Annotated in this window: 51 protein-coding genes and 1 pseudogene (1 of these 52 only partly in view); 32 read left to right on the top strand and 20 right to left on the bottom strand. The window is 69.1% G+C overall.

Annotated features, from left to right (window positions below; genetic code table 11):
• Positions 1-43, top strand: partial view of a translational GTPase TypA gene (gene typA, locus ACWD10_RS22005; protein ID WP_451093472.1) — the 3' portion only. 1,865 nt of this gene lie to the left of the window's left edge; 43 of the gene's 1,908 nt are visible here — the last part of the coding sequence; the start codon falls outside the window, past its left edge; its stop codon occupies positions 41-43.
• Between the two features lie 99 nt (positions 44-142).
• Here typA and ACWD10_RS22000 read toward each other — a convergent pair whose 3' ends face one another.
• Together ACWD10_RS22000 and ACWD10_RS21995 are read right to left on the bottom strand one after the other, a co-directional pair.
• Positions 143-559, bottom strand: coding sequence for a hypothetical protein (locus ACWD10_RS22000; RefSeq protein WP_451093470.1), 417 nt, complete (start codon positions 557-559; stop codon positions 143-145).
• A 53-nt stretch (positions 560-612) separates the two neighbouring features.
• A complete protein-coding gene (locus tag ACWD10_RS21995; protein ID WP_451093468.1) occupies positions 613-1,140 on the bottom strand; it encodes a hypothetical protein in 528 nt (175 codons plus the stop codon).
• Positions 1,141-1,727: 587 nt separating this feature from the next.
• On the opposite strand from ACWD10_RS21995, the gene ACWD10_RS21990 reads away from it, so the two are divergent.
• The 12 genes and pseudogenes from ACWD10_RS21990 (at position 1,728) to ACWD10_RS21935 (ending at position 14,382) form a co-directional block, all read left to right on the top strand.
• Complete coding sequence (locus ACWD10_RS21990; protein ID WP_451093466.1) at positions 1,728-3,347, top strand: peptide ABC transporter substrate-binding protein; 1,620 nt, start codon at positions 1,728-1,730, stop codon at positions 3,345-3,347.
• Between the two features lie 145 nt (positions 3,348-3,492).
• Positions 3,493-4,422, top strand: coding sequence for an ABC transporter permease (locus ACWD10_RS21985; RefSeq protein ID WP_451093464.1), 930 nt, complete (start codon positions 3,493-3,495; stop codon positions 4,420-4,422).
• Positions 4,415-5,350 (top strand): ABC transporter permease, encoded by a 936-nt coding sequence (locus ACWD10_RS21980; protein WP_451093462.1) that lies wholly within the window; start codon positions 4,415-4,417, stop codon positions 5,348-5,350. Before ACWD10_RS21985 ends, ACWD10_RS21980 begins: the two co-directional genes overlap by 8 nt.
• A gap of 11 nt (positions 5,351-5,361) precedes the next feature.
• Positions 5,362-6,420, top strand: a complete 1,059-nt coding sequence (locus ACWD10_RS21975; protein ID WP_451093460.1) for an ABC transporter ATP-binding protein — start codon at positions 5,362-5,364, stop codon at positions 6,418-6,420.
• The gene (locus ACWD10_RS21970; protein ID WP_451093458.1) at positions 6,413-7,498 is read left to right on the top strand and encodes an ABC transporter ATP-binding protein; all 1,086 of its coding nucleotides are present in this window, start codon (positions 6,413-6,415) and stop codon (positions 7,496-7,498) included. Before ACWD10_RS21975 ends, ACWD10_RS21970 begins: the two co-directional genes overlap by 8 nt.
• A 323-nt stretch (positions 7,499-7,821) precedes the next feature.
• A complete protein-coding gene (locus ACWD10_RS21965) occupies positions 7,822-8,031 on the top strand; it encodes a GNAT family N-acetyltransferase (protein ID WP_451093456.1) in 210 nt (69 codons plus the stop codon).
• A 181-nt stretch (positions 8,032-8,212) separates the two neighbouring features.
• Positions 8,213-8,515 (top strand): annotated as a pseudogene (locus ACWD10_RS21960) (Uma2 family endonuclease); the annotation flags it as partial.
• Between the two features lie 119 nt (positions 8,516-8,634).
• Positions 8,635-10,266: a peptide ABC transporter substrate-binding protein gene (locus ACWD10_RS21955; protein ID WP_451093454.1), complete on the top strand. Its 1,632-nt coding sequence runs from the start codon at positions 8,635-8,637 to the stop codon at positions 10,264-10,266.
• Positions 10,267-10,297: 31 nt separating this feature from the next.
• Entirely contained in the window at positions 10,298-11,221 is a 924-nt protein-coding gene (locus tag ACWD10_RS21950; protein ID WP_451093452.1) for an ABC transporter permease, read from the top strand.
• Complete coding sequence (locus ACWD10_RS21945; protein ID WP_451093450.1) at positions 11,214-12,236, top strand: ABC transporter permease; 1,023 nt, start codon at positions 11,214-11,216, stop codon at positions 12,234-12,236. The genes ACWD10_RS21950 and ACWD10_RS21945 overlap by 8 nt, the downstream gene beginning before the upstream one ends.
• Positions 12,237-12,245: 9 nt before the next feature.
• The gene (locus tag ACWD10_RS21940; protein ID WP_451093448.1) at positions 12,246-13,244 is read left to right on the top strand and encodes an ABC transporter ATP-binding protein; all 999 of its coding nucleotides are present in this window, start codon (positions 12,246-12,248) and stop codon (positions 13,242-13,244) included.
• Positions 13,237-14,382: an ABC transporter ATP-binding protein gene (locus tag ACWD10_RS21935; protein WP_451093446.1), complete on the top strand. Its 1,146-nt coding sequence runs from the start codon at positions 13,237-13,239 to the stop codon at positions 14,380-14,382. The genes ACWD10_RS21940 and ACWD10_RS21935 overlap by 8 nt, the downstream gene beginning before the upstream one ends.
• Positions 14,383-14,406: 24 nt before the next feature.
• Here the strand turns inward: ACWD10_RS21935 and ACWD10_RS21930 are convergent, their stop codons facing one another.
• Together ACWD10_RS21930 and ACWD10_RS21925 are read right to left on the bottom strand one after the other, a co-directional pair.
• Positions 14,407-15,114: a hypothetical protein gene (locus ACWD10_RS21930; protein ID WP_451093444.1), complete on the bottom strand. Its 708-nt coding sequence runs from the start codon at positions 15,112-15,114 to the stop codon at positions 14,407-14,409.
• A gap of 39 nt (positions 15,115-15,153) precedes the next feature.
• Positions 15,154-15,909 carry a hypothetical protein gene (locus ACWD10_RS21925; RefSeq protein WP_451093442.1) on the bottom strand — a complete coding sequence of 252 codons (756 nt, stop codon included), beginning with the start codon at positions 15,907-15,909 and terminating at the stop codon, positions 15,154-15,156.
• A gap of 288 nt (positions 15,910-16,197) precedes the next feature.
• On the opposite strand from ACWD10_RS21925, the gene ACWD10_RS21920 reads away from it, so the two are divergent.
• Positions 16,198-16,650, top strand: coding sequence for a hypothetical protein (locus ACWD10_RS21920; protein ID WP_451093440.1), 453 nt, complete (start codon positions 16,198-16,200; stop codon positions 16,648-16,650).
• A 101-nt stretch (positions 16,651-16,751) separates the two neighbouring features.
• On the opposite strand, the gene ACWD10_RS21915 is transcribed toward ACWD10_RS21920, so the two are convergent.
• The gene (locus tag ACWD10_RS21915; protein ID WP_451093438.1) at positions 16,752-18,542 is read right to left on the bottom strand and encodes an ASCH domain-containing protein; all 1,791 of its coding nucleotides are present in this window, start codon (positions 18,540-18,542) and stop codon (positions 16,752-16,754) included.
• A gap of 704 nt (positions 18,543-19,246) precedes the next feature.
• Between ACWD10_RS21915 and ACWD10_RS21910 the strand changes: the two genes are divergently transcribed.
• Positions 19,247-19,735: a glycine-rich domain-containing protein gene (locus tag ACWD10_RS21910; RefSeq protein WP_451093436.1), complete on the top strand. Its 489-nt coding sequence runs from the start codon at positions 19,247-19,249 to the stop codon at positions 19,733-19,735.
• 461 nt (positions 19,736-20,196) lie between these two features.
• A complete protein-coding gene (locus ACWD10_RS21905) occupies positions 20,197-20,430 on the top strand; it encodes a hypothetical protein (RefSeq protein WP_451093434.1) in 234 nt (77 codons plus the stop codon).
• A gap of 593 nt (positions 20,431-21,023) precedes the next feature.
• On the opposite strand, the gene ACWD10_RS21900 is transcribed toward ACWD10_RS21905, so the two are convergent.
• From ACWD10_RS21900 to ACWD10_RS21885, 4 genes are all read right to left on the bottom strand, one after another.
• Positions 21,024-22,490 (bottom strand): FG-GAP repeat protein, encoded by a 1,467-nt coding sequence (locus ACWD10_RS21900; RefSeq protein WP_451093432.1) that lies wholly within the window; start codon positions 22,488-22,490, stop codon positions 21,024-21,026.
• A gap of 59 nt (positions 22,491-22,549) precedes the next feature.
• Complete coding sequence (locus ACWD10_RS21895; protein WP_451093430.1) at positions 22,550-23,446, bottom strand: alpha/beta hydrolase; 897 nt, start codon at positions 23,444-23,446, stop codon at positions 22,550-22,552.
• Between the two features lie 211 nt (positions 23,447-23,657).
• On the bottom strand, positions 23,658-25,880 hold the full coding sequence (locus ACWD10_RS21890; RefSeq protein WP_451093428.1) for a S1 family peptidase: 2,223 nt from the start codon (positions 25,878-25,880) through the stop codon (positions 23,658-23,660).
• 96 nt (positions 25,881-25,976) lie between these two features.
• Complete coding sequence (locus ACWD10_RS21885; RefSeq protein WP_451093426.1) at positions 25,977-26,471, bottom strand: hypothetical protein; 495 nt, start codon at positions 26,469-26,471, stop codon at positions 25,977-25,979.
• A gap of 498 nt (positions 26,472-26,969) precedes the next feature.
• Between ACWD10_RS21885 and ACWD10_RS21880 the strand changes: the two genes are divergently transcribed.
• Together ACWD10_RS21880 and ACWD10_RS21875 are read left to right on the top strand one after the other, a co-directional pair.
• The gene (locus ACWD10_RS21880; protein WP_451093424.1) at positions 26,970-30,191 is read left to right on the top strand and encodes an ALF repeat-containing protein; all 3,222 of its coding nucleotides are present in this window, start codon (positions 26,970-26,972) and stop codon (positions 30,189-30,191) included.
• A 76-nt stretch (positions 30,192-30,267) separates the two neighbouring features.
• Positions 30,268-30,639 (top strand): hypothetical protein, encoded by a 372-nt coding sequence (locus ACWD10_RS21875; RefSeq protein ID WP_451093422.1) that lies wholly within the window; start codon positions 30,268-30,270, stop codon positions 30,637-30,639.
• A gap of 58 nt (positions 30,640-30,697) precedes the next feature.
• Here the strand turns inward: ACWD10_RS21875 and ACWD10_RS21870 are convergent, their stop codons facing one another.
• From ACWD10_RS21870 to ACWD10_RS21845, 6 genes are all read right to left on the bottom strand, one after another.
• Entirely contained in the window at positions 30,698-31,741 is a 1,044-nt protein-coding gene (locus ACWD10_RS21870) for an ABC transporter ATP-binding protein (protein ID WP_451093540.1), read from the bottom strand.
• 86 nt (positions 31,742-31,827) lie between these two features.
• Entirely contained in the window at positions 31,828-32,922 is a 1,095-nt protein-coding gene (locus ACWD10_RS21865) for an ABC transporter ATP-binding protein (protein WP_451093420.1), read from the bottom strand.
• Between the two features lie 10 nt (positions 32,923-32,932).
• Complete coding sequence (locus ACWD10_RS21860) at positions 32,933-33,910, bottom strand: ABC transporter permease (RefSeq protein ID WP_451093418.1); 978 nt, start codon at positions 33,908-33,910, stop codon at positions 32,933-32,935.
• Between the two features lie 87 nt (positions 33,911-33,997).
• Positions 33,998-35,818 (bottom strand): ABC transporter substrate-binding protein, encoded by a 1,821-nt coding sequence (locus tag ACWD10_RS21855; RefSeq protein WP_451093416.1) that lies wholly within the window; start codon positions 35,816-35,818, stop codon positions 33,998-34,000.
• A gap of 33 nt (positions 35,819-35,851) precedes the next feature.
• Positions 35,852-36,832, bottom strand: coding sequence for an ABC transporter permease (locus ACWD10_RS21850; RefSeq protein WP_451093414.1), 981 nt, complete (start codon positions 36,830-36,832; stop codon positions 35,852-35,854).
• A 387-nt stretch (positions 36,833-37,219) separates the two neighbouring features.
• Positions 37,220-39,460, bottom strand: coding sequence for a prolyl oligopeptidase family serine peptidase (locus ACWD10_RS21845; RefSeq protein ID WP_451093412.1), 2,241 nt, complete (start codon positions 39,458-39,460; stop codon positions 37,220-37,222).
• A 223-nt stretch (positions 39,461-39,683) separates the two neighbouring features.
• Here ACWD10_RS21845 and ACWD10_RS21840 point away from each other — a divergent pair, with 223 nt between their 5' ends.
• The 8 genes from ACWD10_RS21840 to ACWD10_RS21805 all read left to right on the top strand — a co-directional run bounded on the left by ACWD10_RS21840 (position 39,684) and on the right by ACWD10_RS21805 (position 47,644).
• The gene (locus ACWD10_RS21840) at positions 39,684-39,878 is read left to right on the top strand and encodes a hypothetical protein (protein ID WP_451093410.1); all 195 of its coding nucleotides are present in this window, start codon (positions 39,684-39,686) and stop codon (positions 39,876-39,878) included.
• A gap of 59 nt (positions 39,879-39,937) precedes the next feature.
• Positions 39,938-40,897 (top strand): N-acetyl-1-D-myo-inositol-2-amino-2-deoxy-alpha-D-glucopyranoside deacetylase, encoded by a 960-nt coding sequence (gene mshB / locus ACWD10_RS21835; protein ID WP_451093408.1) that lies wholly within the window; start codon positions 39,938-39,940, stop codon positions 40,895-40,897.
• On the top strand, positions 40,894-41,265 hold the full coding sequence (locus ACWD10_RS21830; protein WP_451093406.1) for a DUF6113 family protein: 372 nt from the start codon (positions 40,894-40,896) through the stop codon (positions 41,263-41,265). The genes mshB and ACWD10_RS21830 overlap by 4 nt, the downstream gene beginning before the upstream one ends.
• Positions 41,266-41,435: 170 nt before the next feature.
• The gene (locus ACWD10_RS21825) at positions 41,436-43,886 is read left to right on the top strand and encodes a hypothetical protein (RefSeq protein ID WP_451093404.1); all 2,451 of its coding nucleotides are present in this window, start codon (positions 41,436-41,438) and stop codon (positions 43,884-43,886) included.
• 167 nt (positions 43,887-44,053) lie between these two features.
• The gene (locus ACWD10_RS21820; protein ID WP_451093402.1) at positions 44,054-45,025 is read left to right on the top strand and encodes an ABC transporter ATP-binding protein; all 972 of its coding nucleotides are present in this window, start codon (positions 44,054-44,056) and stop codon (positions 45,023-45,025) included.
• A complete protein-coding gene (locus ACWD10_RS21815; protein WP_451093400.1) occupies positions 45,022-45,762 on the top strand; it encodes an ABC transporter permease in 741 nt (246 codons plus the stop codon). Before ACWD10_RS21820 ends, ACWD10_RS21815 begins: the two co-directional genes overlap by 4 nt.
• Positions 45,759-47,030: a sensor histidine kinase gene (locus tag ACWD10_RS21810; protein WP_451093398.1), complete on the top strand. Its 1,272-nt coding sequence runs from the start codon at positions 45,759-45,761 to the stop codon at positions 47,028-47,030. Before ACWD10_RS21815 ends, ACWD10_RS21810 begins: the two co-directional genes overlap by 4 nt.
• Positions 47,027-47,644, top strand: coding sequence for a response regulator (locus ACWD10_RS21805; protein ID WP_451093396.1), 618 nt, complete (start codon positions 47,027-47,029; stop codon positions 47,642-47,644). Before ACWD10_RS21810 ends, ACWD10_RS21805 begins: the two co-directional genes overlap by 4 nt.
• Before the next feature lie 58 nt (positions 47,645-47,702).
• Here the strand turns inward: ACWD10_RS21805 and ACWD10_RS21800 are convergent, their stop codons facing one another.
• Positions 47,703-48,566 (bottom strand): transglutaminase family protein, encoded by an 864-nt coding sequence (locus ACWD10_RS21800; protein WP_451093394.1) that lies wholly within the window; start codon positions 48,564-48,566, stop codon positions 47,703-47,705.
• A gap of 74 nt (positions 48,567-48,640) precedes the next feature.
• Positions 48,641-49,669: a GNAT family N-acetyltransferase gene (locus ACWD10_RS21795; protein WP_451093392.1), complete on the bottom strand. Its 1,029-nt coding sequence runs from the start codon at positions 49,667-49,669 to the stop codon at positions 48,641-48,643.
• 140 nt (positions 49,670-49,809) lie between these two features.
• Between ACWD10_RS21795 and fdxA the strand changes: the two genes are divergently transcribed.
• Both fdxA and ACWD10_RS21785 read left to right on the top strand, forming a co-directional pair.
• On the top strand, positions 49,810-50,130 hold the full coding sequence (gene fdxA / locus ACWD10_RS21790) for a ferredoxin (RefSeq protein WP_018089397.1): 321 nt from the start codon (positions 49,810-49,812) through the stop codon (positions 50,128-50,130).
• A gap of 137 nt (positions 50,131-50,267) precedes the next feature.
• Positions 50,268-51,386 (top strand): bifunctional succinyldiaminopimelate transaminase/glutamate-prephenate aminotransferase, encoded by a 1,119-nt coding sequence (locus ACWD10_RS21785; protein ID WP_451093390.1) that lies wholly within the window; start codon positions 50,268-50,270, stop codon positions 51,384-51,386.
• An 84-nt stretch (positions 51,387-51,470) separates the two neighbouring features.
• Here ACWD10_RS21785 and ACWD10_RS21780 read toward each other — a convergent pair whose 3' ends face one another.
• A complete protein-coding gene (locus tag ACWD10_RS21780) occupies positions 51,471-51,950 on the bottom strand; it encodes an ATP-binding protein (RefSeq protein WP_451093388.1) in 480 nt (159 codons plus the stop codon).
• Between the two features lie 321 nt (positions 51,951-52,271).
• Positions 52,272-53,399, bottom strand: coding sequence for a heavy metal transporter (locus ACWD10_RS21775; protein ID WP_451093386.1), 1,128 nt, complete (start codon positions 53,397-53,399; stop codon positions 52,272-52,274).
• A 127-nt stretch (positions 53,400-53,526) separates the two neighbouring features.
• Here ACWD10_RS21775 and dapE point away from each other — a divergent pair, with 127 nt between their 5' ends.
• Both dapE and ACWD10_RS21765 read left to right on the top strand, forming a co-directional pair.
• A complete protein-coding gene (gene dapE, locus ACWD10_RS21770; protein WP_451093538.1) occupies positions 53,527-54,606 on the top strand; it encodes a succinyl-diaminopimelate desuccinylase in 1,080 nt (359 codons plus the stop codon).
• A gap of 153 nt (positions 54,607-54,759) precedes the next feature.
• A complete protein-coding gene (locus tag ACWD10_RS21765; protein WP_451093384.1) occupies positions 54,760-55,509 on the top strand; it encodes an LOG family protein in 750 nt (249 codons plus the stop codon).
• 54 nt (positions 55,510-55,563) lie between these two features.
• On the opposite strand, the gene folP is transcribed toward ACWD10_RS21765, so the two are convergent.
• Entirely contained in the window at positions 55,564-56,433 is an 870-nt protein-coding gene (gene folP / locus ACWD10_RS21760) for a dihydropteroate synthase (RefSeq protein ID WP_451093382.1), read from the bottom strand.
• A 164-nt stretch (positions 56,434-56,597) separates the two neighbouring features.
• Between folP and ACWD10_RS21755 the strand changes: the two genes are divergently transcribed.
• Positions 56,598-56,996: a DivIVA domain-containing protein gene (locus ACWD10_RS21755; RefSeq protein WP_451093380.1), complete on the top strand. Its 399-nt coding sequence runs from the start codon at positions 56,598-56,600 to the stop codon at positions 56,994-56,996.
• On the top strand, positions 56,993-57,658 hold the full coding sequence (locus ACWD10_RS21750; protein WP_451093378.1) for a DNA-3-methyladenine glycosylase I: 666 nt from the start codon (positions 56,993-56,995) through the stop codon (positions 57,656-57,658). Before ACWD10_RS21755 ends, ACWD10_RS21750 begins: the two co-directional genes overlap by 4 nt.
• Positions 57,659-57,671: the final 13 nt, after the last annotated feature.

The raw sequence follows: 57,671 nt of genomic DNA, 5'->3' as shown, positions 1-57,671 counted from the left end.
CCGCGAGCGCGCCCGCGCGGCCTCGCGCGCCAAGCACGGCTGACGGTCCACCGCAGCGTCAACAGGGCCCGGTCCCCCGAGAGTTGGGGGCCCGGGCCCTTGCGTGACTGGCCGCGAGTCGGTCGAGGAATATCAGTGAGGTTTAGGAGGGAGTCACTGTCCCCTGAACCAGGGCGATCTTCCAGTGTGACTTCTTCGAGCCGGTGATCCTTATGTGCTGGGTCCTGGCGTCGGGCCACACCTGGCCCACGGTGTTGACGCCGTCACACGGCACTTCGGTGACGTGCTCGTCACCGCTTCGGATCTCTACCTTGTCGCCTCCGGTGCAGGCAGCGAAAAGGGTGTACGACGACCTCGAGATCGCGATCTTCCCAAGGTCGCGGGTCCCGTTCCCGGTCTCCACTGGGTAGTCGAAATCCTGTGATTCCAGGTCGGGGATCTCCAGTGCCAGATCCTTCCGCTTCTCTTGTGGAGCGAAGGAGTTCGGCGGCTGGGAGGCAGGCGGGGACTCGGATCCGTTCGACTCCGGACCGGAGCAGGCTGCGACTGCGATCCCCATCAGTGCCGCGGTAGCGGCGGCGAGAGCTTTCCTGATACGCATACTCGGGACCGCTAGTTCTTCCTGGTCCAGGTCTTCCAACCCTCGCGGTACGGGGCACGGCCCGGCCGATACACGTACCCCTCCTTGCAGTTGGAGTAGCGAACCTTCTGGCGGAGCTTGAAGTTCTCCCTCATGATCCCGTAATTGCCGTACATGGTGTGGTGAGGCTTTACCTTGCCGTACGCCTCAATGCCTATCTCCGATGTCCAGGACTTTTCGATACCGCTGTTGATCTCCCCTTTGACCTCAGCGAACACCCATGCCTTCATCGACGCGCTGATCGTGGCTTCCACCTTGAAGCTGCTGGTCTTGGAGCGCTTCGAAGTGAACTTGTAGCTCTGCGTCTTGCCCGTCTGGTTCTTCACGAAGGTGCGGTACGCCACGGTCATGGAGTTCGAGGTGTTGATGACCTTTTCCCACCCCGGTACGACCTTGATCTTGCACTGTTCCCCCGCGTAGGCCTCGGTCGCGGGCAAGGCCACGAGCAGCGTCGCGGCAACACCCGTCGCGGCAAGGCCGGCGGTCAGTCTCTTGGTCATGAAACTCCCCGTTCTGTAGGGGAGGTTGGTCGGGCCTCCCCGGTAAGATCCCGTCCCTTGACGGGACGCGATCAACCTATGGCTGTAGGTGACGTGGCGCCAGAGAGTTGAGGGATTCCTGAGGTTGTCGATCCCGGATGAGGGGGGCAAGTGTCCTGGCGGCGACGTGAGAGCGTCGGACGGTGACGTTGGCTGCTGGCGCGCCGAGTCATCTCGGGGCGTGTGGAGGTCGAGCCGGACGGGCAGGCGCAACCGAATTTCGTGCGGGCTGCGTCCGGAAATCGGACTCGTGTGACCGATACGTGAGTAACGAGTCCGTTTCGCGGCCATCTATCTCGGATCGCTTTGTCCGGATTTCGGAAGATGTGGCGACGAGGTGTGATCGAACCGAAACCAAAAGGCTGTGGCCGTGCCGGAACCCCATGGCCAATAGTTGGGCGCGTAGAGCTCGGGTCAATGGGTCATGCGCTGTGGGGAGCGCCGACTCACGAGCACACTGGGGGACTTGATCCTCGTCGTCAGGGGTGTCGACGTGGTATCCCGTGCCCCCTCTTGTAGTGAACAAGTGGACTCATGAGGAGGAACCCATGCGCGGTGCCAAGAGCGCCAAGTGGGTCGCCGGTGCCATAGTCGTCGCCCTGACCGCGACCGCCTGCGGCGGTAGCAGCGGCGGCGACGGCAAGACGGGGGGGCAGCCTGAGGGCTTCATCTCGGTCGACGTCGGTGAGCCGCAGAAGCCGCTGATCCCGTCCGACACGAACGAGCAGCTCGGCTCGTACGTCATTCAGGCGTTGTTCACCGGCCTCGCTGAGTTCGATAAGCAGGGCAACCAGGTTCTGAGCGGTGCCGAGTCGATCGAACCGTCGAACGGCAACAAGACCTGGACCATCAAGCTCAAGCCGGGCTGGACGTTCCACAACGGCGAGAAGGTCACCGCGCAGTCCTACGTGGATGCGTGGAACTGGTACGCCAACGTCGAGAACAACCAGCAGAACTCGTTCTGGTTCGAGGGCATCAAGGGCTACGAGGACGTTCACCCGGCCAAGGAGGGGGCCAAGCCCACCAAGGACGAGATGTCCGGCTTGAAGGTTGTCGACGACACGACCTTCACCGTCGAGCTGACCGAGGGCATCCCGTACTGGAACTACAAGCTCGGCTACTACACCTTCTCGCCGCTCCCCAAGGCCTTCTACAAGGACCCGAAGGCGTTCGGTAAGAAGCCGATCGGCAACGGCCCCTACAAGTTCGACAAGTGGGACCACAACAAGCTGATCAAGGTGTCGGCCTACAAGGACTACAAGGGTCCGAACAAGGCCAAGAACAAGGGCATCCTGTTCAAGAACTACACGACCGTCGAGGCGGCCTACCAGGACCTGCTCTCCGGCAACTTGGACCTGATCCGCCAGGTCGGCCCGAAGGACCTGCCCAAGCTGAAGACGGACCTCGGCGACCGCGCGATCGAGGAGCCGTACGCGGCCGTCCAGTCGATCGTCCCCACGTTCTACAACAAGGAATTCAAGGACATCGACCCGAAGGTGCTGCAGGGCATCTCGATGGCCATCGACCGCAAGACCATCACCGAGAAGACGCTGCAGGGCTCGCGCGTCCCGGCCGAGGGCTTCGCGCCCAAGTCCGTCAAGGGCGGCCAGTCCCTCGACACGGATGTCTTCACGTACGACCCGAAGAAGGCCAAGCAGCTCATCAAGGAGGGCGGCGGCCTCCCGGGCGGCAAGATGTGGATCCAGTACAACGCCGACGGCGGCCACAAGGAGTGGGTGGACGCGGTCTGCAACTCCATCAACGAGGCCACTGACATCGAGTGCCTGCCGGACGCCAAGCCGGACTTCCAGACCGACCTGGAGTTCCGTGACAACGACAAGGTCAAGAGCTTCTACCGGGGCGGCTGGGTCGCGGACTACCCGCTGAACGTCAACTTCATGCACGACCTGTACGGCACCACTGCCGAGGCCAACAACGGCCGGTTCAGCGACAAGGAGATCGACGAGCTCTTCAAGAAGGGCGACCACGCCAAGGACCTGGAGGCCTCCATCAAGGCGTACCAGGAGGCGGAGAAGGAGCTCGTCAAGAAGATGCCGGCGATTCCACTCTGGTACTACGCGATGAACGGCGGCCACAGCGAGAACGTCGACAACGTGGAGATCGACTACCGCGGAGACTTCGTCCTGTCCGACGTCACCGTCAAGTAATCCAGCGCCTTCGGGCCTGAACCCTCTCGGCCGTCGCCCTGTGGTGGCACGGGCACACGCACCACCACAGGGCACCCCGGAAGGGCCGCCCTCCCCGCCGGGGAGGGCGGCCCTTCCGGCTAGCAACCCCTCACGGAGGCGCACCATGGGGCGTTATGTCGCGCGGCGACTGCTCCAGATGATTCCGGTGTTCATCGGATCAACTTTCCTGATCTTCTCGATGATGTACGCGCTGCCCGGCGATCCCGTGCGCGCGCTCTTCGGGGAACAGCAAATCGATCAGAGCCAGATCGCTCAGATCAAACACGAACTCGGCCTCGACAAGCCGTTCATGGTCCAGTACGGGGACTACCTGTTCGGCCTGTTCCAGGGTGACTTCGGTACCCAGATCGCCAGCCAGCGGCCGGTCGCCGACGTGATCGCGGACGCGTTCCCCGTCACGATCCGGCTCGCCCTTTTCGCCTTCGCGTTCCTGGTCGCCGTGGGCATCCCGCTCGGCGTCATCGCCGGGCTTCGCCCCAACACGCTGACTGACCGAACGCTGCTGCTCGTGGCGCTGCTGCTGGTCTCCGTCCCGTCGTTCGTCCTCGGCTACGCCGTGCAGTACCTGTTCGCCTTCGTGCTCGGGTGGACCCAGCCGAACGTCACGGACTCCGAGAATCTCGGGCAGTTGGTGCTGCCGGCGATTGTCCTGTCCGCGCTCTCGCTGGCCTACGTCACACGACTGACCCGCACGTCCGTCGCGGAGAACCTGCGGGCCGACTACGTCCGTACCGCCGTAGCCAAGGGCCTGCCACGTCGCCGCGTGATCGGCGTCCACCTGGTGCGCAACTCGATGATTCCCGTGGTCACATTCCTCGGCGTCGAGATCGGCACCCTGATGGGCGGCGCCATCATCACCGAGGGCATTTTCAACGTGCGCGGCGTGGGCCTGGAGGTATTCAACGCGCTCATCCGCAGGGAGGGATCGACGGTCGTCGGCATCGTCACGCTGCTCGTGCTCGTCTACCTCGCCGCCAGCCTGATCGTCGACCTGCTCTACGCGGTCCTGGACCCGAGGATCCGTTATGCCTGACACACTCACCGTCAACGACACCATGCAGCCGGACGCGGTCGAGTCCGGCCAAGAGAAGGTCGAGAAGGCGCGCAGCCTCTGGACGGACGCCTGGCACGACCTGCGGCGCAACCCGCTCTTCGTCATCTCCACCGTGCTCATCGTGCTTCTGGTCGCGATGGCGATAGCCCCGGGCCTGTTCACCGGCGCTGACCCACGGGCCTCGGACCTCGCCAACAGGTACCTGCAGAAGCCGAACTTCGGGCACGTCTTCCAGGAGGACTGGCTCGGCTACAACAAGCAGGGCCAGTCGATCTGGGCCCGGATGGTCTACGGCACCCGCACCTCGCTCACCGTGGCCATCTGTGTGACGGTGCTCGTCACGCTCCTCGGCAGCCTCGTAGGCATGCTCGCCGGGTACTTCGGCGGCTGGGCGGACGCGCTCCTCTCGCGGATCACGGACGTGTTCTTCGCCATCCCGTTCATGCTGGGTGCCATGGTCGTTCTGACCACCTTCGACAAGCGCGAGGTGTACATGGTCATCCTGGCGCTGGCCTTCCTCGGCTGGACACAGATCGCCCGTGTGTCGCGTGGTGCGGTGATCACGGTCAAGCAGTCCGACTTCGTGACGGCGGCCAAGGCGCTCGGCGCCTCAACCTCCCGGATCCTGCTGAAGCACGTGCTGCCCAACGCGGCGGCGCCGGTGATCGTCGTCGCGACCATCGCGCTCGGCGGCTACATCGCGGCTGAGGCCGCGCTGTCGTTCCTGGGCATCGGCGTCTCCGCGCCGACGGTCTCCTGGGGCGTGGACGTGTCGAGCGCCAAGGACGACCTGCGCGTGGCCCCGCACACGCTCCTGATGCCGTCGGTCCTGGTGTCCCTCACCGTCCTTGCGTTCCTGATGTTCGGCGATGCCGTGCGCAACGCCCTCGACCCGAAGATGCGCTAGGAGGGCGTACGTTGACCATCATCGACAGCACTATGGACATTCCCGCCCCACGCGGCGCCGATGAGGACGGCACCCCGCTGCTCGAAGTCCGCGATCTGCACGTGGAGTTCCACACCCGGGACGGCGTCGCCAAGGCCGTCAACGGCGTCAACTACGCGGTGAAGGCGGGCGAGACGCTCGCCGTGCTCGGCGAGTCCGGCTCGGGCAAGTCCGTAACCGCCCAGGCGATCATGGGCATCCTCGACATGCCGCCCGGCAAGATCCCGCAGGGGGAGATCTTCTTCCGTGGCCAGGACATGCTGAAGATGTCCGCCGAGGAGCGCCGCAAGATCCGCGGCGCCAAGATCGCCATGATCTTCCAGGACGCGCTCTCCTCCCTCAACCCGGTGCTCTCCGTGGGCTACCAGCTCGGCGAGATGTTCCGCGTCCACCAGGGCCTGAGCCGGAAAGAGGCCAAGGCAAAGTCGATCGAGCTGATGGACCGGGTGCGTATCCCGGCGGCCAAGCAGCGGGTGAACGACTACCCTCACCAGTTCTCGGGCGGTATGCGCCAGCGCATCATGATCGCGATGGCGCTCGCGCTCGAGCCGGACCTGATCATCGCGGACGAGCCCACCACGGCGCTCGACGTCACGGTCCAGGCTCAGGTCATGGACCTGCTGGCCGAGTTGCAGCGCGAGTACAACATGGGATTGATCCTGATCACTCACGACCTGGGTGTGGTGGCTGACGTCGCCGACAAGATCGCGGTGATGTACGCGGGCCGGATCGTGGAGACCGCGCCGGTGCATGAGCTGTACAAGCGGCCCGCGCACCCATACACCCGGGGTCTGCTCGACTCGATCCCGCGCCTGGACCAGAAGGGCCAGGAGCTCTACGCCATCAAGGGTCTGCCGCCCAACCTGACGCGCATCCCGTCCGGTTGTGCCTTCAACCCGCGCTGCCCGATGGCGCAGGACGCATGCCGTACGGACACCCCGGCGCTGCACCCGGTGACCGAGCAGGACGGCACCGAGCTGGCCGGCCGCGGCAGCGCGTGCCACTTCTGGAAGGAGACGATCCATGGCTGACCTGAACAAGAAGGACGAGCCGGTGGACGCGACTCCTGAGACGCTCGAGCGCGGTGAGCCGATCCTGCAGGTCCGTAACCTGGTCAAGCACTTCCCGCTGACCCAAGGCATCCTCTTCAAACGGAAGATCGGCGCGGTCAAGGCCGTCGATGGGCTCTCCTTCGACCTGTACCCGGGCGAAACCCTAGGCATCGTCGGCGAGTCCGGCTGCGGCAAGTCCACCGTCGCCAAGCTCTTGATGACGCTGGAGACCGCAACGTCCGGCGAGGTCTTCTTCAAGGGGCAGGACATCACCAAGCTGTCCGGCCGAGCTCTGAAGGAGGTCCGCCGGAACATCCAGATGGTGTTCCAGGACCCGTACACGTCGCTGAACCCCCGTATGACGGTGGGCGACATCATCGGAGAGCCGTACGAGATCCATCCGGAGGTGGCCCCCAAGGGCGACCGGCGTCGCAAGGTTCAGGAACTCCTGGACGTAGTGGGATTGAACCCGGAGTACATCAACCGGTACCCGCACCAGTTCTCCGGCGGGCAGCGCCAACGCATCGGCATCGCCCGCGGCCTGGCCCTCAACCCGGAGATCATCATCTGCGACGAGCCGGTCTCGGCGCTTGATGTGTCGGTGCAGGCTCAAGTCATCAACCTGATGGCGAAGTTGCAGGACGAGTTCAACCTGTCGTACCTCTTCATCGCCCACGACCTCTCCATCGTGCGCCACATCTCCGACCGAGTCGGCGTGATGTACCTCGGGAAGATGGCCGAGATCGGCACGGACACCGAGATCTACGACCACCCGACGCACCCGTACACACAGGCGCTCCTGTCCGCGGTGCCGGTGCCCGACCCTGAGGCTCGAGAGGGCCGCGAGCGGATCATCCTCGCCGGTGACGTCCCGTCCCCGGCGAACCCGCCCTCGGGCTGCCGCTTCCGCACCCGCTGCTGGAAGGCGGAGGAGCGGTGCTCGCAGGAGGTGCCGCTGCTCGCGATCCCGGAGCGGTTCAAGGGCCAGGACACGCTGGCCGCGCACGAGTCGGCGTGCCACTTCGCGGAGGAGAAGGACGTGGTGCACGCGGCTTGACCGCCTGCTGCGTCTTGTGGGGCGCCCGGAACCGTGGGGTTCCGGGCGCTCTTTCTGCGTACAAGTCCGCGTACAAGAAGAACAAGAAGAAAAAGGGAGTGCCATGACGAGCGGTGCGGGGGAACCCGGCGCCCTTGAGCCGGTCGAGCTGACGGGTCTGGGGATACGGCTGCGGCTCTGGCGCGAGGACGCGACCGACGCCGAGGCGGCGCTGCGGGGCCTGAACGACCCGGACTTCCAGAAGTGGAACGCGGGGATCGCGGATGAGATGGACGCGGCGGGTGCCCGTAAGTACGTCCGCTCACGGATGGAGAGCTGGGAGGGTGGGGCTGCACCGGGTCGACCTGGGCCATGCGCTCGGCAACGAGGCGTCGTGCCGGGTGGCGGACCGGTGCGGGTTCACCCCGGAGGGGGTCCTCCGCGGATTCCTCCCGGCGAAGCAGCCGGGGGTCTTCCACGACATGCATCTGCACGCGCGCCTGGCGACTGACCTGGCGCCGTCCTTTTCTCCCCAGCCCCGCCCCTTCCCGTAACTGGGGGCTCCGCCCCGGACCCCCGGATATCGCGCTGACCGCGCTCGCCCTCAAACGCCGGACGGGCTGAGCGGCGAGCCCTGCCCCTTCCTGGTTCTCCGGGCATCAGGATCCGGAACCCGTAGGATCAGCAGAGGCGAAGGAGGACCGAAAAGACCGCGCTCGACGACAGGTCGGGAGCTCCTTCGCAGGCCAAGGGGAGTGGGCCGACCCCGAGCCGGTCCTGATGGTCGTGGAGGTCACCTCGTACGACGAGGACACCGACCGCCGGGACCGGGTCGAGAAGCCCCGGGCCTACGCGGAGACCGGAATCTCGGTGTTTCTGCTCATCGACCGGGACAGCTGTGAGGTCACCGTCTACTCGGCGCCCGACAGGGTCCGCTATGAGCAGGCCAACACCGTGCCGTTCGGCAAGGAAGTGACGCTCCCCGACCCCCTCGGCTTCGCACTGGACACCGGACCCCTGAAGAACTGGGTGCGCTGACCGCGTAGCCCGATCGTGCCGACGCTGCGGCGTCTGGCCGCCTCTGGAGTGCACCGTTCTGTCGATTGCGGTGTATTTGGGCCCAACGAGAGATTTGGGGCCGAATACGGAGGCACTCCATGCGCCGAGCCGCACCCGCCAAGTGGGCCGCATGCGCGGCAGCGGTCGCCCTCGTGGCGAGCGCCTGTGGCGGCGGGGGAGGCGGTGGCGGTGGTGGCGATGGCGCGGGAATCGTCCGGGCCTCCTGGGGCGATCCGCAGAATCCTCTGGAACCCGCCAACACCAACGAGGTCCAGGGCGGCAAGGTCCTCGACATGATCTTCCGGGGGCTGCGCGAGTACGACCCCAAGACCGGCGAGGCCCAGAACATGATCGCCGAGAAGATCGAGACGACCGACCAGAAGAACTTCACCATCACGCTGAAGGACGGCTGGAACTTCAGCAACGGCGAGAAGCTCACCGCCAAGTCCTTTGTGGACGCCTGGAATTACGCTGCCCACATCGACAACAAGCAGAACAACGCACCGTTCTTCTCGGACATCGTCGGCTACGAAGACGTTCACCCGGAGAACGGAAAGCCCACCGCCAAGAGCATGAAGGGGCTCGTCGTCAAGGACGAGAAGACCTTCACGGTGGCGCTCAAGACGCCGTTCTCCACCTGGCCACAGACCCTCGGCTACCGCGCCTTCGCGCCCCTGCCCCAGGCATTCTTCGACGACCACGACAGCTGGCTCTCCAAGCCCATCGGCAACGGGCCGTACACCGTGGAGTCGTACGCCAAGGGCTCCGGCATGAAGCTCCGTAAGTGGGACGGATACGAGGGCCCGGACAAGGCGCAGAACGGCGGCGTCGACCTCAACGTCTACACGGACAACAACACCGCGTACACCGATCTGATGGCCGGGAATCTCGATCTCGTCGACGATCTGCCCGCTCAGCAGTTGAAGAATGTGCAGAGTGATCTGGGGGAGCGCTATATCAACCAGCCCGCGCTGATCACTCAGACCATCGTCTTCCCCATGTACGACCCCGCGTGGGGCAGGCCCGGGATGGAGAAGGTCCGCCGGGGGATCTCCATGGCGATCAACCGGGAGGAGATCACCAAGAAGATTTATCAGGAGACCCGCACCCCCGCCAAGGATTGGACGTCTCCCGCTCTCGGTGACAAGGGCGGCTACAGCGACCAACTCTGCGGGGATGCCTGCACCTTTGATCCTGAGCAGGCCAAGAAGCTGATCGATGAGGGCGGTGGGCTTCCCGGCGGCAAGATGACGCTCACCTCGAACGTCGACACCGGGTCGCACCGGCAGTGGATGGACGCCGTCTGCAACAGCATCAACAAGGCACTGGACAAGGGCAATGTGTGCACCGTGAACCCCATCGGGACGTTCGCGGACTTCAAGAGCCAGATGAGCAGGTTCAAGATGACCGGGCCGTTCCGCTCCGGCTGGCAGGCCGACTACCCGCTCATCCAGAACTTCCTCGAGCCGCTCTACTACAAGAACGCCTCCTCCAATTACGGGAAGTTCGACGACCCGAAGTTCAACGAGCTCATCGACAAGGCCAACGCCGAGAGCGATGCGGAGCAGGCCATCACGGACTTCCAGGACGCCGAGAGGATTCTTGCCGAGCAGATGCCCGCCATTCCGCTCTGGTATCAGAACGGCAGCGCCGGTTATTCGGATCTGGTCTCCGACGTCGAGCTCAATCAGTTCAGCGTCCCCGTCTTCCACAAGATCAAGGTCAGCTGAGCCGCCCCACCCCGGAGCCCCAGGAGCCCTCATGGGACGCTATGTGATCCGGCGGCTGCTCCAGATGATCCCGGTGTTCATCGGCAGCACGTTCCTGATCTTCTTCATGGTGTACGCGCTCGGCGACCCGGTCGCCGCCCTCTTCGGTGACAAGGCGCCCGACCCCGCCACCGCCGCCCGTATCCGCCACGACCTGTATCTCGATCGGCCCCTTTCGATGCAGTACCTGCACTACATGGGGCAGATCTTCCAGGGCGATTTCGGCACCGCCTTCAACGGCCAGAAAGTCACCGAACTCATGGGCAGCGCCTTTCCCGTGACGCTGCGCCTGACGGCGGTCGCCATCGTCTTCGAGATCCTCATCGGGATCAGTCTGGGAGTCGTCACCGGGCTGCGGCGCGGGCGGGCCATCGACACCGGCGTTCTGCTGCTCACCCTGGTCGTCGTCTCCGTACCGACATTTGTGAGCGGCTATCTGCTGCAGTTCGTCTTCGGCGTGAAGTGGGGGTGGGTGCGGCCCACCATTTCGCCGGACGCGCCGCTCGGCGAGCTGATGCTGCCCGGCCTCGTGCTCGCCCTCGTCTCCCTCGCGTACGTCACCAGGCTCTCCCGTACGTCCATCGCGGAGAACACGCGCGCCGACTACGTCCGTACCGCCATCGCCAAGGGGCTGCCACGGCACCGGATCATCAGACGGCACCTGCTGCGCAACTCCCTCATTCCGGTGGTCACCTTCATCGGCACCGACATCGGCGCCCTGATGGGCGGCGCCATCGTCACGGAGCGGATCTTCAACATCCACGGCGTCGGCTACCAGCTCTACCAGGGCATCCTGCGCAACAACTCGCCCACCGTGGTGGGCTTCGTGACCATCCTCGTCCTGGTCTTCCTGCTCGCGAACCTGCTCGTCGACCTGCTTTACGCGGTCCTGGACCCGAGGATCCGTTATGCCTGAGTCCTACGAGTCGAAGCCCTTCGAGTCGAAGTCCTTCGAGCCGAACCAGGCCATGGCCCCGTACGGCGCGGGCGGTTCGATGGACCTGGCCATGACCGAGGCCGAGACGCTGGAGACGATTCCGGGCGGGCCCGAGGGCACCGGGCCCGAGGGCGCCGGGCCCGAGGCCAAGCCGCGCAGCCTGTGGTCCGACGCCTGGCACGAGCTGCGCCGCAATCCGGTCTTCGTCGTCTCCGCGCTGCTCATTGTTTTTCTCCTGCTGATCGCGATCTGGCCGCAGTTGATCGCGAGCGGTAATCCGCACGACTGCGATCTGTCCCGGTCCCAGGGCGGCGCGACCGCCGGGCACCCCTTCGGCTTCGACACCCAGGGCTGCGACGTCTTTACGCGCACGGTGTACGGGGCGCGCGCCTCGATCTCCGTCGGCGTCTGCGCCACCCTCGGCGTGGCCCTGCTCGGCAGTGTGCTGGGCGGGTTCGCCGGGTTCTTCGGGGGCTGGGGGGACGCGCTGCTCTCCCGGACCGCCGACATTTTCTTCGGCATCCCGGTGATCCTGGGTGGCCTGGTCTTTCTGCAGGTCGTCACCAGCGGCGGGATCTGGCCGGTGGTCGGCTTCATGGTGCTGCTCGGCTGGCCGCAGATCTCCCGTATCGCCCGCGGCTCGGTGATCACCGCGAAGCAGAACGACTACGTGCAGGCGGCGCGGGCGCTCGGCGCGAGCAGCGGCCGGATGCTGCTCCGGCACGTGGCGCCGAACGCGATCGCGCCCGTGATCGTCGTGGCGACCATCGCACTCGGCACGTATATCTCCCTGGAGGCGACGCTCTCGTATCTCGGCGTCGGCCTGCGCCCGCCGACGGTCTCCTGGGGCATCGACATCTCCAACGCCGCCCCGCAGATCCGCAACGCCCCGCACATGCTGCTCTGGCCCGCCGGCGCCCTGAGCATCACGGTCCTTGCCTTCATCATGCTCGGCGACGCGGTCCGCGACGCCCTCGACCCCAAGCTGAGGTGACCAGCGGCCATGCTGCTCGACGTACGCGATCTGCGGGTGGAGTTCCGTACCAGGGACGGCGTCGCGAAGGCCGTCAACGGTGTCTCGTACGCCGTGGACGCGGGCGAGACGCTGGCGGTGCTCGGGGAGTCCGGCTCCGGCAAGTCGGTCACGGCGCAGGCGGTCATGGGCATCCTCGACATGCCCCCGGGCCGGATCACCGACGGCGAGATCAACTTCAAGGGCCGGGACCTGCTGAAGCTGAAGGAGGAGGAGCGGCGGAAGATCCGCGGCGCCGAGATGGCGATGATCTTCCAGGACGCGCTGTCGTCCCTGAACCCGGTCCTGTCGGTCGGCGATCAGCTCGGCGAGATGTTCGTGGTGCACAGGGGCATGTCGCGGAAGGCCGCCCGGCTCCGAGCGATCGAGCTGATGGACCGCGTCCGCATCCCGGCGGCGAGGGAGCGGGTCGGCCAGTATCCGCACCAGTTCTCCGGGGGTATGCGCCAGCGCATCATGATCGCGATGGCGCTCGCGCTCGAACCGGACCTGATCATCGCGGACGAGCCGACGACGGCGCTCGACGTAACCGTTCAGGCCCAGGTCATGGACCTGCTCGCGGAGTTGCAGCGCGAGTACAACATGGGCCTGATCCTGATCACCCACGATCTGGGTGTGGTGGCTGACGTCGCCGACAAGATCGCGGTGATGTACGCGGGCCGGATCGTCGAGACGGCCCCGGTGCACGACCTCTACAAGGCCCCGGCCCATCCGTACACCCGCGGCCTGCTCGACTCGATCCCGCGCCTGGACCAGAAGGGCCAGGAGCTCTACGCGATCAAGGGCCTGCCGCCCAACCTGATGGCCATCCCGTCCGGCTGCCCCTTTCATCCGCGCTGCCCCCGCGCCCAGGACATCTGCTACACGGACGATCCGCCGCTGTTCCGGGTCACGGATGGGGGCGCCGTTGAGGACGGAGAGCGGCGGAGCGCCTGCCACTTCTGGAAGGAGACGCTGCGGGATGCCTGAGCTGACGAAGGAAGTTCTGGAGGAAGCCGGGAAAGCGAAGGAAGCGCACCCGCGACAAGGACCCGGAGAGGAAGTGTTGCCCGAGGAGCAGCGCGCGGGCGCCGACGGGGAACCGCTCCTCGAAGTACGCGGCCTGGTCAAGCACTTCCCGCTCACCCGGGGCATCCTCTTCAAGAAGCAGATCGGCTCGGTGAGGGCGGTCGACGGCGTCGACTTCGACCTGCGGCAGGGCGAGACGCTCGGCATCGTGGGGGAGTCGGGCTGCGGCAAGTCCACCGTCGCGAAACTCCTGGTGAGCCTGGAACGGCCGACGGCCGGGCAGATCCGCTACCGAGGCGAGGACATCAACAACCTCTCCGGGCGGGCGCTGCGCGCGGTCCGCCGCAACATCCAGATGGTCTTCCAGGACCCGTACACGTCGCTCAACCCGCGGATGACGGTGGGCGACATCATCGGAGAGCCGTACGAGATCCACCCGGAGGTGGCCCCGAAGGGCGACCGCCGCAGGAAGGTCCAGGAACTCCTGGACGTGGTCGGCCTGAACCCGGAGTACATCAACCGCTACCCGCACCAGTTCTCCGGCGGCCAGCGCCAACGCATCGGCATCGCACGGGGATTGGCACTCCGCCCCGAGATCATCGTGGCGGACGAGCCGGTCTCGGCGCTGGATGTCTCGGTCCAGGCGCAGGTGGTCAACTTGCTGGAGAAACTCCAGAACGAGTTCAACCTGTCATACGTCTTCATCGCCCACGACCTGTCGATCGTGCGGCACATCTCGGACCGGGTCGGCGTGATGTACCTCGGCCGGATCGTCGAGACGGGCACGGACACGCAAATCTACGAGCATCCCACGCACCCGTACACGCAAGCGCTGCTGTCGGCGGTCCCGGTCCCGGACCCGGAGGCCCGGTCACACCGCGAGCGCATCATTCTGTACGGGGATGTGCCGTCCCCCGCGAACATCCCGTCGGGCTGCCGCTTCCGCACCCGCTGCTGGAAGGCGCGGCAGCGGTGCGAGGAGGAGGTACCGCTGCTTGCGGTTCCGGAGGCGTTCCGGGGCGCGAAGGGGGCGGCGGTGCATCCTTCGGCCTGCCATTTCGCGGAGGAGAAACGGGTGGTGCCGCCTGGAGCAGGGTGATTCCTTCCCCGCCCCAGGCGGAAGTCAGCGGTTGGTGAGCTTGGCGGTCCAGCGGACGTCCCAGGTGGCGGTGAGCTTGTGGTTCTTGGCGACCTCCTTGCCGAAGCTCTTGTAGCCGGGGACGGCGTGCCAGATGGTCGATCCGGTGGCCTTGTTGCCGACGGGGCGGGCGCCGACCTTGCCGGGGCGGATGTGTATGACCTTGTTGGCGTTGGAGACCGCCGTGCGGGCGGTGACGGAGCCGGGGATGAGCTTCTTGTACTTGGTGCGGTACTTGAGCTTGAAGACCTGGGTGGTGACCGGGATGTTGTAGATCTTCTCCGTCACGGTGTGGGTGACGAGGTGGGTCTTGTTGGTGGTGCCCTTGGAGGTGGGCTTGACGTCGGTGGTGAACTTGACGTCGCGGTTGTACTTCTTGGTGAAGTGGGCGCCTCCCTCCATGGGGTGGCCCTTGGTGGAGGAGACGAACGCCTTGTAGACGTTACGGTTTTGGAGGTAGTTGACGAAGCGCTGCTGGTCCTTGGCGGAGAGCTTCTTGAAGCCCTTGTAGACGCGCTTGGCTTCGGGCGCCTTGGACTGCTTGAGGTAGGACGTGTAGTCCTTGACGGTCAGCCGCTTGAGCTGCCCCTGAGGGGCGGCCTGGTCGGCGGTGGCGGTTGCGGCGGCGCCGGTGAGCAGGCCGGTGGCGAGGACGGCGGCGACGGCTGCGCGCAGGGTTGTGCGTGTTTTCACGGTTACTCCTGGTGAACGGGTGAGGAAGGCTGGTGCGGGTCAGCGGTTGGTGAGGCTGCCGAGGAAGGTCTTGGCCTTCTTCGTGTAGTTCACGGAGAGCCGGTCGTCCTTGACGACCTTCCTGCCGAACGCCTTGACCTGCGGGGTCGCGGTGAAGGCGACCTTGCCGGTGCGGACGGTGCCGTTGACGGAGGCCTTGACCGGGCCGGCCGTGATGGCGATGGCGGCGTTGACGTTGTTCACCTTGGCGTTGGCGGTGACCTTGCCCAGGACCTGCTTCTTGCCGATGGTGGCGAACTTCACCGTCACGGTCTCCGTGGTGACCGGGATGTTGTAGATGCGCTCGGAGACGGAGAAGGTGGTGCGGGTCGTGCCGCGGCCGTCCTTGATGGTCACGGACTTGACGTCGGTGACGAACTTGACGTCCTTGTTGTACGGGTCGACGACGTGCTTGGGCTGGTTGAGCTGGCCCTTCACGCGGTTGGTGAGCGCCTTGTAGATGTTGCGGTTCTGGAGGTGCTTGACGAACCGCTTCTGCTTGGAGGCGCTGAGCCTGTTGAACGCCTTCAGCGTGATCCGGGCCTGCGGGGTGCGCTGGTTCTTCAGGTACTTCTTGTAGCTGCCCGGGGTGAGCTTGGCCGGGATCTTCTTGGCGGCCTGGGCGTCGGCGGCCTGCACGGCGGCGGGCTTGGCAGCGACATGGGAGTCGGCGAAGGCGGAGCCGGCCGGGGCGAGGACGGCGATGGAGGCGACACCGGCGATGGCGGTGCTGGACAGGCGGCGGCTGATACGCATGTGCTGTTTGCTCCCCGTGATGCGTGATGCGTGATGCGTGATGCGTGATGCGTGATGCTGTCGTTTGGCGCGTGAACAGCCTTATGGATTCGAGCAGTTGGGCGAAATTGTCTGTTGAGGCATGACCTCATCGGGCACTGCACTTTGGGACAGTGCGCTTTGGGGCAATGCCCTTTTGGGAGGGGGGCGAGTGCGGGGCGGTGAGCAGGCTGTCGGTGCCGTGAGAGAGGATCCGGAAAGGGCCGGTCTGGTTCACGGGGGCCGGGTGAGATTTCGAGGAGGCCAGAGGTGTTCACTCCCTGGCGCAGTGCCCTGCCGTATGCCGCAGTGGTGGTGTTCTTCGCATGGCTGGCCGGAACGCTGACGGTCGGCTTGTGGGCGCTGATCGACGGCTACGGGATGCTGCCCGAAGGTTCCTCCTATGCGGAATTCTTCGCCTGGGAGGCGGTGTTCGTGCTGGCGGCGGTGGGGGTGGTCGCTTCGGCGCGCCGGTTCCTCGCGCCGTTGCCGCGCTGGCGGGCTGTCCTGGTGGACGGCTCCCTGTATGTGGTGGTGAAGGTGGCCGCCGCGTGGGGGGAGATGGCGTTCGCGGGGGACGAGGGAGCGTTCGGGTGGGCGATGGTGGCGCTGCCTTTGGGGCTGTTCTCGCTGGAGTTCCCGGTGGCCTGGTGTCTGATGGCGTGGCGGTCGAAGGACCTTCAGTGGTCGCTGAAACCGCGTGCGGAGGCGGATTTGGTGTGAGCCGGGCACGATCGGCGACAACGTCGACGACTGACGTATGCACCTCTGAAGACTCGCGGCCCATGAGGCCAACAAGTGACAGACGGACGTTAAAGGCAAGCTCAGTCGCGCTTCGGTTCCTTGGCAGGCTCAATATGGATCGCGAATACGCCCAGTGCCTCCTTCTCGGGCGGGTAGATTTCCCGGATCACATCCAGGAGTTCGGCACGGCTCATGGAATGAGCACCGATTGCCGCGTTGTCTTCGGCATCAAGCATGGCGGTGAACGACCGGTACTCCGCAACCTCGGTCACGCGGGTGTGCAGAGTCTCATCGCCAGAGGTGAAGCGCAGCAGATCTCCGACCGCGATCCTGCGGATCTTCGGGTAGCCGACCCGGACTTCGATCGTCTTGATGCCCTGGCTGATGAGGTCGAAGTACGGCTTGCGAATGTTGAGGGCGTGTTCTTGACGGGCATTGGTGGCCAATGTGGTGGGTATCCCTTCAGGCTCAAGTGTCGTTTGTGGGCGTTGAGGGGCAGGCGGCGCCCGCGTTGGCAATGGCCAGGCGTTCGCGTAGGCCCTCCACCGCCGACCGGCTCGGGAAGCGGCGGGCGAGGTAGGTGGTGAGGTCATTGGCCCGGCTGCGTACGGAGTCCACGACACGGGCGGAGTCGAGAGCTTGATGGCCGAGAGCGACGGCCTCGTCAGGGTCACCGAGTTGGGCGCGGGCGAGGGCCAGGTCGATGCGAGCGATGGCCTCGCGACTGGGTGACCGGGACGCTCGCGGAGCTGATCCGTAAGTCGAGAGGGCGCGTTCGGCGTGCTGACGTGCCTCGTCGGCCAGGCCGAGCCAGATACAGGAGGTCGCGGGGTAGGAGGTGAGCGCGTATTCCGCCAGCGGCAGGACATCCACGCCGAACCGGCGTGGCGAGCGTGGCGGAAGCAACTGGTAGGCGTCTTCGGCCGCGTGGAACGCGGCCGTAAAGCCTTCGGCGTTGCCGTCGGCTGCGCAGGCGCGCGTGCTTGGGCATGCAGTCGTACGGTCAGCGGGTGGCCGCCGGGCGCTTCAGCCAGTCCCCGGCGTGCGGCAGCCAGGGCTTGGGCGGGACGTTGCTCGTACAAGTTGATCGAAGCAGCAGCGTCCATGGCCCATGCGCAGAGCTGGCCGTGTCCGGCCTGCTGGCCATGGGCGAAGGCGTCCGTGGCGAACGCGAGGCCGGTGCGGGCGTTACCCAGGTCATGGGCGAGCCAGGCCAGGAGTTCCGATAACCATCCGGCGAATGCGAACAGTTCCCGGCCCTGCCGGTGCGTGTGCTCAGCCTTGAGTAGGGCGTCGACCTTGCGGCGATAGTCCAGAACGGCCTCGAATACCTGTTGTGGAGGCTTGAGCGAGTACGCGCGATTGAATTCGACGACTGCCAAGTCAAGGTGATCCAGAGTCCCGAAGTCGAGGGCGCTGGCCTCGGCCTGCCGGGTGAACTCGACAGCCTCGGCTGCAGCTTGCTCCAGGATCTCTGCTGTGACGGCCGGGGCTGCGAAGGCAAGCCCGGCGAGCTTCACCGCATCGCGACGCTTCGTCTTCTCCACCTCCGCAGGGCCCGTGTACTCCCACGACCGTTTCGCCAAACCGAGCGTTTCCCCGGGAATTCCGAAAGCGTCGGCCACACGCTCAATGACCTCACGTCCTCGAATACCACGGACGCCCCGGACGATGTCACTGACCCGCGCACTGGTCATCTTTCCGATGGCTGCCGCCATCACCGCATAGCTTGAGCCCGTGCGCCGGTTGACAAGACGGAAGATCTCCTGAAAGTCCCGTGCGGCACAGGCCCGTTGCATGGCCTCGCTCTGTAGCAGCGAGTCGGGGATCGTCAGCGGATAGCCGCTGCGCTGGAGCTCGCGATTGTCCATGAGTGCCACCCGGTAAGACGGAAGCGATCTCTCCCAGAGTAGCTCCGACCTCACAGAGGGTTCCCCAAAAGCCCTTTAAGGGTTCCCCGTTGGCCGTTCTTCCTGAGCCTCAACCACGTGAGGCTGTCTGCCAGGCACATCCCTGTACCTACAGCAAGGACCCCCGCGACGCGGCGAACGTCCGGGGGCGTGGCCACCAACCTCTAGGGGGTTGACGACATGACCTATGCAACCAGACTCCTCACGCGGCGCATGACTGCCGAAGTCTCCCCGCGCCCTCGTCCGCAAGACATCCGCCAGCTTGAGTCCGCCTGCCTGATGCACTTCCAGGAGTGCCAGCGGTGCACGCCGGAGCGCTCGTGTGAGTTGGCGCGACGACTCGAAGAGGCACGGCGCGAAGCTGGAGCCTCATGAGCGCGCATTGTGCCGAGTGCGCCCGGCTGGAGCGCGAAAGGGAAGAGGCGTGCAGGGTCGGAGACCTGAGCCGGGTCACTGACTGCAACGTCTTGATCAAGCGGCATCCGGACCACAGTAAGAAGCTTGCTCCGGCCGGAAGCGGGGTGGGCGCAAGTCGCGGGCACCGAGGCCCCGGGCCCCAGCACCCGAACTGACGCAAAAGACTCCCGCCCCGGCCGAGCAGACCTCGACAGTACGAACGGCCGAAGCGGGGTTGCCGGACGAACGACAACCAGGGAGGTACGCACATGCACGATGTACGCGACTTGCTCACCACTGATGCGTTCGAGGGTGTCGTCGCAACGGTCATCGACAACAACCCCGGCATGGCTGAGGCTATGGCCGCCCGGATCGTGACGGAAGCACTCAAGTTCGTGGACGCCGCCGCGAAGTTCCCCACGGTGAAGATCACCCCGTCACAGGTGGTGGATGAGGGGTGGCACGCGCTGATCCTGCACACGGGGCCCTACGCCAAAGTATGCGCACGGCTAGGTCAGTTCGTGCACCACTGGCCGGAGAGGCCCGACCCCAAGCGCCACGACCCCGACGCCCTGACTCGCACTGTGGCTCTGATCGAGCAGGCGGGCCACAGCGCAGATGTCGAGCTGTGGACGGGGCCGACCAGGGCCCTGGTACCTATGGCGGCGCAGTGCTCGCACACTCCCAAGCCTGGGGGCTGCGGCCCTATCAACCCCGGCAAATGTGCATCGCACTGCTCGGGCGGTGGCGGTAGCTAAGCTGCCCGGACGCACGGCGGAAAGGTGAGGGCATGAACGCAGAAGAAGCCCGGCGAGTAGACGCCGCGCTGAGGCGGCTGGGTATCCCGGGAGTCGTGGCGCCGGAAGATCCGGAGGACCCTGCGGGCGAGTGGCGCGTGTACGACAGCGCTGACCCGGCGACCCGCAAGGACACGACCGCTGACGCCCTGGCGTCCGTTGTGGCGAAGTCTCTGGAAGCCGGCCCCGAGCCCTCTCGGCATCCTGAGGCCGGACCTACGCGGGGCTTCATCATCCCGCCTAGGGATGGGTGATTCTTCTTCCCTCGGCCCTGCACCCCCCCCGCTCCTCAACCGCCGGAGGGACCACTAGCAGCCCCTCCGGCGGTTGAGAGCGAGTGCGTTCATCTTTGAATCCGCGTGATTCGCCCGATCAGCCACGCTCGAGGCGCAATTGGTTACACGGGCATGCATTCTCATTCCATGAACGCCAAACGGAGAGACCACCCCAAGAAAGCCTCTTCGCGAAAGTGCCCGGTATGCGCTGCCCTGGGCATTGCTCTTGCGGCAGGGGCGGCGACGGCTGCATCCGCCGTGGCCGCGACGCCCGCCGCGCACGTCGCCATAAAGGCCGCGGCTGCCCAGTCGAGCCCGACCGGCAGCCTCAACGACGTCGACAACTGCCTCCTCACTGTTCAAATCCCCATCTGCGTGTGACGGTGACTAAACGCCCTCACGCGATCTTGCGGATCTTCGGGTGGCCGACCCGCACTTCGATCGTCTTGATGCGCTGGCTGATGAGGCCGAAGTAGGGCTTGCGAATGTTGAGGGGGTGTTCTTGAGGGGCTTCAGTGGGTGGCCAATTTGGCGGGTGTCCCTTCGGACTCAAGTGTCATTGGCCGTGACGGCGGTCAGCGGCGCGTCGTCCGCCGGCTCCGCTTCGCCTACCTTGCCGTAGCCCCAACTCTCGTACAGAGAACGAACCTCGGCCGCGTAACCATCGCCGGATATGGGCGTCGCGGTGACGTTGCCCAGCTTGCCTGCCAGGAGTTCGACTCACCATTGACCTACCCCCTGCCGGGCGCCATAGGGCGCGACTCCTGGTCCGCCCGTCCGGTCCGCTCCTGCGCCTCGTGTACCCGTGCTCAACGGTGAGGACGTCGGGCTTGTCCCCCTGCCTCGTTGCCCATGAACGGCGGCTGCTGCCGAGGTTTTCGCCTCCGTTCAGAGACCGGCTGCACCTCGGCCGACCGGGACCGATGCCGTTGGTGGCGGCTCCAGTCGGCAGAGGGGGCCTCATCGTTCGACTGCTACGGGGCCAGTACGCTGCCGAGTTCGCCGCTCTTCGCCGTTCCGAGGGCGGGGCGGCCGAGGTATGAGGCGTGGCCGTCGCCCGTGCGGTGCACGACAGTTCCGTCTCCGGTGTTCTCGCCGGACGCGCCGATCGCCAGATCGGTGGTACCGGTGCCGGACAGGTCCCCGCCCGTGACCGCGGAGCCGAAGCGGTCGCCGCTCTCGGGGACCCCGCCGATCCCGCCCTTGCCCTGGTAGAGGGAGTCGGCGGCGGCGAGCGAGACGCCTTCGGTGGTGGCCGCCAGGCGCAGGACCAGGGCGGTGCCCGCGTTCCTCCTGGTGGAGAGGTCTTCACCGGGCAGGCCCGTGACGATGTCGAGGGTGCCGTCGTTGTCGACGTCGCGCAGGGCCACCGAGGCGCCCATGGAGTCCCCGGCCTCGGCGGCGCCGGGAACGCCGGTGGTGCTCTGGTTGATGGCCGTGACGTCGCCCCGGTAGTAGAGCCCGCCGGGCTTGCCGAGCTTGGTGGTGACCTGGCCGCCCGCGTGCCCCTTCGCGGAGCCGTCGCTGCCGCGGGCCTCGGAGGCGATCGGTTGGCCGATGACGATGTCGTCGTAGCCGTCGTTGTTGATGTCGCCGGAGTCGATGGTGCGTCCGGCGTTCATCTGGATCGTCATCTTGGGGCCGTGCCGGTCCGCGCCGCCGAGGATTTCGTACGCGTACGCCTCTCCGTCCTCCTGGACGACCGTCGCGGCGATGTCGTCGTATCCGTCGCCGTCGAAGTCTCCGCTGGTGACGTCGGCGTGCTCCAGATCGCCGAAGGACAGCCGCAAGGTGCTTGTCGTCCCGGTCGCGCTGTCGCGGATGGTGAGCCAGCCGCCGCTGCCGCCCTCACCGAGGCCGACGCCGATGACGTCGTCCAGGCCGTCGGCGTTGAGGTCACCGGCAGCGACGGCGGTGCCCAGGCGGGCGTTCGTCGGCGAGTACGGAGCCGAGCCGGTCGTGAACGAGCTGCCCGCGCGCAGCCCGGAGGCGCCGGTCAGGACGGTGACCGAACCACGGTTGGCGTGGCCCTTGGTGTCGTCCTCGCCGGGCGCGCCGACGATCAGGTCGAGCTTGCCGTCGCCGTCCACATCACCGGAGGCGGTGTCCGCACCGAAGCGGTCACCGGACTCCGAAACACCCGGCACGGAACCGGTGTTCTGGGTGACGATCTTCTTCGCGGTGGCGTCGGGGCCGCCAGGACCACCGGGGACGACCCGGACGGAACCGGCCGATGACGAGGACTTGGGCGTACCGGCGAGAAGGTCGGACGAGCCGTCGCCGTCGAAGTCTGCACGCTCGATGCCGGCGGGCTCGGCGGCAGTGGCGGTGGCGCTCGCGGCGGCCGTGCCGACGCCGGTGAGCGCCACCGCCGAAGCGGCCAGCCAGCAGCGGCGGCGAGGGCTCCTCCCGGGCGGGGGTGAGTAGGCGTGTCTGCCCACGGGTGTGCCTCCTTCGCAGAGGTGTCTGGATTACTTCAGCAGCCGTAGCGGCGCAAGCGTCACTTCGCCCGGTTCTTGAGCCACGCCACGACGGAGTCGTATATCCCGCTTTCACCGAGCAGTGCGGCACCGTGCGAGGTGGATCCGGTGACGATATGCGTCTGGATGTCCCCGGCCGGGACTCCCTTGGCTTCGGCGACGGCCTCCAGGTCGGTGGAGTGGGCGGGCGGGACGAAGTCGCCGTCGGAGTGCAGGAGATACATGGGTGCGTCGCCCGCGTTGGCCCAGTTCTTGGACACCATGTCGCGCCAAGTGTCCCAGCAGGAGGCGTGCATGGCGGTGGAGGTGTCGCTGGAGTCCGGGTAACAGCGTGCCAGGATCGCGGCGTTGTCGCGCACCTTGCGGACCTTGGCGACACTTGAGGAGTTCCCGTTGACCCAGGCACGGTAGGGCGAGGCGACCGGGGACAGGGCGACGATGCCCTTCAGATCGAGGGCGTTGGTGCCGTGGGTGGCGGCGTCGGTGGCCATCTGACCGCCGGCCGAGGAGCCGAGCATCACGACTCTGTCCGGGTCGGCGTCGAACCGCGCGGCGTTGTCGCGCACCCACTGCACGGCGCTCGCGACGTCGTCGCGCTGCGCGGGCCAAGCGGCCTCGAAGTTGAGCCGGTACTCGATCGCGAAGACCTGGAAGCCGTCGTCGGCGAGCTTCTGCGCGTACGTGGTCCAGTTGGTCTGCTGGTACCAGTAGCCGCCGTGGATCAGGACGAGCGCGGGCCGGTTGACCAACGACGGATGTGCGTACACGTCGACCGACTGCCGCTCGTGGCTGCCGTACTTGTGCGTCGAGACGGACAGGGCTTGCGGGAGGGTGGCCGGGCTCCGGAGCGGGGCGGCGGCGGAGGTGCCCGCGACCGCGAGCAGTACGGCGAGGACGGGCAGGAGGAAGCGGCGCACGGCCAAGTGCCTTTCAGAAGGGGGGAGTACGGGTGATGAGATGAGCGGGCCCGCGAGGGGGAAGGGGGCAGTGTGCTGCGGGCTCGACGGTTCGCCGGGCTCGACCGCCTCCCACTGGGCCCGGTGGGTGGCTGGGCCCGGCGGGTGGCTGGGCCCAGGGGGAGGCCGTGCCCTCAGGGAGAGGGCACGGCCTCGATCCACCGTGGTGGGATCAGCGGATGGCGGTACCGAAGGCCTGGCCGGTGGCGGGCAGACCGTCCTGGCCCGGCTCGTACGTCGTCACGGCCTCGGTGGCGGCGCTGGTGATGTTCGCCCACGGCACGGTGTGCACCCGGCCGTGCGGGGACGGCCCGTCGGGCACGCCCAGGTAGAGGTGACTGCCGGTGGTGTGGACGGCGGAGCCGTACTTTTCACCAGCGGCCGGGGCGCCGGGCACACCGGCCTTGCCGGGGTAGACGGGGACGTCGGAGTCGCCGGGCGCGCCGAGCATCCCGAAGGTGTAGACGGAACCGGCGTCCACGGTGGTCCCGGCATCCTCGCCGGGCACGCCCACCGCGAGCAGGGTGTTCTGCGCGGTGCTGACCTCGCCGGGTGCGGTGGCGACGGCCGAAAGCGTGCTGCCGAACGCGTCGCCCGCCTCCATCGCGCCGACCACGCCCGGAGAGCTCTGGTAGAACCCGGACAGCTGGCTGTAGCCGCTGATCGTGGCCTTGAAGACATCGACCCGTCCGGCGTCCTTGACGGTGCTGCTGTCCTCGCTGGGCGTGCCGATCGCGAGGAGTGACTCGTTGCCGGGGGAGCTTGCAGTGGCCCGGTAGGGCACCAGGGCAACGGAGGTCCCGAATCGGTCACCGGTCTCCGCGCTGCCCTCGACCTCGGCCAGGTCCTGGTCGAGTCCGGCGATGCCGGTGGGGATCCCGGCGGAGTTCCTGGTGTGGCTGAAGAGCCCCACACCACCGGCTGCCGCGGTGGTGCCGATCGCCTCGCCGGGCGTGCCGATCGCGAGATGCTGCGGGGAGCCGGCCAGCGAGGAACCGAACGCGTCGTCCTTCTCCATGGCGCCCGGGACACCCGTCTTGTCCTGGTGGATCAGAACGTTGGCCGTGCCGGTGCCGTAGAGATAGCTCACCCCGCCCGCATCGGTCAGGGTGCCGGCGTCCTCACCGGGCGTACCGATCGCCAGATACGGGTCGCCGCTGGTGGTCGTCCCGGCGGCGAGTGCGCTGCCGAAGCCGTCCCCGGCCTGCGCGGTGAGCGCGGCAAGCGCACCGGTGCCCGCGCCCTGCCGGAGGGCCAGCGTGGCCTTGCCCTGGGCGAGCCCGTCCGGCGAGCCGTACAGGACGGTGACCAATCCAGCGCCCGCTTCGGTGCCGATGGACTCGCCGGGTGCGCTGACCGCGAGGTCGGTGCAGCCGTCGAGGTTGTGGTCGAAGGTGGCAAGCGCGGCACCGTAACGGTCCCCGGCCTCGGGGGCCCCGGAGACGGCGGTGAGCGCCTGGGACAGTTCGACGTTGCCCTTGCCGGCACCGTAGATCGCTTGTACGCGGCCCGCCTTGGCGTAACTGGAGACCGTGGCGTCCGGGTCGCCGACGGCGGTGTCGACCGCGCCGTCGCAGTTGAAGTCGGTGGCCGGAGTCGCGTTCACCGTGGTGTTGATCCACTCGGTGATGTCGTCGGTGCGAGCCGCTGTCGCGCCGGTGCGGGTCTCGTCGGCGTTGTTGAAGCATCCGCCCTGCCAGGAGCGGCTGTTGACGCCGACCAGCTCGGTGGACGTGCCGCTGCCGCGCAGGAGCGGGCCTCCGGTGTCGCCCGCGCAGATCGCCGAAGTGGCGGTCGCGCCGGTGAGGTTGACGGCGGAGCCGGCCGAGGGCTCCACCGTGAAGGCGGAGGAGTGCAGCCTGTCGGGCACCCACTGAGTCGCGGTCCGGCCGTATCCGGCGGCCTGAAGTGTCTCCCCCGTGGCGGGCGCGGTGCTCGCGAGCGGCACCGGGACGATGCCGCTCGTCGGCTTGGCGAGCCGGGCGAGCACCAGGTCACGGCCGGGGGACGGGACGATCTCGACGACCTCGCCGACGGTTCCGGTGGTGGAATTCAGGTCGGTACGGCCGATGGTGGCCGTCGTCTTGTGCGCGGGCTTTCCGGGGGCGACCGTCTCGGGCGCGGCCGGGTCGGTGGCGAAACAACTGGCCGCTGTCACGATCCACTGCGCGGCGACCAGCGCACCGGAGCAGGCACGCTCGTAATTGCCCATGGTGAGCTTGGCGGTGAACGCGTAGGTGCCGTCAGCGGCGGGATCACCGACCACGGCCTGTGCGGAGGAAGCGGACAGGGCGCCGGTGGCGGTGACGGCCGCGAGTATGGCGGCGAGCGCGGCCGCGCGGGGTCTGGGTCCGGGTCTGGGCACGGACGGTCTGGGCACGGAGGATCTGCGCACGGAGTGTTCCTTGGGTGAGTGGGTCTCGGCTTGGCAGGAGCGGGCCGAAGGCCGGGAAGGGCGGCCCGACTTCCGGGAACTTCACGTTCCAGACGGCTACATGACCGCGCGGATCTCGACGAGGGTGTGCGGGCGCCCCTCGGGGTCCGCGGTTTCGCCCACCTGGGTCCAGCTGTTCCGGGCGATGTTGTAGGTCTTCTTGGTGTTCTCGACGGTCATGTCGACCTCGACGGCGTAGTCGTTGCCCTTCACCCCGTAGACCGAGGGCAGTTCAAGGGTGAGCCAGCCGGAGTCGCCGGTGACCTTGAAGCAGAACTTGTCATTGCTGCGGGACCAGACCTCGATCAGACCGGTCTCGCTCGCACAGTCGACGAGCGTGATGTGCCCGTCGCCCTTCTTGAGCAGAATGCCCTGCTCTGTTTTGATTTGCGCGGCGTTCGGATAGGCATAGTCCTCGAACGCCAAGGGTGGCGGATCGGCGGCCACCGCCGTCTGCGGGCCGCCTATTCCGATGCTTGTGCCGGTTATTCCAACGGCCACGAAAAGGGCCGCCAGTACGGCAATGCCGACGGCGAAAAGTCTACGTCTCACGAATATCTCGTCCCTGGCGAATTCGGCATTCGCGCATAGCGCTCGGTGGGACACGACGCGCCTGCGCGGCGACCGTTCCCACTGGCCTCATGACTTTTGACGCCCCTTCATACCATCCGAAGTGACCGATTCCGCAAGCCTCTTGCTGCCGGTTCTTGCCGGTCAGAGCGGTGGCGGCGGCTCGACTAAGGGTTGCCTTAGGTAGGGGTAAAATTTTTCCCCGCCCGTGAATTACCCATGTGTCCGCTTTAATGACGTGCGCCAAGGGATGGTAAAGGGGGCATTTGATGCCCCTCCTTGCGGTGCCGGTCGGTGTTCTGGCAGGTTGCGGTGCGCCTTTTCTTGAGGTGATGCACGCCAGTGCATGTCCGACTAACTGAATCTGTGGGGCGTGGAGCGAATATGCTGAGACGCAATACGGCTAGATCCGGTGTGTCCGAAATGGGGCCTTCCCGGAGGCGGTTTCTGACGTTTGCGGTTGCCGCGACGGCAGCAACCGTGGTGGGCACACGCAACGCCCCGACCGCGGCCGCCGCCGAAAGCGGCGGCGCGGACGGACCGCGCGCACAGACCGTGGACGCCTGGAACCTCGGCGGCGTCGCGGTGCAGAAGGATGCCGCCGCGGTGCTGCCCGGAACCGAGGCCGCCCTGACCGCCTTTCTCGGCACGGGACTTGCCCGGGCCCGCGCCGAGGACGAGCGGGTCGCCGTCCTGGAAGCTCTCAACAGCGCCGGACCGGGCGTGCGCGAGCAGGCCCAACTCGCCCTGTCCGGCACCGATGCCGACCTGCACGCCTTCGTGACCCAGGGGTACGAGGCGCCGCTCGCCGACGACCGGAGGGTCGCGGTCCTCACGATCCTCGGCGCGGGCGGTAAGGCCGTGGTGCGCGAGGCCAACGCGGCCCTGGACGACGGCACTCCGGCCGCCCTGGCCGCCTTCCTCAACGAAGGACAGATCACCGCACGCCAGGAGGACGAGCGGGTCGAGACGATCGGCATGCTCACGGGCGCGGGCCCGAATCTCACCGAGGCGATCAACCGCGCCCTGAACGGTACCGCCGCCGATATCCATGAGTTCCTGGCCCGCGGCCAGCATCTCGCGCGCGCCCGCGACCAGGAGAAACTCACCATCGACCAGCTGGTCGTCCAGGCCGAGGGCGCCGGCCTGCGGGCGCACTCGGCCACCGTCGAGGCCAAGGAGGCGGCCGAACGCGCCGAGGCCGCCTCGGCCGAGGCCAAGAAGGCCGCCCTGGTCGCCGCCGATGAGGCCGCCGCGGCACAGGGCGAAGCGGCCAAGGCATCGCGTGCCGCGGGCCGCGCCGCAGACGCCGCGAGTGGCGCGGCGGCGGCCGCCCGTACGGCAGTTGCCGCATCCCGCACCGCGATCTCGGCCGCCCGTACGGCAGCGAGCGCCGCCCAGGCCGCGGCCGCAGCGGCCGCCACCGCCTCGCGGGCATCGGTCCGCGCCTGGCGGGCCGCGTCCGCCGCGTCGAAGGACGCCACCCAGGCCTCGGCCGCCCGGCAGGCCGCCGAGACCGCGCGGAACACCGCGAAGAAGGCCCGTAAGGCCGCCGCCGCCGCGACCGCCGCAGCGGACGCCAGCGCCCAGGCGCAAACGTCGAGTGCGGCGGCCGCGCGGGCCGGGCAGAACGCCGCGGCCGCCGCCACCGCCGCGGCCGACGCCGCCACGGCCGCAGGGGTATCCGAGGCCGAGGCCAAGCGCGCCAGGGACGCAGCGGCGCTGGCCAACCAGGCCGCCGCCACTGCCACGGCCGCCGCCGACCGGGCCGGAGCCCTGGCCGCCAAAGCGGCGACCGCCGCCCGCCAGGCCAACACGGCCGCCAACAAAGCCGCCGACCACGCGGACGCCGCCGCGGCGGCGGCTGAGCAAGCCGCGGCGGCCGCGGGTGAAGCCCAGGACTGGGCCAACGAGGCCACCACTCACGCCAACGCCGCGATCGCCGCTGCCACCGAAGCAGCCGATGCCGTCACCCAGGCGCAGAACGTCGCGGCGCTCGCCCGGGAGTCGGAGGCCGCGGAGGTCGCCGAGCAACGTGCCCTGGCGATCGAGGCGGCCCGAGAGCTGAAGAAGGAAGAGACCGCCTACCACGCCCGGATCGAAAAGCTCCAGACCGAGCAGGAGTTGACCGCCGAGGAGGCCCGCACCCTGCTGACCCAGGCGCGAGCGGCGAGCGACCCCGCGCAGAAGGCCTCGCTCGGCCGCAAGGCCGCCGTCCTCCTGATGGCGGCCGCGGGCAACTGGACCGGCCAGGCCGCCCAGGAGGCACTGTCCGGAGACGACCAGGCCGTCGTCGACTGGGTCGACGCGGCGCACGAGCGGGCGGCCCGCCTCGACGACCGTGAGAAGGTCCTCACCCTGGCGAGCGCGGGCCGCGCCCTCCTCGCGGAAGCCGCGAAGGAGGTGCTCGCCGGCACCAGCGAGCAGGCCGTCACCGACTTCCTGACCCAGGGGGCCCTGACGGTCCAGGCCGACGACTACCGCGCCGAGGTGTTCCGCACCCTCAACGGCGCGGGCCAGGCGGTGACCGACGCCGCGAACGCCGCCCTGGACGCCGACACGGTCGAAGCCCTGCACAGCTACCTCCTCACCGGCTACTACCAGGCCAGGACCGAGGACGACCGGGTCACGACGCTCGCCGCCCTCAACGGCGCGGGCCCCAATGTCGAGGCCGCCGCGCAGACCGCACTCGAAGGCCCGCAGTGGATGCTGGAGCGCTTCGTCGGCTCCGCCCGCCACAAGGCACAGCAGGCGGACGACGACACCGCCACCCACGTCGCCGCCATCGAGGCACAGATCGCCCGCGCCGCCCAGATCGCGGCCGCGGCCTTCCAGGACGCCGCCGAGGCGGCTCAGGCCGCCGCCGAGGCACGCGGTGCGGCCGCCGAGGCGCAGCAGTGGGCCGACAAGGCCGCCAAGTCCGCCACGGACGCGGACAATTACGCCGCCGATGCGGCCGCCTCCGCTACCAAGGCCGACGCGTCGGCAGCCGACGCGGCTGCCTCCGCGAAGCGGGCCTCCGACGCCGCCGCGGCCGCCCGCGCGGCAGGGCGGCGCGCGAACTACTCCGCCAACCAGGCGATCGCCTCGGCCACTACCGCGGTCGCCGCCGCGTCCAGCGCCCAGACCGCCGCGGACCAGGCCTATGCGGATGCGATCGCTGCGGGAAAGGACGCGAGCGCCGCCCAGGCCGCGGCCGCCGAAGCCAAATCCATCGCCCAGCAGAAGCGCAAGGACGAGATCGCCGCGGAAGCGGCCCGGAAGGCGACGGAGGCCCGACAGAACGAGGACAACAATGTCGACCCGGCCGACTCCCCGGAACACGACACCGTCACGACCGAGCAGATCCGCAAGGAGCAGGTCGACAGCGCCAAAACCGCCGCGACGGCATTCGGCCGTATCAGCGCGGTACTCGGCGGCGCTGCCGTGGTCGCGGCGTTCATTCCCGGCGGCCAGCTGCTCGCGGGCGGCCTGGCCGGACTCTCGCTCGTGTTCGCCGCGACCAGTGCTCTGTACAATGCGAAGGCTTACGGCTGGGGGAGTTCGAACTTCATGACGTCCGTCGGCGGAATCGCTCTGTCGCTGGGCCTCGGCGGCGTGGGAAGTCTCGCCGCGAGCCAGATGGTCAGCAATGTCGGCAAGGCCGCCATCAAGGGGATCAACGACGCGGCGGCCTCGGTCGTCGGCTGGTTCACCGCGTAAGGCCCCTTTCCCTCATCAACAGCGGCGGCGAGCGGGCCGGAGCGCGCTCGCCGCCCGTCTCCGAGAAGGATGGAACATGCCGTTGCAGAATTCCCCGCTGTGGTGGCTCTTCGCCGCAGCGGGGGCCGGGCTCTGGATCGTCACCATGCGAGCGGCGATGCCCACAAGGGCTTACAAACTCTTCGTATCCGCCGGCCCCCTGGCCGCGATACTCCCGATCGCCGGATTCAGCGCCGCATACGACGAACCTCTCGTCGAAATGCTCCCCGTCTACTGCGCCCTGGTGCTCTCCGGCCCGCTGGGGATCCTCGGCCACCGCAAAGCCCTCCGTGAGGTCCTCGCGGACCCGAACATCCCCTATGAAGAAGCCTCCGGCCCCTGGACCATCCAATTCGCGGCCGCGTTGGTCGCATTGCTGGGTGCCGCCATCTATTACGTCACCCACTGAGCCCTTCCCACCTTGCGTACTAAATCCACGTGCTAGATCCACGTACTAAATCTGCGTACTAACTCGGCTGGCCATCCTCCGGGAAGTGGCAAGCCGTAAGGTGCCCCGCCCCGTTCCCCGCCAGCCGCACCAACGGCGGCGTCTCCGTCGCGCAGCGCTCCCGGGCCTTCCAGCAGCGGGTGCGGAAGCGGCAGCCCGAGGGTGGGTGGATGGGGGAGGGGACGTCTCCCGTCAGGCGGATGTGTTCGCGGGGGCCGCCTCCCGGCGTTCCGTTCCCCGTCAGATCCACCTCCGGTACCGCCGAAAGCAGCGCGTGCGTGTACGGATGCCGCGGCCGCCCGTAGATCGCCTCCCGGTCGCCGACCTCCACGATGCGCCCCAGGTACATCACCGCCACCCGCTGCGAGAAGTGCCGTACCACCGCCAGGTCGTGCGCGATGAACAGGAACGCGATGCCCAGCTCCCGCTGGAGCCGTCGCAGCAGGTTGACCACCTGTGCCTGGATGGAGACATCGAGCGCCGATACTGGCTCGTCCGCCACGATCAGTTTCGGTTCCAGGGCCAAGGCCCTGGCCACGCCGATGCGTTGGCGCTGGCCGCCGGAGAATTCGTGCGGGAAGCGGTTGTAGTGCTCGGGGCTGAGACCGACGGTCTCCAGCAGCTCGCGCACGCGGCGCTCGCGGCCGCCCGGTGGGCAGATCCCGTTGATCTCCATCGGGCCGCCGACGATCGTGCCCACGGTCTGCCGCGGGTTCAGGGACGCGTACGGGTCTTGGAAGATCATCTGGATCTCGGGGCGGATGGGCGCCAGTTCCCTGCGGCCCGCGTGCGTGATGTCCCGGCCCCGGTACGTCAGCGTGCCCGCGGTCGGCTCCAGGAGCCGCGCGAGCGTGCGGCCGAGCGTGGACTTGCCGCAGCCCGACTCGCCGACCAGGCCGTACGTCTCGCCCCGGTGCACGGTGAGGTCGATGCCGTCCACCGCCTGGACGGCGCCCACGGTGCGCTTCACCGGGAAGCCGCCGCGGATCGGGAAGTGCTTGACCAGGCCCTCGGCCACGAGCAGCGGCTCGGCGGCGGCGCCCACTGACGGTGCCTGTGCCAGTGTCCCCTCCGGGGCAGGCGCCTTCTCCCGCGGACTGTCCTCCCGCGGACTGTTCTCCAGGGCGCTGTTCTTCTCCAGTGGAGTCGTCACCGCCTGCTCCCCCCACCCAGCCTCGGCCTGATCCGCTCCCCGTAGAACCGCCCCCGCTGCTCCGCCGTCAGATGGCAGGCCGCCCCCCGCCCCTCGGGCAGCTCCGGCCGCTCCACCGCGCACCGTCCCCCGCCGACCTCCGCCGCGAAGGCGCAGCGTGGGTGGAAGGGGCACCCGCCAGGCGGGTCGAGCAGGCTCGGCGGAGTGCCGGGGATGGGCGTCAACGGCTGCTCCACGTCCGAGTCGAGCTGCGGCATCGAGGTCAACAAGCCCCAGGTGTACGGGTGTTGGGGTGCCGAGAGCACCTCACGTACCGTGCCTCGCTCCACCGCCCGGCCCGCGTACATCACCAGGATGTGGTCCGCGGTCCGTGCCACCACGCCCAGGTCATGCGTGATCAGGATGATCGCGGAGCCGAACTCGCGTTGCAGGTCCTTCAGGAGGTCCAGGATCTGGGCCTGGACCGTCACGTCGAGCGCCGTCGTCGGCTCGTCCGCGATCAGCAGGTCCGGGTTGCAGACCAGGGACATGGCGATCATCGCGCGCTGCCGCATGCCGCCGGAGAACTGGTGCGGATAGTCGTCGACGCGGAGCGCGGCGTTGGGGATGCCTACCTTCTCCAGCATCTCCACCGCGCGCGCCCGCGCCTGCTTCCGGGACGCGCCCAGGTGTTTGCGGTACGGCTCCGCTATCTGCCGGCCCACGGTGTAGTACGGGGAGAGGGCGGTCAGCGCGTCCTGGAAGATCATGGCCATCTTGTTGCCGCGCAGGCGTTCAAGGGTGCGCTCGGCGGCGCCGATCAGATAGCTGCCGTCCAGGACGATATCGCCGGTCACGGTGGTGTTCTTCGGGTCGTGCAGGCCCAGTACGGACAGGTTGGTCACGGACTTGCCGGAGCCGGACTCGCCGACGATGCCGAGGGTCTGGCCGCGCCGCAGCTCGAACGAGACCCCGTCCACCGCCTTGACGACGCCGTCCTCGGTGGCGAAGCGGACTCTCAGATCGCGTACCGAGAGAAAGCTGCCGTCGTCCGCGGGGATGCCGCCCCCGCCCTCGTCCCGGCCATCGGACTCCTTGGTCACAAACGCCACTTCAGGTCTCCTAGGACAGCCGTACACGCGGGTCGATGAACGCGTACGCCGCGTCCACCAGGATGTTGAAGAGGATGATCGCGGTGGCCGCGAAGAGCATGACGCCCATCAGCATCGGCAGGTCCGTGTTGAGGACCGACTGCACCGCGAGGCGCCCCAGCCCGGGCAGCGTGAACGTGAACTCCGTGATCACCGCGCCGCCGAAGAGGGAGCCCATGTCGATGCCGAAGATGGTCACGATCGGGATGAGCGAGCCCCGCCAGGCGTACCGGAAGAAGACCGTGCGGCCGCTCATGCCCTTGGCGCGGGCCGCTTTCACATGCTCTTCCTGGAGTTGCTCGATCATCGAGGAGCGCGCCATACGCGTGTAGTTGGCGATGAAGATCAGGGAGAGTACGAACCACGGGATGATCAGGCCGACGAACCAGCCGACCGGATCCTCGGTGAACGGCACGTACTTCGGCTGTGAGAACCATTCGAGCCGGTACACGAGGAGCGCGAGCACCAGCGGGCCCACGAAGTAGATCTGCATCGAACTCAGGGCCAGGGACGTGGAGCTGACCACCTTGTCGACGAGCGTGCCGCGCTTCCAGGCCGCCAGCATCCCGGCGCTCAGGCCGAGGCAGAGGAAGGCCACCGCGCCGCCCGCCGCGAGCGAGACCGTGGTCGGGAAACGGTCGAGGATGGTCTCCCAGACGGGGCTGTTGTCCACGAAGGAGTAGCCGAGACACGGCGCCGGGCAGGGCCCGACGGCGAATTCGCGCCCGGTGAAGATGCCGGACATGAACTCCCAGTACTGCACCGGGATCGGCTTGTCGATGCCCATGTTCTCGCGAATGATCTTCAGGGCGTCGGGGGTGCAGTTCTTGCCGCAGGCGAGCAGCGCGGGGTCGCGCGGAATGCTGTAGAAGAGGAAGAACGTGAAGGCGCTGATGATGGCCAGAATGACCAGGGCGCCCAGGGATCGTCGGGCCAGGAATCGCAGCATGGCGGGCTCCGTGAGAGTGACCGGGGCCGTGCCGTCGGCGGGGTCGGGGACCGGGCCGACGGCGCGACCGCGTGTTCCGTCAGACGCCTACTGCTTGACGTACAGCTTCGTCGGGTCGATCCCGCTCAGGTCGTCGTTGTAGACCGCGCCGCCGATCTTGGAGCCGTTGATCTGCAGCTGCTTGTAGTAGTAGGCGGGGACGACCGGCAGGACCTCTTCGAGGATGTACTTGTTGAGGTTCCACCACTCCTTGGCCGCCTCGGCCGGGTCCGCGATCTTGGAGATCCGGTCGATCTCCGAGTTGATCTTCGGGTCGTTGACGTGCGAGTAGTTGTTCGCGCCGTCGGCGATCTTCCGGCCGTCGAAGAGCGGCGGGATCACGGTGGACGAACTCGGCCAGTCGTGGCCCCAGTTGTTGCGGTACAGGTCGTATTGATTGTCGGCCTTGCCGACCAGGTCGTAGTAGGTGTCGGCGGGCAGCTCCTTGCGCTGCACGTCGAACCCGGCCTGCTCGAGGGCGTCGGCGACGGCGACGGCGACCTGCTGGTCCTCGGCGCTGTTGTTGTAGGCGTAGGTCAGCTTCATGCCGGTCTTCCCGGCTTCCTTGAGCAGCTTCTTGGCCTTCTGCGGGTCGCCGTTCGGCTTCTTGAGCTTGCCGTACGGGTCGTACGTCTTGTCGTGGCCGGGCAGCAGCGGGCTGATCAGGCTGGCCGCCAGGTCGCCGCCCGCGGCGCCGCCGTACGGCGAGAGCACGGACTTGATCGGCAAGGCGTATGCGATGGCCTCACGGACCTTCTTGTCCTTGATGCGGTCCATGTTCATGGCGAACTGGGCGACGAAGCTCTGGTAGCCCGCGAGGGAACGGTCCTTCAGCTCCTTGTTGCCCATCACCCTCGGCACCGAGCCGGCGTCCACCTGGTTGGTGAAGGTGGAGGCGTACTGGTTCTCGCCGGTGTCGGACATGACGCGCTTGGCGTAGTCGTCGCTCTGGTGGTTGAAGGTGATCTCGAACTTGTCCGGGTACTGGTGCCGGGACGCGTCCGTCTTCGGGTCCCACTCGGTGTTCTTGACCAGTGTCATGGACTTGCCGGTCTTGAACTCCTGGATCTTGTACGGGCCGGAGGCCAGCGGCTTCTTGTCGTACTTCTGCTTGGTGTCCTTGGCCCCGGCCGGTACGACGCCGTAGCCCGCCATGCCGAGCGCGTACGGCAGGTCGTTCTGCGGTTCCTTGAAGTGGAAGACGACCGTGTTCTCGTCCGGGGTCTCCAGAACGCTGTCCGGCAGGTGCTCGCCCTTGTACGGACCGTCGGGCAGCAGCTTGCGGTAGTCGGCGCCCGCGGTGTTCGCCATCCAGGTCTGGATGAACGTGGGGCCCTCGGTGACGAACTTGGCGAAGAGCCGCTCGAAGGTGTGCCGGATGTCCTTGGACGTGATGGGCGACCCGTCCTGGAACTTGATCCCGTCCTTGAGCTTGTACGTCCAGGTCCGGCCGCCGTCACTGGACTTGCCGCTGTCCGTGGCGAGGTCGCCGACCACCTGGTACTTGCCGTCGTTGTCCAGCTTCACGGTGGTCAGGCGGCGGTGCAGAAGCGTGGCGAGGGAGCCCTCGTCGGAGACGTAGATCTGTGCCGGGTCGAGGTGCGCGAAGCTGTCCCGCTGGAGGATCCGGATGGTGCCGCCGGGCTTGGCGCCGGGCACGTCCTCGGCGGGGCCGGTGGACTCCTCGGCGCCGCCGAAGGTGATCAGGCCCTGTTCCTTGGCCTCGGGCACTGTGCCCTCGCCGGAGCTGCCGTCCTTGCCGCCGCCCCCGCCCCCGCTGCTGCAGGCGCTGAGCACCAGGGCCCCGGCCGCGAGGGCGACCACCGCGGTCCGTCTTCTGTGCTGCGGAAATAGCTGAATACCAGTCATGGCTGCTTGAGCACCTGCCCTTTCAGCGATGGATCAGCGGTTGGTCTTGGGGTCGAATGCGTCCCGGACCGAATCCCCGAGGAGGTTGAAGGCCACGATGAAGACGACCATCGCCACCCCGGGGAAGAAGAGATAGGTGAAGTCGTTCTCGTAGTGATCGGCGCCGATCGCGAACATCCGCCCCCAGTCCGGGGTCGGCTCGACCAGGCCCACGCCGAGGAAGGAGAGCCCGGCGATGGAGGTGACGGCGTTGGGCATCATGTAGGTGCCCTGCACCAGGATCGGGGTGACGAGATTCGGCAGGAGTTCCTTGCGGATGATCCGCCACGGCGAGGCCCCGCTCACCTTCGCCGCCTCGATGAACTCCCGCTCCCGCAGCGACAGCGTCACCCCGCGCAGAATCCGCCCGAGCGCCATCCACCCCAGGAACCAGAGCACCAGAACCAGCGCCAGACAGCGGATGTACGTCGGCGTCTCGTCCCGCGGGTCGACGAACAGGGCCACCACGATGGGCATGAAGGCCACGAAGAACAACTGATTCGGAAAGGCCATCAGAAGATCGATGACCCGGCCGATGACATAGTCGGCACGGCCCCCGAGATATCCGGCGGCGACACCGAGCACGATCGCGGTGAGCACCGAGGCGGCGGTCACGGCCAGGGCGAGAAGCAGCGAGGTCCGCATCCCGTAAAGGAGTTGGGTGAACACATCGCGCCCGAGAATTGGTTCAATACCGAACCAGAACTCGCCGTCGATGCCGCCGTTCGGCTTGATCGGATATCCGTAGTCGTTGAGCAGGCCCTCCCTGGTCTGCCCGTACCGCGTATAGGGATCTTTTCCGTAGAGCTTCGAGATCGCCGGGGAGAGCAGCGCGATCGCGAAGAACCCCACCACAATGCAACCGGAGATCACACCCGACCGGTCGCGCTTGAAGCGGAGCCACATCAACTGTCCGGGAGATCGCCCGGACGGTACGCCGGTTGCCTCGACGGATTCCTGCGTGGAGTCGCTCATGACGTGAAGCCCCCGTACGTGAAGGTGGTACGTGGCACGTCACGGTCAATCGCCGTGATTTGAGCGGACTTTGGCAATGAACAGCTGGTGCCGTCAAGAGACGCGGGCCCGCGGGAAAAGATCGAATAGATCCTTGATTGAAATGGTCCGCAGATCGATTCGGCGGCGTGCTTGACGCGGCCCCGGCGGGTGCGACGTTCGTCGATTAACGAGCCTCAACTACGTTTACACGCGGGCAACTTGACCGACGCACTTCCGATATACGGACAAGCCACGCTGAGCAGCGTACGGCCGTGCGGGTGCCGTAGATCGGCCGGGGTGCGTCTGGCACCCCGGCCGATCGCTTCCCTCGCCCGTGCCCGGTCGCCCGTGCCCGGTCAGGCTGGGTCAGTCACCGAGGGTCCGCTTCAGGAAGTCCACCTGGAGCAGCAGCAGGTTCTCCGCCACCTGCTCCTGGGGCGTCATATGGGTCACCCCGGAGAGCGGAAGCACCTCGTGCGGATGCCCGGCCGCGAGCAGCGCCGAGGAGAGCCGCAGCGTGTGCGCCATCACCACGTTGTCGTCGGCAAGGCCGTGCACGATCATCATCGGCCGCGCCGGGGCCACCGCACCCACCAGACCCTCGTCCGAGACCAGCGAGTTCTCCGCGTACACGGCGGGCTGGACGTTCGGGTCGCCCAGGTACCGCTCGGTGTAGTGCGTGTCGTACAGGCGCTGGTCGGTCACCGGGGCGCCGACGATGCCCGCATGGAAGACATCCGGCCGCCGAAGCACCGCGAGCCCGGCCAGATACCCGCCGAACGACCAGCCGCGGATCGCCACCCGGGACAGGTCGAACGGGAACGACCCGGCGAGCGTCTGCACCGCCTCGACCTGGTCCTCCAGGACGGCCGCCGCGAGGTTGTCCCGGATCGACTTCTCCCAGGCGGGCGTCCGCCCCGGCGTCCCCCGGCCGTCCGCGATCAGGACCGCGAAGCCCTGGTCCGCGAACCACTGCGAGGTGAGATACGGGTTGTGCGCCGCCTGTACGCGCGCGTGGTGCGGCCCGCCGTACGGATCGAGCAGCACCGGAAGCGGACCGTCCGACTCCTTGTAGCCGGTCGGGAGCAGCACGGCGCACGGGATGCGCCGCTCGCCCACCTCGGTCAGCGTCACGCGCGGCGTGATGCCGGGCCGCTCCGCGTACGACGGAACGAGCGCCACCTGCTTGCCGTCCCGCAGCACCTGCACCTGTGCGCCGGGGTGTTCGGGTCGCGCCGAGACAAGGACCGTGACCCCGCCGGAGCGGACCGCCGAGTGCACCCCCGGCTCCTGCGAGACGCGCTCCACGCCCAGCTCGTTGACCCGGTACACATGCGTCTCGCCGGTCTCCGCGCTGCTCGCCGCGCCGCCCGCGCGGGCGGCGATCAGGACGTCCTCGTCGGCGATGTCGAGCACCGCGCACACCTGCAACTGCGGTCCGGTCAGCGGCCGTTCGCCCACCGAGAGGACCCGTGCCCCGCCCTCGTCGGCGATCCGCACCAGCTGCCCGGACGGGCTCCACGCCGGGGCCCCGGGCAGCAGTTCCAGCCAGTCCGGGTCCTCGTCGGCGTGCACCATCCGGGTCGAGCCGTCCTCCGGGTCGACCGCGAGGTACAGCTGGCTGCGCTGGTCCCTGGCCTGTACGAGGAGCAGCGGTGCGCCCGAGGCCGACCAGTGTGCGCGGGCCAGATACGGGTAACGGGCCCGGTCCCAGACGACCTCGGTACGGCCGCCGTCCAGGCCGAGCACGAAGAGCCGCACGTCCGCGTTGGGCGTGCCCGCCGCCGGGTACGCGACCGCGGTCGGCTCCCGGTCCGGGTGCGCCGGGTCGGCCATCCACCAGCGCTGTACGGGAGCGTCGTCGACCCGGGCCACCAGGAGCCGGTCGGACTCCGGCGACCACCAGTAGCCGCGCGAACGCCCCATCTCCTCCGCGGCGATGAACTCCGCGAGGCCGTACGTCACCGTCCGCGTGGCCGTGGCGTCATGGGCTTCGTCAGCGTCGTTGCCGTCATTGCTGTGGGGTCCGGCGAGCTCCCGGTCCCCGTCCCCCTCCGCGCCGATCACACGCAGCGCGCCCCGTGAGACGTATGCCACATGCCGGCCGTCGGGCGAGGGGCGCGGGTCGATCACCGGCCCCGGCACGGGGAGTTCACGGGCGGTTCCGGCGCGCAGCTCGGCCGTGAAGAGCCGTCCGGAGAGCGCGAACGCGGCCAGCTCCACGGCGTCGTCGGTGGCGTAACCGACGATTCCGGCGCCGCTCTCGCGGCTGCGCTCGCGCCGGGCCCGCTCGATCGCGGACAGCTCCTCGGCCCGGCCGCGGAGCAGCGCGGCGGGGTCGGCGGCGACCCGCTCGGCGGGCTCCTCGGGTGTGGACGTGCTGGTCGCGGGGGTGGACGGGGCGGAACCCTGGGGGTCGTCGACGTCCAGGACCCACAGCAGGTTCTCCCGGTCGGTGCCCGAGCGGGAGCGCAGGAAGACCACTCGGGAGCCGTCGGGCGACACGGTGAACGCGCGTGGCGCCCCCAGCGTGAACCGCTGAGTGCGCGCTTGCTGGCGTGGGAATGACAGGGCGGAAGGGCGGGGCGAGGGAGGTGGCGAGGTCATGCCCCGAGGCTACTGATCGTCGCGCTTCCATGCGCCCCTTGTGCTGCCATGCACCGATCCATGCGTACGCACGGAAAGTTATGATCCGTAGCGCTGGGTGGGAGGCGGTGGTCCCGCAGCTCGTCTGTCCGCTACTCGCCCCGGCGTGACCGCAGTTGTCTGTTTTGCTCGTGCTGTTTGTCCGTTTTGCTCGCTGTGTTGGCTGCTCTGGAGGTGAACCGCCGTGGCCCTGTCGATTTCGGCGGTGGTGCTGTTCGCGATCATTGTCGTTCTGCTGATCCGCAAGTCGGGGTTGAAGGCGGGGCACGCGCTCGTCTGCGTACTGCTCGGGTTCTATCTGGCCAGCTCTTCTGTGGCACCCACGATCAGCGAGCTGACCACCAACGTCGCCGGGATGCTCGGCGACATCAAGTTCTGATGTGGCCTGCCCGGATCAAGTCCTGAGGGGGCCGGGCGTGGCGCATTAGGCTGGTGCGCATGAACGAACTGGCGGCCCGCCGGGACAGGTGCCTGCTCCTCGTACACGCACACCCCGACGACGAGTCGATCAACAACGGCGCGACGATGGCGAAGTACACCGCCGAAGGCGCCCGCGTCGCGCTGGTCACCTGCACCCTCGGTGAGGAGGGCGAGGTCATCCCGGCCTCGCTCGCCCATCTCGCCGCCGACCGCGAGGACACCCTCGGCCCGCACCGCATCGGCGAACTGAGAGCCGCCATGAAGGAGCTGGGCGTCGCCGACCACCGCTTCCTCGGCGGCCCGGGACGCTTCCGTGACTCCGGAATGATGGGCGCCGAGCAGAACGACCGCGAGGGTGCCTTCTGGAGCACCCCCGTGGACGACGCGGCCGCCCCGCTCGTCGAGGTGATCCGCGCGCTGCGCCCGCAGGTCCTCATCACCTACGACCCCGACGGCGGCTACGGACACCCGGACCACATCCAGGCCCACCGGGTCGCGATGCGCGCCGCCGACCTCGCCGCCGAGGGCGCCTACCGCAAGGACCTCGGCGACCCGCACGACATCGCCAAGATCTACTGGAACCGGGTGCCCCGCACCGCCGCCGAGCGCCGCTTCGCCGAACTCTGCGAGCACGCCCTGCCCGGCCTGCCCTGGGACGCCGCCGCCCAAGTCAACGACGTGCCGGGCGTGGTGCCCGACGAGCTGGTCACGACCGAGGTCGACGGCACCGCGTACGCCGACCGCAAGGCCGCGGCGATGCACGCGCACGCCACCCAGATCGAGGTGAGCGGCCCCTGGTTCGCGCTCTCCAACCACCTTGCCCAGCCGATCTTCGGGGTCGAGTACTACGAGTTGGCGCGTGGGGAGTCCGGGGCTCCGGAGGGGGAGCGGGAGACGGACCTGTTCGCGGGGATCCCGGGTATCCCTGGCATCTCGGGGCTTCCGGGGCGTCCAGGTGCGGCGGAGGAGAGCCGATGAGGGTTCTGCTGTACGTCGTCCTTGTGCTGCTCGGCGCGCTGGTCGGGGTCGCCGGGGCGCTGGTCCAGGCCATGGTCCAAGGGGGCTGGTTTCCGGGCGGGTTGTTGCTCGCGCTGCTCGGTGTGCTCGGGGTCTGTTACGGCGGCGTACGCGCGGTCGAGGGCCGGGGCGGGGCGTACGCGGCCGGTGCGGGCTGGCTGGCGGCGGCGATTCTGCTCTCCTTTGCCCGCCCCGAGGGTGATTTCGCCTACGGTGCCGGACTTGGCCCGTCCGTCTACCTGTTGGGCGGAATGCTCGCCGCTGTGATGTGCGCCACGCTCGGCGCGCCCATGCAGCCGGGGCAGTCCTCCGGCCGACCTGCCAAGTGACCTACCGGACACCGGACTTGCTGCTTTGAGTTGTGGGGCGACTTGGGGGCGCGGCGGCTTGGTCGCCGGTCCCGGGGTGCCCGCCCGGCGCGGACAGTATGGTGGTGCGCGCCGCCGAGCTGCCCGCGCATGGCCAAGACGGGCGGCGGAGCCGATCGGGAGAACCTGCCTTGAGTCGTGAAACTGAGAGTTCGTCCTCCGGGCCGCAGGGGCGCGGTGGCGCCGCCTACCCGTCGGGGACACCGCCGTACGGAAGCGGCACGGGGGACCGCGGTGCGGTCCCGGACGACCGCTGGCTGCAGCGCGGCGACGAGCCCACAGCCCCCGCGGGCGAGGACCCCGCGGAGGACGGCGCTGCCGACGGGCCGGAGACCCAGACACAGCTGACCACGCGCATCCGGATCAACATCCCGGGCTCGCGACCGATCCCTCCTGTGGTGATGCGTACGCCAGTTGAGGACGGGGCCGAGGGAGCTGGGCGTGCTGGGGGCGCGGGCGCCTCTGGCGGCGGCCCCGACGGTGCGGCCGGTGGTCCTGGTGGCCCCGGTGGTTCCGGTGGTCCTACCGGTCCCGGCAGTGGTGCCCGTGGTGAACAGGGCGGCGGTGGGCGGCCGCAGGAGCAGGCCAGGCCCAAGGGCCGGGGCAGCGACTGGTTCGCGCCGCGTAAGCCTGCGTCGCAGGCGCAGGCACAGTCACAGGCACAGCAGAACCCGCAGGCGCCCCAGCAGCGGCCTCCGTCCCCGCCGAACCCTGCCGGTGGTCCTCCCGGTGGTCCCGGTGGTGGTCCGGGCGGTGGTCCCGGCGAGGGCTCCCGTGGGCCGGGCGCCGGTCAGTTGGGGCCGCGTGGCGGGGCGCCGATGGGTGGCCCGCCGATGGGTGGTCCTGCGGGTGGGCCCGGGAGTGGTCTCACGGGTGGGCCCGGGGCGGGCCCGAAGGGTCCCGCAGGCCCGACCGGTGGTCCGGTCACGGGCGACGGTCCCGCGCTGCCTGCCGCGTTCCAGCAGGGGGGCGGTCCGGGTGGTCCGGGTGGCCCCGGTGGCCCGGCCGGTCCCGGTGGCCCTGGAGGTCTTGGCGGCCCGGCCGGTCCCGGTGGTCCGGGCCGAACGGGCGCTCCCGCGGGTCCGGGCGGCCCTAGCGGCCCCGGTGGCCCGGCAGGTCCAGGTGGCCTCGGCGGCCCGGCAGGTCCAGGTGGCCCTGGCGGCCTCGGCGCCCCGGGCGGCCCGGGCGGCCTCGGCACCCCGGGTGGCCTCGGCGGTCCTGGAGGCCCCGGTAGCCCGGGTGGCCCGGGTGGCCCGGCAGGACGCGGCACCCCCGACGACATCACCGACCCCACCCAGGGCCAGGGCCAAGGTCCCGGCTCCGGCCCCGGTGCACGGCCCTCCGGAGGCCACGTCTCCGGGGACACCCTGAGCAGCGGCATCCCCGTCATACACGGCACGGGCGGGCCGGGCGGTCCCGGCGGTCCGGGCGGGCAGGCCGGACCCGGCCAGGTCGGCTCGCCGTTCGCGCCGCCGACCTCGCTGCACTCCCCGCACACCCCGCACACACCCCCCGTACTCCCGGACCCGCCGTCCCACGCACAGCAGCACGCGGCCGACGACCCGCACGAGTACGACGACGAACCGACCACCAACACCGCCGCCTCCGGACGGCAGGCGAAGAAGCAGGGCAAGAACAAGCTGGTGCTTGTCGGCGCGGGCGTCGTCGGCCTGATCGTCGTCGCGTACGGTGCCGGGCTCCTGATGAACAGCACGGACGTGCCGAAGGGCACCACCGTCCTGGGTGTCGATATCGGCGGCGGTACGAAGGAAGAGGCGGAGAAGAAGCTCGACGCGGCCCTCGGCGAGCGGACGCAGCAGCCGCTCCAGCTCTCCGTGGACGGCGACAAGGCCACGCTCAAGCCCAGCCAGGCGGGCCTCTCCCTGGACACCTCGGCCACGGTGGACGCGGCGGCCGGCGCCGACTACAACCCGGTCTCCGTGATCGGCTCCCTCTTCGGCGTCGAGCGCACCGTGGAGCCGACGATGCCGACGGACGAGGAGAAGCTGAGGGACGCCCTGGAGCGGGTCGCGGGCAGCTCCGGCAGCGCGCGCGAGGGCACCATCAAGTTCGTCTCGGGCAAGGCGGTCCCGGTCTACGGCAAGTCCGGCAAGAGCCTCAACCTCGAGGCCTCGGTCGCGTCCGTCGAGGCGGCGTACCGCACCCACGTGGAGACCGGGGACCCCAGCCCGGTCGAGCTCCCGGTCGTGGGGGTGGACCCGAAGATCTCCAAGGCCGAGGTCGACCGCGCGATGAAGACGTTCGCGGAGCCCGCGATGTCCGCTCCCATCACCGTCCGGACGGATGCCGCGCACACGGTGCTGTTCAGCCCGGAGAAGTCCATCTACAAGTTCCTGACGATGGTGCCGAAGAACGGCAAGCTCACGGTGAAGTACAACGAGGCTGCCCTGAAGGGGCTCTACGGCGGAGCCTTCGACGACGTCCTGCTCACCAAGGGCGACGGCACGAAGAAGCCGGTCACCGTCAGGGACGTGGCCGCAGCGGTCCACCAGGCCCTGCTCGGCCGCACGGCCGCCGACCGCATCGTCGAGATCGGCGCGGACCCGGGCGCGGCGGGCTGAGAGCCCCTACAGCACAGCACCTACGAGGGTGGCGCACCCCAGGAGTTGGGGGCGCCGCCCTCGTACGTCGCCCCCAGCGACCGCACCCGACCCATGACATCTGTCATCCCCACCCGACGACGCGCGACACTGCCCCGCACGCACCCCCACGGGCCACCGTGGAACCCATGCGAACCACCACAGTGAACGCCGCCGTCCGCTTCCAGGACGTCACCAAGAGCTACGGTGACGTGCGGGCCGTGGACGGCCTCAACTTCACCCTCCACCGCGGCGAAACCGTCGCCCTGCTCGGCCCCAACGGCGCGGGCAAGTCCTCCACGCTCGACCTGCTCCTCGGCCTGCGTCCGGCCGACACCGGCACCGTAGAACTCTTCGGCATCAGCCCTCGCGAGGCCATCGCCACCGGCCGGGTCGGCGCGATGCTGCAGAGCGGCGGGCTCATGGAGGAGGTCACGGTCCGCGAACTCGTGCGGCTCGGCTGCGCCCTGCACCCCCACCCGTACCCCGTCGACCAGGTACTCGCCCGCGCGGGCATCGCGCAGCTCGCCGACCGCAAGGTCGACAAGCTCTCCGGCGGCCAGCAGCAGCGGGTCCGCTTCGCCCTCGCCACCGCCGGGGCCGGCGACCTGATCGTCCTCGACGAGCCGACGACCGGCATGGACGTCACGTCCCGGCAGGCGTTCTGGGCCACCATGCGCGAGCAGGCCGACCAGGGCCGTACCGTCCTGTTCGCCACGCACTACCTCGAAGAGGCCGACGCCGTCGCCGACCGCGTCCTCGTCCTGCACCGCGGCCGCCTCCTCGCGGACGGCAGCGCCGCCGAGATCAAGGCGCGGGCGGGCGCCCGGCACATCTCCTTCGACCTCGACGGCCCGGCCGACCCCGCCGCTCTGCGTGCGCTGCCCGCCGTCAACTCCCTTGACGTATCCGGCCGTACGGTCCGCATCCAGTCGTACGACGCCGACGCGACCGTCCACGCCCTGTACGGCCTCGGCCGCTACCCCCACAACCTCGAAGTCGCGGGCCTCGGCCTGGAGCAGGCGTTCGTCGCGCTGACGGAAGCGGCCGAACGTACGACGGAGAACACGGAGATCACGGAGAACACGGAGAACACGAAGATCACGGAGCTCGCACGATGAACACGCTGATCAAGCTGGAGATCACCCGAACCCTCCGTAACCGGAAGTTCCTGTTCTTCTCGGTCGTCTACCCGACTGTGCTCTTCCTCCTGCTCACCAGCGGCGCCGGAGCGAGCGACCGGATCCCGGACAGCGACCTGACCGGCCTGATGTACACGATGGTCGCGATGGCCTCCTTCGGCGCGATCACCGCCGTACTCGTCGGCAACAGCCAGCGCATCGCCACCGAGCGCGAGAAGGGCTGGGTGCGCCAGCTGCGCCTCACCCCGCTGCCCGGCCGCGGCTACGTGCTTGCCAAGACGGCGGGCGCCGCGGTCGTCTCGCTTCCGGCGATCGTGCTCGTGCTCGCGGTCGGCGGGCTCGGCAAGGGCGTCGACCTGGCCGCCTGGCAGTGGGCCGCGCTGACCGGCGCCATCTGGGCGGGCAGTCTCGTCTTCGCCGCGCTCGGGGTGGCCATCGGCTATCTGGTCAGCGGTGACGCGGTCCGCCCGGTCACGATGATCGTGTACTTCGGGCTCTCCATCCTCGGCGGCCTGTGGATGCCCGTGACCGCCTTCCCGGACTGGCTGCGGAACGTCGCCGACTGGACGCCCACGCACGCGTACGCCGCCCTCGGCCAGGCCATCGAACTGGGCAACGCCCCCGGGGCCGGGGACCTGGCGCTGCTCGCCGCGTACTTCGTGCTCTTCGCGGGCGGCGCGGCCTGGCTGTACCGCAAGGACACACTGAAGGCGTGAAGAACGACATGACGGATACGACGGGCGCGACGGACACGACGACCGGCGAGCCGCCGCCCGGCACGGCGGTGATCGGCAGCCCGCCGCGTACCCGCCGCGAGGGAGCCCAGAAGCTGCTGTGGATCGGCATCTGGCTGGCCTTCATGACGGCCCCGGTCAAGGACCTCTTCGACGGCGAGCACACCGCCCTCGCGACCGTGCTCGGCTGGCTCGGCCTCGCCACGTTCGTCGTGGTCTATCTGGCCCTGGTCTTCCGGCAGATGGCGCGCCCGCCGGGGCGCCGCCGCGTGGCCGTGACCATCGTCTTCCTCGCCGCCCTCGCGGCCGCGCTCTCGCTGACGCTGGGGCCGGAGTGGCTGGTGCTCTTCGTCTACGTCTCCGTGTCGGCCGGGGCCGCGCTCACGTTCCGGGCGGCGTCCTTCGTGATCCCCCTGGTCACCGCCGTGATGGTGGCCATCGGGCTGACCCAGGGCCACCCCCGCGAGGTCATCACGGCCCTGGTGGTGCCCGCCCTGCTCGCCGGGTTCGCGCTCACCGGCGTACGCCATCTCATCCGTACGACGGTGGAGCTGCGCCAGGCGCGGGCGACCGTCGCCCAGCTCGCCGCCAACGAGGAGCGGCTGCGCCTGGCCCGCGACCTGCACGACCTGCTCGGCCACTCGCTCTCCCTGATCACGCTCAAGAGCGAGCTCGCGGGCCGGATGCTCCCGGACCACCCCGACAAGGCGGCGGAACAGGTCGCCGACATCGAGCGGGTCAGCCGCCAGGCCCTCGTGGACGTGCGCGAGGCCGTCAGCGGCTACCGGCGGCCCACGCTCCCCGCCGAACTGGCGGGCGCCCGCACGGCGTTGACGGCGGCGGGCATCCAGGCGGACGTACCGGCCGAGGCGCCCGCTTCCTGCGGCCCGGAGCTGCCGGAGGAGTCGGAATCGGCCCTGGCCTGGGCGCTGCGCGAGGCGGTCACGAACGTCGTACGGCACAGCGGGGCCCACCGCTGCACGGTCACGCTCGCGGAGCACCAGACGCTTGCCGGTCCGGTCCTCGAGCTCACGGTGGCGGACGACGGGGTCGGCGGGGCGGCGGTCCCGGGCAACGGCCTCACGGGGCTCCGGGAGCGCCTGACGGCGGTCTCGGGGACCTTGGAGGCGGCCTCCGCGGCTCCCGCGGCGTCCGCAGCCCCCGTGTCCCTCGCGGCCCGGGCTTCCGGCCGCCCGGGCTTCACGCTCACGGCCCGCGTACCGCTCGCCCCCGTAGGATCCGCGTCATGAGCCGCCCCATGATCAAACTGCTGCTCGCCGAGGACCAGGCGATGGTCAGGGAGGCCCTCGCGACCCTCCTCGACCTGGAACCGGACCTTCAGGTGGTCGCGCAGGCGTCCCGCGGCGACGAGGTCCTGACGGCGGCCCGCGAGCATGAGGTGGACGTGGCGCTCCTGGATATCGAAATGCCGGGCAGCACAGGCCTCGAGGCAGCGGCGCAGCTGCACAAGGAACTCCCGTCCCTGAAGATCCTCATCCTGACGACCTTCGGCCGCCCCGGCTATCTGCGCCGGGCGATGGAGTCAGGCGCGGACGCTTTCCTGGTCAAGGACGCCCCAGCGGCCCAACTCGCCGACGCGGTACGCCGGGTCCTGGCAGGCGAACAGGTCATCGACCCCACCCTCGCGGCCGCAGCCCTGTCCCAGGGCGCCGACCCCCTGACGGACCGCGAACGCGAGGTCCTCCGCGCAGCCTCCGACGGCGCCACGAACGCGGAATTGGCCGCGACCCTCCACCTCTCCCCGGGAACGGTCCGCAACTACCTCTCCACGGCTATCCAGAAGCTGGCTGCGCGGAACCGGGCGGATGCGGTGCGGGTGGCTCGGGAGCGGGGCTGGCTGTAGGGCGCGGGTGTGCGGTGGTTCCTTCCGTCGCCGGGCGGCGCCAAGACGAGGGGAACCCTCAGTTCAACCGAGCCCGCGCGGCCAGCGCCTCCCGCCGGATCCGCGCCGCGGCGTCCTCGTCCACCGCCGCCACCACGTCCGCGTACGACTCCAACTCCCGCGCCCCCACCTCGAACTCCGCCCGCTGCACCAGCAACTGCGCCCGCTCGTACCGCAGCCGCGCCGGATGCGAAGGCAGCAGCAGCGACAGCTCGACCGCCCACAACCCCACATGCGACTGCTCGGGCCGTGCCGCCGCCCACGCCCGGATGTTGTTGAGCACCCGCAGCACGATCTCCAGCGGGTCCGCGGGTCGCAGCATCGTCGGGTCGAGCGGTTCCCCGGTGGCGCCCACGACCAGCAGTTCCGCCTCTCCGCCCGCGAGCGGCCGCCCCCCGTCGAAGGGGTCGGCGAGCACCTGCTCGCCGAGGTCGACCCGGTCGGCCACGTCCCCGGGCCCGAAGCCGACCACGAAGTGGCCGGGCAGGGCCACGCCGTACACCGGTGCCCCGGCCCGCCGCGCCACCTCGATCCACACCACGGACAGCAGGATCGGCAGGCCCCGGCGCCGCCGAAGGACCTCGTGCAGGAGCGAGGACTCCAGGCGCCGGTAGTCCGCGGGCGTACCCCTGAAGTCGCAGCGCTCACCGAGGAGTTCGGCCAACGCGTCCGCCCACGCGCGCGGGCCGCCGGGCCGGTACGGCAGCAGTCCGGCGAGCCGGTCGAGCTCGATCTCCGCCGCGTCCATGCCCGCCTCGCCGAGCCCCGGGTCCGCCTCCGCGCCGATGAGCAGGCAGAGCCGGGAGAGGTCGGGCCGCTCGGAGCGGGCCTCCTCCGCGAACTGCCGCCGAATGTCGCCCGATTCGCCGGATCCGCTGCTCATGCGTGCCTGCTCATACATGCCTGCTCATACGTGCCGTGCCTCTCACCCGGTCTTACCGGTATAACCGGTTACGCCTACCGGTTGTACTGGTAGTAGTGGTAGCTGTGGTGCGCCGCGAACCCCATACCCGCGTACAGCGCCCGCGCCCCCTCGTTCTGCTCCTCCACCTGTAGCCAGGCCGCCGAGGCCCCCTCGTCCAGGGCCTGCCGCGCGAGGGCCGCCATGACGGCGGAGGCGATTCCCTGACGGCGCTGTTCCGGGTCCACCTCGACGGCGGTGAACCCGGCCCACCGCCCGTCCACCACGCACCGCCCGATGGCCGCGGGCACCCCGGCGGGATCGTCCTGGGAGCCGGGCACCGACGCGAACCACACCGAAGGCCCGCTCCCGAGCACCTTCAGGACCTCCGCCGACGGCTCCGCGAACCGCTGGTAGCGGCGCAGCCACGGATCGTCGTACGACTCGAGGGACCGCGCGAGCCGCACCCGCGACCCGGCCTCGTCGGCCACGTCCAGGTCACCGACCGCCGCGAGCCCGCCGATCCACACCTCGGTACTGGCCTTCCGCGTCCAGCCGCGCTCCGTCAGCTCGGCGCAGAGCAGCTCCTGCGTGCCCTCGGCCCCGGTGGCGGCCTGGATGTACGCGGGCAGGCCGCGGTCGGCGTACCAGCCGCGCACATACGCCAGCGCCTCGTCGAGCGGCCGCCCCGGATCACCGAGCGGCAGCACGGAGTTGGCCCGCCGGGTGAACCCGGCGGACGCCCTGAGCTCCCACGCGCCGAGCCGCTCGCTCTCCACCGGCTGCCAGGCGCGCGCCATGACCCGCGTCAGCTCATCGAAGGAGGTCGCGGGCCCGCGCCGCCGCGCCGGGGCGGCGGGCACGACCTTGCCCGCGACGAGATCGGTATCCGGGATGCGGACGATCTCGCCGTTCCGGCGTGTGATGAGCAACACACCGCCGTCCCAGGATGTGAGCACGCCCACCGTGTCAGTGAACTTTTCGGTGCCGTTTACGTCCCGGTTCAAGCGCCGCACGGACACGCGTTTACCCACGTCAGCAGAGGTAATCTGGACTTCGAGGCGACCGCCTCCGATGATTTCCACAGCTCTGTCCGCCCCTCCTGTTCGGATCATGCCCAGGAACGGAGATACTAGGTGCGGGCATCGACGACGCCGCGCTCCCGCGCGCCAGGCGGCGGAGCCTGAGGAGGCCCGCCAGCGCCCTACCGAGGAGGAACGACAGCGTGACCTACGTCATCGCGCAGCCTTGTGTCGACGTCAAGGACAAGGCGTGCATCGAGGAGTGCCCGGTCGACTGCATTTACGAGGGCTCCCGGTCCTTGTACATCCACCCGGATGAATGCGTCGACTGTGGGGCATGTGAGCCGGTCTGCCCGGTCGAGGCCATCTTCTATGAGGATGACACTCCCGAGGAGTGGAAGGACTACTACAAGGCGAACGTGGAGTTCTTCGACGAGCTCGGCTCCCCCGGTGGCGCCAGCAAGCTCGGCCTGATCGAGCGCGACCACCCCTTCATCGCCGCGCTGCCGCCGCAGAACCAGTAAGCGACGGCTCGCCCCTCGGTCCCGTACGGCCCCCGCTGCCGCACGGGACCGAGGCGTTTACGTACGAGAGAGCACGTGCGCGTACGTACGAGAGCACGTACGGCAACGCGAGCACGTACGAGAAAGTGAGCAATCCCGTGACCCGTCCCGCCCCCGGCGCGGTCTCCGCGCGCCTTCCCGTCTTCCCCTGGGACAAGCTCGAGCCGTACAAGGAGACGGCCGCCGCGCACCCCGGCGGCATCGTCGACCTGTCGGTCGGAACGCCGGTCGACCCGGTCCCCGAGCTGATCCAGAAGGCCCTCATCGCGGCGGCGGACTCGCCCGGCTACCCCACGGTGTGGGGCACGGCCGAGCTGCGGGACGCGATCACCGGCTGGGTGGAGCGCCGCCTGGGCGCGCGCGGGGTCGGGCACCGCAACGTCCTTCCGGTGGTCGGCTCCAAGGAGCTCGTCGCCTGGTTGCCGACCCAGCTCGGCCTCGGCCCGGCCGACCGGGTCGCCTATCCGCGCCTGGCGTACCCGACGTACGAGGTGGGCGCGCGGCTCGCGGGCGCGCAGTACGTGACGTACGACGATCCGGTCGAGAACCTGACCGACCTGGACCCGGCGGGCCTGAAGCTGCTCTGGCTCAACTCGCCCTCGAATCCGACCGGTCGGGTCCTGAGCAAGGACGAGCTGACCCGGACCGTGGCGTGGGCCCGCGAGCACGGGGTGCTGCTCTTCTCCGACGAGTGCTACCTGGAGCTCGGCTGGGAGGCGGAGCCGGTCTCGGTCCTGCACCCGGACGTCTGCGGCGGTACATACGAGGGCATCGTCGCCGTCCACTCCCTCTCGAAGCGCTCGAACCTGGCGGGCTACCGGGCGGCTTTCCTCGCCGGTGACGAGGCGGTCCTCGGCGAGCTGCTCCAGATCCGCAAGCACGGCGGCATGATGACGCCCGCGCCGGTCCAGGCGGCCACGGTCGCGGCCCTCGGCGACGACACGCACGTAGCGGAACAGCGCGCGCGCTACGCCGCCCGCCGCACCGCCCTCCGCGACGCCCTGTTGAACCACGGCTTCCGCATCGAACACAGCGAGGCGAGCCTCTACCTCTGGGCCACCCGGGGCGAGACCTGCTGGGACACCGTCGCCCACCTCGCGGACCTCGGCATCCTGGTCGCGCCCGGCGACTTCTACGGCGAGGCGGGCAACCAACACGTCCGTGTGGCCTTCACGGCGACGGACGAGCGAGTGGCGGAGGCGGTCAAGCGCCTGTAGCCCCGGCCTCCTAGCTGTGGGCACGCAAAAAGGTGGACCCGGGAGGCAGAACCTCCCGGGCCCACCCAAGGGGCGAGCGTGACGTCAGCCGAGCGGCAGCGCCCCACCGACCGGGCCAATGCCGCTGGCGGGCAGCCCGCTGCTGACCCCCGACGTCAGGGAGTCCGTGGGCAGCCCCTCCGTCTGCAGGCCACCCTTCGTGGAACCGGCGGTGTCGCCCGCCGCCTTGGTCGCGGTGCCCGTAGCCTTCTGTGCCGCCGGGGTAGCACGCTTGCCCGCCTTGTCGACGGCCTTACCGGCGGCCGGGACCGCCTTCTTGACGGCCTTGCTCCCGGTGTCGGTCGCCTGGCTCCCGGTGTCGGTCGCCTGGCCGGAAAGGCCCTGTGCCGCCTGGTCGACAGTGTTGCCGAGGCCGGCGCCGTCCAGCTGGGACAGTCCGCCCAGGTCAGGAGTGGCCGGAACGTTGACGGCGCTCGCGGAGCCGGCCGCACCGACCACGGAGGCTGCGCCCGCTGCACCGAGCAGCGCGGCACGGGCGATCCGGCGGGTCAGGGGGAGGGACATGGTGCTCCTTTGTCGATCGAGAACGTGGTGTGCCCGACGTGATGCATTCCGGACTGGTCCGGCGTACGGACGCCGTGACTACCGCTCGAACCCGTCCGAAGGTTGCGGTGCACCGACGTAAAGAGTTGGCAATGCGTCGCATAATCGACTGCCGCGAGAACCGGACGAACATTGAAAAAACGGAAGCCCTTGAGGCGCCTGCAGAACGCTCACTGCGCAGCGTTCCCAAGGAATCCGTCGTTTCGCGGGGTAACGCCGACGGGTCCGCGCGCCGCGTCGACGTGACGTGACCGGGACCCCTCCTTCGAGTGAGCCCCCGCACTACTGCGCAGTGACGATCAGGACCTCGTTCGTGTCCTTTCCGTCCCGTGCGCCCTGACTGCCCTGTCCGCCCCGACTGCCGCGTCCGTCCTGTCCGTCCCTAGCGGCCTTCGCGTCCCCGGCGGACCGGACCGGCTCCGCCTTGTGCCACTGGGCCGCCGCGTCGTCGGCGTCGGCGGCGCTCCACTCGAAGCCCGCGTACGAGACGCGCTCGATGCCCAGGACGCCCGACTGAGCCACCGCCCAGTGCGCCAACTCCCAGCCGCGGCGCGCGTTCCGCTTCGGATCGTCGGCAGCGCCCGCCCCGGTCGCCGCCCCGCTGCCGACCGGCACGGCCACGGTGCGCCGCCCGGCGTCCGCCTTCCCGCCGTTCGCCGCCGCGTCCGCGTCCGCTGCCGACTCCGCCCCGGCCGGCTGTGTCTTCGGCAGCACGTCGGGCCCGAAGTCCCGGGTGAGCGCCGCCCGTACCTTCGCCGGGTCACCCGGCTCGGCATCCGGCTTCGCGGCGCAACGGAAGGAGGCCTCGGCCCGGCCGGTGAGGGCGGCGGCGAGCAGCGCGGCGTCCGTCTCGTGCTTCGCGTACGCCTGCGGGAAGCCGCTGCGCTGCACCTTCTGCGCGGCGACGGTCAGCGGAAGCCGGGTGTAGCCCGGCACCTTCTCCAGATGCTCGTAGAACTTCCCGGACGCGTACGCCGGGTCCATGATCTGCCGCGCGCTGCCCCAGCCCTGCGAGGGGCGCTGCTGGAAGAGGCCGACCGAATCCCGGTCGCCATGGTCGATATTGCGCAGCGCCGACTCCTGGAGCGCGGTGGCGAGCGCGATGGTCACCGCCCGCTCCGGCAGCCCGCGCGAGGTGCCGACCGCCGAGATCGTCGCGGCGTTGGATGCCTGCTGGAGCGTCATCTCGTACGTCGAGCCGTCGCCCTTGCCCGCGACGACCGTGCACCGCGGGGCGCGGCGGCCCCCGCCCTCGTACTGCACGAGCAGATACCCGGCCAGGCCGAGAAGCACCGCGACGGCGGCTCCGGCACGCAGGAGGCGCCCGCGCCGGGGGCGGGCGGTGGAGGGCTGGTCAGGCACGGGCCAACCGTACTGGAGTCCGGGATACGGCCGGGAGCGCGGTCTCATGAAGCGAACGTTTAGGGTCGGTGCCATGTCCGAGATGCCCGAGACCCAGCCCGCGCAGCCGACCGCACCCGGCGTAACCGGTGTAACCGGTGTAACCGGTGTAACCGGTAAGACGGGTACGCCCGTTGTGCCGGACGCGCCGCTCGACCTCACCCAGGACGCGGTCCGGGTCACCGCCCAGATCGTCGACTTCCCTTCGCCGAGCGGGCAGGAGAAGCCCCTCGCGGACGCCATCGAGACGGCCCTGCGCGCGCTGCCGCACCTCACCGTCGACCGGTACGGCAACAACGTCGTGGCCCGCACCACCCTGGGCCACGCCGAGCGCGTCATCCTCGCCGGGCACATCGACACCGTGCCGATCGCGGACAACGTCCCGTCCCGGATCGACGCCGACGGCGTCATGTGGGGCTGCGGCACCTGCGACATGAAGTCCGGCGTCGCCGTCCAGCTGCGCATCGCGCAGACCGTCACCGAGCCCAACCGCGACCTCACGTTCGTCTTCTACGACAACGAAGAAGTGGCGGCCCACCTCAACGGTCTCGGCCACGTCGCCGACGCCCACCCGGACTGGCTCGCGGGCGACTTCGCGGTTCTCCTGGAGCCCACCGACGGCCAGGTGGAGGGCGGCTGCCAGGGCACCCTGCGGATGCTGCTCCGTACGAAGGGGGAGCGGGCGCACTCCGCGCGCGCCTGGATGGGCTCCAACGCGATCCACGCGGCCGCCCCGATCCTCGCCAAGCTGGCGGCCTACGAGCCGCGCAAGCCGTACGTCGACGGCCTCCAGTACATCGAGGGCCTCAACGCGGTCCGTATCGAGGGCGGCGTCGCGGGCAACGTCATCCCCGACGCGTGCACCGTCGCGGTCAACTTCCGCTACGCGCCGGACCGTAGCCCCGAGGAGGCGGAGGCGTTCGTACGCGACTACTTCGCGGACTGCGACATCGCCGAGTTCGAGGTCGAGGACCACACAGGCGGCGCCCGACCCGGCCTGAACCATCCGGCCGCGGCGGCCTTCACGGCGGCCGTCGGGGGAGAGGCCCGCCCGAAGTACGGCTGGACCGACGTCTCCCGCTTCAGCGCCCTCGGCGTGCCCGCGGTCAATTACGGACCGGGAGAGCCGCTCCTGGCCCACAAGGAGGACGAGCGGGTCCAGGTGGCGAAGATCCTTGAGGCGGAGGAGCGCATCCGCGCCTGGCTGACGTCGTAAGCCCGTACTTCAGTGGCCGCCCGTACTTCAGTGGCCCGTACTTCGGTAGCCCGACATCACTTCTTACGACATTTGTAACGGGCCCCGACCTAGGGTGAAGCAGCGGTGCGGGTACGCCCATACTCGCGGAACCGCGAGCGGAAGGGGATGTTCATGGTCAATCACGCAGAGCAGGGCCCGCCGGAGGAGCAGTTCCTGGGGCCGGTCGTACGCCGCCGTACCCAGATCACGCCGGGCACGACCGACCAGCGGCTGCTCGACACCGAGGGCGACTCGGAGTGGGTGCACACCGACCCCTGGCGGGTGATGCGGATCCAGTCCGAGTTCGTCGAGGGCTTCGGCGCGCTCGCCGAACTCCCCAGCGCGATCAGCGTGTTCGGCTCGGCGCGTACGTCCCCGGGCTCGCCCGAGTACGAGTCGGGCGTCCGCATCGGCAAGGCGCTCGTGGAGGCCGGGTTCGCGGTCATCACGGGCGGCGGCCCGGGCGCCATGGAGGCCGCCAACAAGGGCGCGCGCGAGGCCGGCGGGATCTCGGTCGGCCTCGGCATCGAGCTCCCCTTCGAGCAGGGCCTCAACCCGCACGTCGACATCGGCGTCAACTTCCGCTACTTCTTCGTCCGCAAGACCATGTTCGTGAAGTACGCGCAGGGCTTCGTGGTCCTGCCCGGCGGACTCGGCACCCTGGACGAACTCTTCGAGGCCCTCACCCTCGTCCAGACCCGCAAGGTCACCCGCTTCCCGATCGTCCTCTTCGGCACGGAGTACTGGAACGGCCTGGTGGACTGGCTGCGCGGCACGGTGATCGGCGGCGGCAAGGCCTCGGAACACGACCTTCTTCTGTTCCACGTGACGGACGACGTGGAGGAGACGGTCGCGCTGGTGACCAAGGAGGTCGGGCGGTAAGCGTCGGGCGGTGAGCAATGCAGCGAGGTCTGGGGGCCGCGGGCCCCCAGCGCCTCAGGCCAGGCCCCGCCGCGCCACCGCAGGCTCCCGCCACCCGGCAATCGCGGCGACCATGTCAAGGACCTGCCGCGTCTCCGCGACCTCGTGCACCCGATACACCTGCGCCCCCAGCCACGCCGACACCGCCGTCGTCGCCAGCGTCCCGATCACCCGCTCCTTGACGGGCCGGTCGATCGACTCGCCCACGAAGTCCTTGTTGGACAGGGACACGAGCACGGGCCACCCGGTCTCCACCATCTCGTCGAGCCGCCGCGTCGCCTCCAGCGAGTGCCGGGTGTTCTTGCCGAAGTCGTGCCCCGGGTCGATGAGCACCGACTCGCGCGGTACGCCCAACTCCACGGCCCGCTCGGCCAGTCCGAGGGTCACCCGCAGAATGTCGGCCATCACGTCCTCGTACGCGATCCGGTGCGGCCGCGTCCGGGGCTCCGCGCCCCCCGCGTGCGTACACACCAGACCGACGCCGTGCCGCGCGGCGACCTCCGCCAGCTTGGGATCGACGCCGCCCCACGCGTCGTTGAGCAGATCCGCGCCCGCCTCGCAGACCGCCTCGCCGACCTCGTGCCGCCAGGTGTCGACGCTGATCACGACGTCCGGGAACCGCTTGCGCACCTCGGCCACGAAGCCGACCGTGCGCCGCGCCTCCTCCTGCGCCGACACCTCCTCGCCGGGACCGGCCTTGACCCCGCCGATGTCGATGATCGCGGCGCCCTCCGCCACGGCCTGTTCCACGCGCGCGAGCGCGGGCTCGTCACGGAAGGTGGCGCCCTGGTCGTAGAAGGAGTCCGGGGTCCGGTTCACGATGGCCATGATCACCGGCTCGTGGGCGCCGAACTCGCGCCGTCCGAGCCGCAGCGGGCTAGGCATCCCCTGATCTCCTCCTCGCATGGGTCGCCTGCGACCTTAACTGTCAGTGCCGCATGGCACGATCGGACATGGTCCTGTCTCCCGGTCTCTGCGGCCCGCAGAGACCGGGAGAGAGGGCCATGGTCGGCGAGACGCCGAGGAAGAGACGCCGAGGACCCGTGGAGATGGTCGTGTTCTGGATCCTGCTCATCGCGCTCGTGGTGGTGGTCGCCGCCGTCACCCTTGCTGTCGTGGGCGGCGGCGAGTCGGCCGCGCTGCCCGAAGCGGCCCCCGAGCAGGCCGTCGACCCGCTGCCCCTCGACCGCCCGGTGGGCCGCGCCGACGTCGACGCGCTCCGCCTGCCCATGGCCGTACGCGGCTACCGGATGGCCGACGTGGACGACGCCCTGAGCCGCCTCGGCGCCGAACTCGCCGAGCGGGACGCCCGGATCGCCGAGCTGGAGGCGTCCCTCGCCGGAAGCCGCGCGACCGCGGTCGGCGGCGGCCTGCTCAAGGAGGACACGCCGCAGCCGCCCGCACCGGAGACCGGCCCCGACACCGCACCCGAGGAGCGTGCCCCATGACCACCGGCGCCGCCGTACCCGGCCCGGACGGCGCCCTGCGCTGCCCCTGGGGCGTGTCGACCGAGGACTATGTGCCGTACCACGACGAGGAGTGGGGCCGCCCGGTCCACGGCGACGACGCGCTCTTCGAGCGGCTCTCCTTGGAGGCGTTCCAGTCCGGCCTGTCCTGGATCACGATCCTGCGGCGCCGCGAGGGCTTCCGCCGCGCCTTCGCCGACTTCAAGATCTCCTCGGTCGCGGCGTTCACCGACGCGGACGCGGAGCGGCTGCTCGCCGATCCCGGGATCATCCGCAACCGCGCCAAGGTCGCGGCCACGCTCGCCAACGCCAAGGTGCTCGCCGAGTGGTCGCCCGGCGAGCTGGACACCCTGATCTGGTCGTACGCCCCGGACCCCGGGTCACGCCCGGCGCCCCGCACCCTCGGTGACGTACCGGCGGTCACGGACGAGTCCACGGCCCTGGCCAAGGCCCTGAAGAAGCGCGGCATACGGTTCGTCGGCCCGACCACGGCGTACGCCCTGATGCAGGCCTGCGGCCTGGTCAACGACCACCTGGCGGACTGCGTCGCGCGCAATAACCAGCCCGTCCGGCGTTTGAGGACGAGCGCTCCCCCAAGCTCTCGGGTTCGCTCGCGCAGGGAGGTGCCCCCCTCTGCGCGATAGAGCGAGGGTCTGG

The sequence above is a fragment of the Streptomyces sp. NPDC002851 genome (assembly GCF_053591935.1).
This window is presented reverse-complemented; position numbering and strand designations above follow the sequence as displayed.

Coding starts and splice junctions, on each gene's coding strand:
- ACWD10_RS21845 (WP_451093412.1), bottom strand. CDS start 39,460: ATGACCTCGCCACCTCCCTCGCCCCGCCCTTCCGCCCTGTCATTCCCA.
- ACWD10_RS21945 (WP_451093450.1), top strand. CDS start 11,214: ATGCCTGAGTCCTACGAGTCGAAGCCCTTCGAGTCGAAGTCCTTCGAG.
- ACWD10_RS21750 (WP_451093378.1), top strand. CDS start 56,993: ATGACCACCGGCGCCGCCGTACCCGGCCCGGACGGCGCCCTGCGCTGC.
- ACWD10_RS21905 (WP_451093434.1), top strand. CDS start 20,197: ATGAACGCCAAACGGAGAGACCACCCCAAGAAAGCCTCTTCGCGAAAG.
- ACWD10_RS21850 (WP_451093414.1), bottom strand. CDS start 36,832: ATGAGCGACTCCACGCAGGAATCCGTCGAGGCAACCGGCGTACCGTCC.
- folP (WP_451093382.1), bottom strand. CDS start 56,433: ATGCCTAGCCCGCTGCGGCTCGGACGGCGCGAGTTCGGCGCCCACGAG.
- ACWD10_RS21940 (WP_451093448.1), top strand. CDS start 12,246: ATGCTGCTCGACGTACGCGATCTGCGGGTGGAGTTCCGTACCAGGGAC.
- ACWD10_RS21995 (WP_451093468.1), bottom strand. CDS start 1,140: ATGACCAAGAGACTGACCGCCGGCCTTGCCGCGACGGGTGTTGCCGCG.
- ACWD10_RS21855 (WP_451093416.1), bottom strand. CDS start 35,818: ATGACTGGTATTCAGCTATTTCCGCAGCACAGAAGACGGACCGCGGTG.
- ACWD10_RS21780 (WP_451093388.1), bottom strand. CDS start 51,950: ATGTCCCTCCCCCTGACCCGCCGGATCGCCCGTGCCGCGCTGCTCGGT.
- ACWD10_RS21915 (WP_451093438.1), bottom strand. CDS start 18,542: ATGGACAATCGCGAGCTCCAGCGCAGCGGCTATCCGCTGACGATCCCC.
- ACWD10_RS21910 (WP_451093436.1), top strand. CDS start 19,247: ATGCACGATGTACGCGACTTGCTCACCACTGATGCGTTCGAGGGTGTC.
- ACWD10_RS21765 (WP_451093384.1), top strand. CDS start 54,760: ATGGTCAATCACGCAGAGCAGGGCCCGCCGGAGGAGCAGTTCCTGGGG.
- ACWD10_RS21990 (WP_451093466.1), top strand. CDS start 1,728: ATGCGCGGTGCCAAGAGCGCCAAGTGGGTCGCCGGTGCCATAGTCGTC.
- ACWD10_RS21820 (WP_451093402.1), top strand. CDS start 44,054: ATGCGAACCACCACAGTGAACGCCGCCGTCCGCTTCCAGGACGTCACC.
- ACWD10_RS21935 (WP_451093446.1), top strand. CDS start 13,237: ATGCCTGAGCTGACGAAGGAAGTTCTGGAGGAAGCCGGGAAAGCGAAG.
- ACWD10_RS21815 (WP_451093400.1), top strand. CDS start 45,022: ATGAACACGCTGATCAAGCTGGAGATCACCCGAACCCTCCGTAACCGG.
- ACWD10_RS21950 (WP_451093452.1), top strand. CDS start 10,298: ATGGGACGCTATGTGATCCGGCGGCTGCTCCAGATGATCCCGGTGTTC.
- ACWD10_RS21775 (WP_451093386.1), bottom strand. CDS start 53,399: ATGAGACCGCGCTCCCGGCCGTATCCCGGACTCCAGTACGGTTGGCCC.
- ACWD10_RS21925 (WP_451093442.1), bottom strand. CDS start 15,909: ATGCGTATCAGCCGCCGCCTGTCCAGCACCGCCATCGCCGGTGTCGCC.
- ACWD10_RS21955 (WP_451093454.1), top strand. CDS start 8,635: ATGCGCCGAGCCGCACCCGCCAAGTGGGCCGCATGCGCGGCAGCGGTC.
- ACWD10_RS21800 (WP_451093394.1), bottom strand. CDS start 48,566: ATGAGCAGCGGATCCGGCGAATCGGGCGACATTCGGCGGCAGTTCGCG.
- ACWD10_RS21985 (WP_451093464.1), top strand. CDS start 3,493: ATGGGGCGTTATGTCGCGCGGCGACTGCTCCAGATGATTCCGGTGTTC.
- ACWD10_RS21805 (WP_451093396.1), top strand. CDS start 47,027: ATGAGCCGCCCCATGATCAAACTGCTGCTCGCCGAGGACCAGGCGATG.
- ACWD10_RS21860 (WP_451093418.1), bottom strand. CDS start 33,910: ATGCTGCGATTCCTGGCCCGACGATCCCTGGGCGCCCTGGTCATTCTG.
- ACWD10_RS22000 (WP_451093470.1), bottom strand. CDS start 559: ATGGGGATCGCAGTCGCAGCCTGCTCCGGTCCGGAGTCGAACGGATCC.
- ACWD10_RS21980 (WP_451093462.1), top strand. CDS start 4,415: ATGCCTGACACACTCACCGTCAACGACACCATGCAGCCGGACGCGGTC.
- ACWD10_RS21830 (WP_451093406.1), top strand. CDS start 40,894: ATGAGGGTTCTGCTGTACGTCGTCCTTGTGCTGCTCGGCGCGCTGGTC.
- ACWD10_RS21755 (WP_451093380.1), top strand. CDS start 56,598: ATGGTCGTGTTCTGGATCCTGCTCATCGCGCTCGTGGTGGTGGTCGCC.
- ACWD10_RS21970 (WP_451093458.1), top strand. CDS start 6,413: ATGGCTGACCTGAACAAGAAGGACGAGCCGGTGGACGCGACTCCTGAG.
- ACWD10_RS21875 (WP_451093422.1), top strand. CDS start 30,268: ATGCCGTTGCAGAATTCCCCGCTGTGGTGGCTCTTCGCCGCAGCGGGG.
- mshB (WP_451093408.1), top strand. CDS start 39,938: ATGAACGAACTGGCGGCCCGCCGGGACAGGTGCCTGCTCCTCGTACAC.